The sequence below is a fragment of the Pseudomonas sp. M1 genome (assembly GCF_022760135.1).
In the GTDB taxonomy this organism is placed as follows: Bacteria; Pseudomonadota; Gammaproteobacteria; order Pseudomonadales; family Pseudomonadaceae; genus Pseudomonas; species Pseudomonas citronellolis.
In genome coordinates, this window is the sequence record NZ_CP094343.1 from 5613316 (window position 1) to 5668359 (window position 55044).

Sequence of the window (55044 nt, forward strand, 5' to 3'; positions counted from 1 at the left end):
GGAGTCTTCCTGAAACGCCTAACCCCACCCCGTCATTCCCGCGAACGCGAACCCTGGGTTCGCGAGCAAGCTCGCTCCTACGAAAAGCCAAAGCGCATTCGCTCTGGCTTTTGGACTTCCAGAGAAATACCCGAGCGCACCGGAACGCCCCTTCAGAAGGCCGAGCGAAACCCGCGCTCAGGAGGTCATGCGACATGGATGTCGCGAGAGCCCCGATGGGCTACAGGGACGTACGCTCGGGGGGGGACGCCTAGTTCGGGCCTCCGTGGCGGGGGAATTCGCGAGGGTAGCCCGACTGTGTCGGGCCCGTATGTCGGGGCAAGCCCTTTTGGTTCCTTTTTGCGGGGGTGGCCTTCCACCGTTTGACAAAAGGGACTCGCCCGAGGGGGCGAAACAAGACGGTCGGGCAGACTCGGTGCGGCGCAGAAACACCCAAGCCAAGGCAACTGGGTTATTCCCCTTCAGTATTGTTCGCGGCAATGACGAGGTTAAGGCCGGAGTGGGGCAAGCTTCGCGAGCCAAGCCATAACCCCAAATGAAAAATACCGTTTCCCCCAGGCAGAGAAACGGCATCCCTTCTTAAGTGAACAGCATTACCGCCATGCGGGGCTTTTTCCTTGGCAGGAACGTAGGGCGAATAACCGTTCGCGGTTATCCGCCGTTGGCCGTGCCGCCGAGGTGTCCGGCGTGGCCGGCGAAACCAATCGCGGACGGAGTCCGCTCCTACACCCGCGCTTCCCTGGAACCGTAGGAGCAACTGTCCTGCAGGCCGCGCCGAGGTGCGCCTCAACGGATGGGTTGAGCCTTGGCGAAACCCATGCGGTCGTGGCGATGGGTATCGCTTCGCTCAACACCATCCTACGGGGCGCTGGTTTGCCCGGACTCTGTCCGCGATTCGGCGGATAACCCGTAGACGTTGGCACACCGGAGAAATGCCACCTGGCGGCGAACCATCGCAACCGCGCGGGCATGAAAAAGGCGATCCTCGGATCGCCTCTTTTCCTACTTGACCACTTTCAGGCTGGGCCGCCCGCTGGGCCTTGGCGGCTCGTCGCTGGGCCCGCCGTCGTCCTGCAGTTCCTCGTCGTCCGCCGGCACCGGCGGCTCCAGGTCGAAGACCATGCCCTGGCCATTCTCCCTCGCGTAGACCGCCATCACCGCCTGGGACGGGATGTACAGGCTCTGCGCCACACCGCCGAAGCGCCCCTCGAAACTCACCGCCTCGTTGTCCATCTGCAGGTGGCGCACCGCCGTGGGCGACACGTTGAGGACGATCTGGCCATCGCTGGCATATCCCGGCGGCACCCTGACCCCTGGATATTCGGCGTTCACCAGGATATGCGGCGTACAGCCGTTGTCGACGATCCACTCATAGAGGGCTCGTACGAGGTAGGGTCGACTGGAATTCATCATCGGTTTCCTTAGCGCATATCACGTTCGATGGAGGACAGACTAGCCTGGAAGCTGTCGCGGGCGAACTGCCGCTCCATGTAGTCGAGCAACGGCTTGGCCTGGCGCGGCAGCTCGATGCCGAGCAGCGGCAGGCGCCAGAGGATCGGCAGCAGGCAGCAGTCGACCAGGCTCAACTCCTCGCTGAGGAAGAAAGGCTTCTCGGCGAACAGCGGCGACACCCCCGTTAGACTCTCACGCAACTCCTTGCGCGCCAAGGCGCGATCGCCATCCTTCTGACGATCGTCGAGGATGCGGTCGACCAGGGCGCACCAGTCGCGCTGGATGCGATGCACCAGCAGGCGGGTGTTGGCCCGCGCCACCGGGTACACCGGCATCAGCGGCGGGTGCGGATAGCGCTCCTCGAGGTACTCCATGATCACCGTCGACTCGTAGAGCACGAGGTCGCGGTCGACCAGGGTCGGCACGCTGGCGTAGGGGTTCACCTCGGCCAGCTTCGGCGGGCAGCGCCCGGCCTGGACCTCGACGATGTCGGCCTGGACGTTCTTTTCCGCCAGGACCAGACGCACACGATGGCAGTAGTGATCGGCAGGGTCGGAGTAACAGGTGAGCTTATTGACTGCGGCCATGCCGGGCCTCCTCGCAACAGCATTTCAGGGAGGTAAAAAGACGCGCGCGCCCCGTAGGGCGCGCGCGCTTCAACGCTTGGAGCTGGCTTGTGCTAGTGCACGTCCTTCCAGTATTCGCGCTTGAGCAGGTAGGCGAACACGAAGAAGAAGGCCAGGTACAGCAGGACGTAGGTGCCGATGCGGTGGGAATCCAGCTTGTTCGGGTCAGCCGAGTAAGCCAGGAAGGTCACCAGGTTCTTCACCTTCTCGTCGAACTGCGCTTCGGTCAGCTGGCCGGTCTTCGGCACCACGGTGAGCTGGTCGCAGGCCTCGTGGGTCAGCGGCGTACCGGTCAGCGGATCGAACTGCTTCTTGCCATTTTCCACGACCTGGATCTGCTTGCAACCGATAACCTGGCGGCCTTGCACGCTACCCAGCACGTTGGGCATGCCGACGTTGGGGAACACCTTGTTGTTCACCCCCCACGGGCGCTTGGGATCCTCGTAGAAGGAGCGCAGGTAGGTGTACAGCCAGTCGGTGCCACGCACGCGGGCCACCAGGGTCAGGTCCGGCGGCGCGGCGCCGAACCAGACCTTGGCGTCGGCCGGCTTCATGCCGATGTCCATGTGGTCACCGATCTTCGCCCCGGTGAACACCAGGTGGCTGAGCATCAGCTCCTCGGGAATCCCCAGGTCACGGCCAACGCGCTCGTAGCGCTGGAACTTGGCGCTGTGGCAACCCATGCAGTAGTTGGCGAAGGTACGCGCGCCATCCTGCATGGCTGCTTTGTCGGTCAGGTCGATGTCGACGTGATCGAGGGCCGGTCCGTGGCCTTCGGCGGCGAAGCCGAAGAGGGGCACCAGGGCCAGAATCAATGCTGCGAATTGCTTTTTCATCAGCCAGTCACCCTTTCCGGAACCGGTTTGGTTTTCTCCATCCGGGTGTAGAACGGCATCAGGATGAAGAACGCGAAATACAGGATGGTGCACAGACGCGACAGCGTGGTGCCCAGCGGCGACGGAGCTTGCGAGCCGTAGTAGCCGAGGATCACGAAGGACACCGCGAAGATCACCAGCCAGATCTTGCTCAGCCAGCCCTTGTAGCGGATCGAGCGCACCGGGCTACGGTCGAGCCACGGCAGGACGAACAGCACGGCGATGGCGGCGCCCATGGCGATGACGCCCATCAGCTTGTCCGGAACCGCGCGCAGGATCGCGTAGAACGGGGTGAAGTACCACACCGGGGCGATGTGCTCGGGGGTCTTGAACTGGTTCGCCATCTCGAAGTTGGGCTTCTCGAGGAAGAACCCGCCCATTTCCGGGAAGAAGAAGATCACGGTGCAGAACACGAACAGGAAGACCACCACGCCGAGGATGTCCTTGACGGTGTAGTACGGGTGGAACGGGATGCCGTCCAGCGGGATGCCGTTCTCGTCCTTCTTCTTCTTGATGTCCACGCCGTCGGGGTTGTTCGAGCCGACTTCGTGCAGCGCCAGGATGTGCAGCACGACCAGGCCGAGCAGGACGATCGGCAGGGCGATCACGTGCAGGGCGAAGAAGCGGTTCAGGGTGATGCCGGAGATCAGGAAGTCACCGCGGATCCACTGCGCCAGCGCCTCGCCCACCACCGGGATGGCGCCGAACAGCGAGATGATCACCTGGGCGCCCCAGTAGGACATCTGGCCCCAGGGCAGCAGATAGCCCATGAAGGCCTCGGCCATCAGGGCGAGGTAGATCAGCATGCCGAACAGCCAGACCAGTTCGCGCGGCTTCTGGTAGGAGCCGTAGAGCAGGCCACGGAACATGTGCAGGTAGACCACGATGAAGAACGCCGATGCACCGGTGGAGTGCATGTAGCGGATGATCCAGCCGTAGTCCACATCGCGCATGATGTATTCCACGGAGGCGAAGGCTTCTTCCGAGGACGGCGTGAAGCTCATGGTCAGCCAGATACCGGTGAGGATCTGGTTGACCAGCACCAGCAGTGCCAGGGAGCCGAAGAAGTACCAGAAGTTGAAGTTCTTCGGGGCGTAATACTTGCTCAGATGGTCTTCCCACATCTTGGTCGCGGGGAAGCGGGCATCGACCCAAGCCATGAACTTGTTCATCAGGCTTTCTCCTGGTCCACACCGATGGTCAGCACGTCACCATCGAGGCTATAGGGCGGAATCGGCAGGTTCAGGGGCGCGGGCTGGCCCTTGTAGACGCGACCGGCCAGATCGTAGTGGGAGCCGTGGCAGGGGCAGAAGTAGCCACCCTTCCAGTCCGGGCCGAGGTCGGCGGGAGCGACTTCCGGGCGGAAGGTCGGCGAGCAGCCCAGGTGGGTGCAGATACCAACGATGACGGCGAGTTCCGGCTTGATGGAGCGCAGCTTGGGATCGACGTAGGTCGGCTGCTCGGAAGCCTTGGACTCCGGGTCGGCCAGCTGACTTTCGAGGGTCGGCAGGGCATCGAGCATTTCCTTGGTTCGGTGAACCAGGAACACCGGCTTGCCGCGCCATTCAGCGATGACCTGCTGTCCTGGCTCGATCTTGCCGACGTTCACCTTCACCGGCGCGCCGGCCGCCTTGGCCTTGGCACTGGGGAACCATGACCCCACGAACGGGACCGCAGCTCCGACAGCTCCCGCGGCGCCGACCACCGAAGTGGCCGCGACGAGGAAGCGACGCCGGCCTGCATTCACGCCGTCATTACTCATTCAGTCGTCTCCCATCAGCTTTAGCCCGTTATCTTCTCGGGCCTTAGAGTAAAAGTTGTGCCGCAGAAAAATTCGCCAAATGGTAAAGAAAAGCCCTGTAGCTGACAAGGTAATTACCCCCGAGCAGGAAGCTGGAACCCTTGCGCCATGCGGCTCCCAGACCGTGCGACACCTTGCCGCATAAATTACCGGCCCCCTTAATCCTAGGCATAAAAAAACGCCCAGTCCTCTCGGCGCTGGGCGTTTTTTTCGAAGCGTCGTATTAACGCTTGGAGTACTGCGGACGCTTACGCGCTTTACGCAGACCGACTTTCTTACGCTCGACCTCACGGGCATCGCGGGTGACGTAGCCGGCTTTGCGCAGGGCGCTGCGCAGGGTCTCGTCGTATTCGATCAGGGCGCGGGTGATACCGTGACGGATCGCACCGGCCTGGCCGCTGACACCACCACCGACGACGGTGACGTAGATGTCGAACTTCTCGGTGTTCTCGGTCAGCTCGAGGGGCTGACGCACGACCATGCGAGCGGTTTCGCGGCCGAAGAACACGTCCAGGCTGCGGTTGTTGATGGAGATATTGCCGGTACCCGGACGCAGGAAGACGCGTGCGGTAGCGGTCTTACGACGGCCAGTGCCGTAATTTTGAGTCGCCGACATGATGAGCTATCCCGTTAAATCTTCAGTTCTTGAGGCTGCTGAGCGGTGTGCGGGTGGTTGGCACCCTTGTACACTTTCAGCTTGCGGTACATGTCGCGACCCAGCGGGTTCTTCGGCAGCATGCCTTTGACCGCGATCTCGATGACGCGCTCGGGAGCCTTGGCAATCAGCTTCTCGAAGTTGATCGACTTGATACCGCCCGGGAAGCCCGAGTGATGGTAGTACATCTTGTCGGTGGCTTTGGCGCCGGTGACACGGACCTGCTCGGCGTTGATCACGACGATGTAGTCGCCGGTGTCAACGTGCGGGGTGTATTCCGGCTTGTGCTTGCCGCGCAGGCGGGTAGCGATTTCGGTAGCCAGACGACCCAGGGTCAGGCCAGCAGCGTCGACGACGAACCAGTCGCGCTTAACAGTTTCTGGTTTCGCGGTGAAAGTTTTCATTCGTTATAGCCTCAGGGGCCGCCTGAAAATAAGACGGCGAATCTTACTGGACAGTGGTTGCCTTGACAAGTCAAGGACAGCCAGAAACAGACACGATTTGGGGCTCGGGTCAGTGTGCGTCCGTAACGACTAGATGTATCAATCGGCAGGCTAGGCATCCCCTACCGATGAAAGGCTGCCGAATTATGCAGATTCCGGCAGAATTTACAACCTTGTTAACCACTTGATTTCACGAGGAGACGCCATGGAGTACCGCCCGCTCGGCCGCACCGAACTGAAAGTCAGCGCCCTGTGCCTGGGAACCATGACCTGGGGCGAGCAGAACACCGAGGCCCAGGCCTTCGCCCAGATCGACCTGGCCAAGGCCGCCGGCGTCAACTTCATCGACACCGCCGAGATGTACCCGGTGCCGCCGCGCGCGGAGACCTACTCGCGCACCGAGTAGATCATCGGCAACTGGTTCCGCCAGCGCGGCGACCGCGCCGAGTGGATCCTGGCCAGCAAGGTGGCCGGCCCCGGCAACGGCATCAGCCACATCCGCGACGGCCAGCTCAAGCACGACCGCAAGAACCTGGTCGCGGCCCTGGACGCCAGCCTGAAGCGCCTGCAGACCGACTGGATCGACCTCTATCAGTTGCACTGGCCCGAGCGCAGCACCAACTTCTTCGGCCAGCTCGGCTACCAGCACAAGGAACAGGACTTCACCCCGCTGGAGGAAACCCTGGAAGTGCTCGACGAGCAGGTGCGCGCCGGCAAGATCCGCCACGTCGGCCTGTCCAACGAGACGCCCTGGGGCACCATGCGCTTCCTGCAGCTGGCCGAGGAGCGCGGCTGGCCGCGCGCGGTCTCCATCCAGAACCCCTACAACCTGCTCAACCGCAGCTTCGAAGTGGGCCTGGCGGAAATCGCCATCCGCGAGCGCTGCGGCCTGCTGGCCTACTCGCCGCTGGCCTTCGGCATGCTCTCGGGCAAGTACGACAACGGCGCGCGCCCGGCCAACGCCCGCATCACCCTGTTCAGCCGCTTCACCCGCTACACCAACCCGCAGAGCGAGCGCGCCTGCGCCCGCTACGTGGCCCTGGCCCGCGAGCACGGCCTGGACCCGGCGCAGATGGCCCTGGCCTTCGTCACCCGCCAGCCGTTCGTGACCAGCAACATCATCGGCGCGACCTCGCTGGAGCAGCTGGAAAGCAACCTCGCCAGCTTCCAGCTGCAACTCTCCGAGGAAGTCCTGGCCGGCATCGAGGCGATCCACAAGGACCAGCCGAACCCGGCGCCCTGAAAAAGCGGCGGCAGGCTACAAGCCATAGGCTGCAGGCAAGAGCCTGCCGCCTGTAGGAGCTACTGTCTTGCCGACTGCGCTCTTCGCAGGATGGGTTGAGCCTGCGAAACCCATGCGGTGGTGGCGATGGGTATCGCTTCGCTCAACCCATCCTACGGTGGCGTTTCTCCTGCACCTCGCAGGAGGGCCTTGCCGCTTACAGCGCCCGGGCGATGATTTCCTTCATGATCTCGTTGGTCCCCGCATAGATGCGCTGCACCCGCGCATCGGCCCAGGCGCGGGCCACCGGGTATTCCCACATGAAGCCGTAGCCGCCGTGCAACTGCACGCACTCGTCGAGCACCTTGCACTGCAGGTCGGTGGTCCAGTACTTGGCCATGGCCGCGGTGGGCACGTCGAGCTTGCCTTCCAGGTGCAACTCCAGGCAGCGGTCGACGAAGGTGCGCCCGATCTGGATCTCGGTGGCCATCTCGGCCAGCTTGAAGCGGGTGTTCTGGAAGTCCGCCACGGCCTTGCCGAAGGCCTTGCGGTCGCGGGTGTAGTCGAGCGTCCACTTCAGCGCCGCCTCGGCCGAGGCCAGGGCGCCCAGGGCCACGGTCAGGCGCTCCTGGGGCAGTTCCTGCATCAGGTAGATGAAGCCCTGCCCCGGCTGGCCGAGCAGCGCCTCCTTGGGCACGCGGACATCCTGGAAGAACAGCTCCGAGGTGTCCTGGGCCTTCATGCCGACCTTCTCCAGGCGCTTGCCCTTCTCGAATCCCGGGGTGCCGGCCTCGACCAGGAACAGGCTGGTGCCCTTGGCGCCGGCCTTGGGATCGGTCTTGGCGACCACTATCACCAGGTCGGCGAGGAAGCCGTTGGTGATGAAGGTCTTGGAGCCGTTGATCACGTACTCGTCGCCATCCAGCACCGCGGTGGTCTTCACCCCCTGCAGGTCGGAGCCGGCGCCCGGCTCGGTCATGGCGATGGCGCCGACCATCTCGCCGGAAACCAGCTTGGGCAGGTAGTGCTGCTTCTGCGCCTCGCTGCCGTAATGCAGGATGTAGGGCGCGACTATGTCCGAGTGCAGGGAGAAGCCGATGCCGGTCAGGCCGAAACGGCCGATCTCCTCGATCACCACGGCGCTGTAGAGGAAGTCCGCGGCCATGCCGCCGTAGGCCTCGGGGATGTGCGAGCAGAGCATCCCCGCCTCCCCCGCCTTGTTCCACAGGGCGCGGTCGATGTGACCGTCCTTTTCCCACTGGTGATGGAAGGGCACGGCTTCCTGCTCGAGGAACTTGCGCACGCTGTCGCGGAAAAGCTCGTGGTCGGAACTGAACAGGGTTCTGGGGATCATGCTCGCCTCCTGGCGCCTCGCTGGAGGGCCGAATGTAGGTCAGCCCGCCGAGCGGCGCCTACTGGACACTTGCGCCAAAAAATAAGACGATCCAGCCGCCATTTGACCGGTTAGGCGTCGAATGCAGCCCTCCACAACAATGATAAGAACGATGTCCGAACAATCCGAATCTTCCCTGAAAAGGGTCTGCATCCTGGCGACCGACGGTGTCTTCGCCTCCACCCTCATGCAGGCGCGGGACTTCCTGCACATGGCCAGCCTGCGCTTCGGCAGACAGGAAGGCCTGGGCCTCACGCCGCTGCTGCAAAGCCGCATCGTCAGCCCCGACGGCCAGCCGGTGCGCGCCTTCAGCGGCGACCTGCTGGCGGTGGACGGCGCCCTCGAGGAATCCGACCTGGTGATACTGCCGGCCTTCTGGGGCGACTTCGACCAGCTCCTGGCGCGCTACCCGCAGGTGGTGCCCTGGCTGCGCGAACGCCATGCCGCCGGCAGCGCCATCGGCAGCGAGGCCACCGGGGTGTTCTGGCTGGCCGAGGCCGGCCTGCTGGACGGCAAGGAGGCGACCACCTACTGGCGCTTCTTCGACGACTTCGCCGCGCGCTACCCCAAGGTGCTGCTCAACCGCGAGAAGCACATCACCGACGCCGACAATCTCTACGCCGCCAGCGGCGTGACCTCGGCCCGCGACCTCTACCTGTACCTGATCGAGCGCTTCTGCGGCGCCAGCGTGGCCCAGGGCGTGTCCCGCGACATCCTCTTCGAGGTGCAGCGCAGCTACACCCCCGGGCGCCTGGGCTTCGGCGGCCAGAAGCTGCACCACGACCCGGCCATCCTGCAGGTCCAGCAGTGGCTGGAGGAGCACTACGCGGACAAGTTCCGCTTCGAGGACGTGGCCCGCGAGCACGGCATGAGCATCCGCAACTTCATGCGCCGCTTCCAGGCCGCCACCGGCGACAAGCCGCTGCACTACCTGCAGCGCCTGCGCATCGAGACGGCGCGCAGCCTGCTGTCGACCTCGCGCAAGAGCATCAAGACCATCAGCTACGAGGTGGGTTACGACGACGCCAGCTTCTTCGCCCGGCTGTTCCGCCAGCACACCAAGCTGTCGCCCAACCACTACCGCAACCAGTACCGGCGGAAAGAGGCCTGAAACACGCTATCCATAGGATAGGTCCCGTGCCTGCGGGCAGCTCCCTATGATCGGGGCTGCCCTTCCAGAACAAGAACACGGGATTCCCTCATGCGCCGCCTACTGCTCGTCCTGCTCGCCTGCTTCTGCCTGCCCACCTTCGCCGCGGGCGACTGGAAACCCTTCCCCTACGATCAGAGCGCCTTCGACTATTCCGGCGACAAGCTGCGCAGCGCCTGGCCACGGCTGACCCGCGGCTTCGGCGGCTACCCCTTCCCCGACGCCGCCTGGGTGACGAAGATGGCCGCCGCCCACCCGGACGCGGTGGCGAAGACCGTCGCCGCCGGCAGCGGCTTCAGCGGCAAGCCCGAGGAAGCCCAGGCCTACGCCGAGAAGCTGCAGGACGTCTGGCGCAAGCTGTTCCGCGGCGACTTCGCCCAGGCCAAGCGGGACGGCCTGGCCCTGGGCGTCGGCGGCCAGGTGCCGGCGATGTTCGCCCAGGTGCTCTACGCCATGTTCTTGGCCCCGGCGGCGGACAAGCAGCAACTGCTGGAAGAGGTGATCAGCTACACCGACCAGGCCGGCCCGCTGCTCAACGCCGACCCCATCGCCCAGTTCGGCCGCGCCTACGCCAAGGCGCGGCTGGCCGAGGAACTGCCGGTGCCGGTGGTGCTCAAGCGCGGCTACACCAGCGACATTCCCAAGGAACTGGACGCCATCCTCGCCAAGCAGCCCAGCCAGCCCTTCGCCCTGGCGCTGTACGGCGGCTACGAGGCCGGGGTGATCCGCAAGGTCGGCAAGCTGGTCGGGCGCATGACCTACGGCGTCAGCGCGGACAAGATGGAGACCTACTTCGCCCGCTCATTCCGCGCCAGCGACGACCTGCCCATCGGGCACTACGAATACGCCAATGCGCTGGGCTATGTGTATGGAGATGACGAGCAGGACAAGGCGCTGGAACAGTTGAGGAAAGCGGTGGCGATCAAGCCGATCAATGCCATGGAGGCATTGGAAGTGGCGCATGCGAAGCAGTTGTTGCAGAAGGCGGAGGCGCAGACTGCACAGCGCTGAACGCTTTTCGTAGGAGCGAGCTTGCTCTCGAAGGGGGTTTGCCGGCGGTGCTTGGTGTTGTCCCGAAGAGCCCCTCTCCCTAACCCTCTCCCTGAAGGGAGAGGGGACCGTTGGGCAGGGCTGGGTATACTGGAGTTAGCCGGCAACTCCGACGGCTTCCAACTGAAACCATTCCATCTCTCGGCACGGACTGCCCCCTCTCCCTTCAGGGAGAGGGCTGGGGAGAGGGGGCGGCCTCAACCTTGGCACTAAACCACCCTGCCAGCATCCTTCGCGGGCAAGCTCGCTCCTACGAAGAGCCAGAAACGAAAAAGGGCTGCCATCCGGCAGCCCTTTTCGCATCACCACGCCCCCATCACGGCCGATGCGGTCGGCTGAGGAACTCGTGGGACTGCATCTCCAGCAGGCGGCTCAGGGTGCGCTGGAATTCGAACTCCAGGCGCCCGCCGGTGTACAGGTCCTTCAGCTCCACCTCGGCGGAGATGATCAGCTTGACGTTGCGGTCGTAGAACTCGTCCACCAGGTTGATGAAGCGGCGGGCCATGTCGTCCTTGGCCACGTTCATCTGCTCGACGTTGGAGATCAGCACCGCGTGGAAGATCTTCGCCAGCTCGATATAGTCGTTCTGGCTGCGCGGGCCGTCGCACAGCTCGCGGTACTCGAACCAGGCCACGTCGTCGCAGGTCAGGCGCGCGCGGATCTCGCGGTTCTCGATCATCAGCACGTCGTCGCGGGTGGCCGCGGCGCATTCCGGGGTGAGCTTGCGGAAGTCGCGGGCCATGGCCTGCTCGGCCTGCTCGGTGAGCGGCCAGTGATACAGCTCGGCCTGTTCCAGGGCGCGCAGGCGGTAGTCCACGCCGCTGTCGACGTTGACCACCTCGGTGTGCTCCTTGAGCAGGGCGATGGCCGGCAGGAAGCGGGCGCGCTGCAGGCCGTCGCGGTACAGGCCGTCGGGCACGATGTTGGAGGTCGCCACCAGGCTGACGCCGTTCTTGAACAGTTCCTCCAGCAAGGTCGCGAGGATCATGGCGTCGGTGATGTCGGAGACGAAGAATTCATCGAAGCAGATCACCCGGGCCTCGTCGGCGAAGCGCTTGCCGATGATGGTCAGCGGGTTCTTCTCGCCCTTGAGGGTCTTCATTTCCTCGTGCACGCGCTTCATGAAGCGGTGGAAGTGCGTGCGCATCTTCTGCTTGAACGGCAGCGCGTCGAAGAAGGTGTCCACCAGGTAGGTCTTGCCGCGTCCCACGCCGCCCCAGAAGTACAGGCCCTTGACCGGGCCGCTGGACTTCTTGCCGAGCAACTTGCCGAACAGCCCGGGCTTGGCCTGGTCGGCCGCCAGCAGGTCGTCATATAGACGCTGCAGGTGCTTCACGGCATTGGCCTGGGCCGCATCGTGGAAGAAATCGGGACGTTTGAGGTCTTCCTGGTAGCGCTGAAGGGGCGTCATGATCGGTAGCAAGGCAACGAAAACGGGGCCGACACTTTAGCGACGGCCCCGCTTCTTGGCAATCGGCCATCCGTCGAGGATGGCCGTGTGCGGGCTTACTCCTGGGGCGCCAGGGCCTCGCGCACGCGCTCGATGGCGGCGTCGCGGCTGGCGGCATCGGCGAACTCGGGGCTCTGCGCCACGGCCGCTCCATCCAGCCACAGGGCGAAGGCATTGCCTTCGACGCGCAGGTCCAACGCCTCGCCGCCCTGCAGGCGCTTGCTCACCGCACCGGCGGACTTGCCGTCGGCGAAGGCGTTGGACAGCAGCAGTTGCTCGCCGGCGGCGTCCAGCAGGCGGAAGCGGAAGCTGCCGTCGTCCTCGCGGAAGCTGACGATGCGCGCGCTCTTGGCGGCCTTCTTCTTGCCCTCGCTGGCCACCTGCACCTGCTCGCGGAACGAGCGCAGACCAACTGCTTCGCGCAGCTCGCCGAGGAACGGGGTGGCGATGCGGCGGGCCTTGGCAGCGCCGGCCAGGAGGATGTCCTCCAGGTCGCCCGGGCGGGTGATCAGCGTGTGGTAGCGCTCGCGGGCCTCGCCCAGCTCGGCTTCCAGCAGTTCGTAGAGGCGCTGCTTGGCTTCGCCCCAGGCCAGGCCTTCGAGCAGCGCGGCGCGGAATTCGGCCAGTTGCGCCGGCGTGGCGAAGGCCTGGTAGAGGGTGAACAGGTGCGAATTGTCCGGGTCCTTCGGCTCGCCGGGGGCGCGGGAGTCGGTGACGATGCGGGCGATGGCATCCTTGAGCTGCTTGCTGCTGCCGAACAGCGGAATGGTGTTGTCGTAGCTCTTGGACATCTTGCGCCCGTCCAGGCCCGGCAGGGTCGCCACCTCTTCCTCGATCACCACTTCCGGCAGGGTGAACAGCTCCTTGCCGTTGCCGAACAGGTGGTTGAAGCGCTGGCCGATGTCGCGGGCCATTTCCACGTGCTGGATCTGGTCGCGGCCGACCGGCACCTTGTGCGCGTTGAACATCAGGATGTCCGCGGCCATCAGGATCGGGTAGCTGTACAGGCCCATGCTGACGCCGGCGTCCGGGTCTTCCCCGGCCTCGACGTTCTTGTCCACCGAGGCCTTGTAGGCGTGGGCGCGGTTGAGCAGGCCCTTGGCCGAGACGCAGGTCAGCAGCCAGGTCAGCTCGGGGATCTCGGGAATGTCGGACTGGCGGTAGAAGGTCGCCTTGTCGGTATCCAGGCCCAGGGCCAGCCAGGTGGCAGCGATCTCCAGGCGCGAGCGCTGGATGCGCAGCGGGTCGTCGCACTTGATCAGCGCGTGGTAGTCGGCCAGGAAGTAGAACGAGTCGGCCTGCGGGTCGCGGCTGGCGACGATCGCCGGGCGGATGGCGCCAGCGTAGTTGCCCAGGTGCGGGGTGCCGGTGGTGGTGATGCCGGTGAGGATGCGGGTCGTCATGGGATACCAGAAATCAGCGCGGGAAAAATGAGCGGCCTGGATGTTAACCCGCGGCGCCGGCCGGCGCGAGCCGGGGCTGCAGCAGGTCCTTGAGCTCGATCAGCTTGCCGTGGAAGAAGTGGCTGCACCCGGGCACGCGCAGCAGTTCGTGGGGCAGCGCCAGCGACTCGCTCCAGGCGTAGACGCGGGCCGGGGTCACCACTTCGTCATCTTCGGGCTGTACCACGGTGATGGGGCACTGCCGCGGCAGCTCGACCGCGAAGCGCTCCACCGGCGGCGCCAGCATGAACAGGTGACGCAGGGCCACGCCCTGCCCCTCCAGGCGCGCCGCGGCATTGCCGGCCACGCAGGAGCCGAAGGAGAAGCCCATCAGGGTCAGCGGCAGGCCGGGATGTCGCTCGCCGAGCCAGCGGGCCGCGGCCAGGGCGTCGTCGATTTCGCCACGGCCATCGGCGTAGCTGCCGGCGCTCTGGCCGACGCCGCGGAAGTTGAAACGCAGGGTGGCATAGCCGGCGTCGCGGGCGATGCGCTGCAGGGTGGCGACCACCTTGTTCTGCATGGTGCCGGCGAACAGCGGGTGCGGATGGCAGATCAGCGCCACGCCGATGGCGTCGGGGGTGTCCAGGTGCAGGGCTTCCAGGGGGCCGTCCGGGCCATCGATGAACAGGGGGATTTCGCGGGTGGACAAACAACAACTCCGTGACCCCGAAGCGGGTCGTCTCGTCTAGCTCGATACCGCGCCGACACCGAGGCCTCGCCCCGTGGTATACAGCGCAGGTGCAAGCCGCTAACGTAAAGCAAAGCCGTCTATAGAGGAAGGATTCGCGTGGAACAGTCCCTCACCACCTGGTTGGTCCCGGTCATCGCTCTGCTCGTCGGGGCCGCTGTCGGCTTCCTGATCGCTCGCCTGCTGCCCAGCGCCGCACCCAACCGCATGCAACGCCAGGTCGATGACCTGCAGGAACGCTTCGACAGTTACCAGCGCGAGGTGGTGACGCACTTCAACACCACCGCCAGCTTGGTGAAGAAGCTCACCCAGAGCTACCAGGACGTCCAGGAACACCTGTCCGAGAGCGCCGAGCGCCTGGCCCTGGACGAGCAGACCAAGCAGCGCCTGCTGGCCGCCCTGCACGCCGAGGACGGCTACCCCGAACGCCGCGAGCGCCTGACCCCGCCGGCCAGCCAGGAAGCGCCGAAGGACTACGCGCCGAAGAGCGGCGAAGGCCCCGGCACCCTGGACGAGACCTACGGCCTCAAGCGCAAGCTCTGAGCCCGCAGCGCCCGCAGAAAAGCCCCGCCATGGCGGGGCTTTTTCATTTCAGAAGCGACCTACAGGCACTGGCGACGAGCATCCCCTGTAGGAGCGGACTCCGTCCGCGATAGGCAGCCCTCCACTCGGAGGCTGATTCATGGACAGAGCACAGCGAGCGGACTTTGTCCGCGATAATCGAAGATGTCGGCGCGGATCACGAATGAAGTCCTACGCCGCCCCACCATGCACCCCACCTACGCATTTAGACTGTAAGGCTTTGATTTTTAAACACTAAAAATGGCGCTCGCTGCAATCGATGCCCAACAATGTCAGACGATTTCCGACGGTTCCCCGCAAAAGTCCCTGAGCGAGCCACGAGCCAGGGGAGGCGCAATGTGTGGTCAATGGACAGTCAAGAGAAGTGCAATTGCGCATCTGAAGAACCGTTTCAGCCAATCATCCCCAGAACAGAGAAAGCGGAACGGCCGTCAGTTGCTGGTCGAAAGGCACCACCTGCTCTCCCGTGTAGAAAACGATTCCTCGCTTGAACTGCCGAGGGGTCGTATCACGCAGGTGACGCAGGCCGTTGAAGTCCTTCGCACTGATCGTGGTAGCCGCCTTGACCTCTACCCCGACCAACTCACCCCGCCGGTTCTCCAGGACAAAGTCGACCTCCATCCCCGTGGAAGTTCGATAGTGCATCAATGTCGTGCGTATCTCCGCCCACGTCTGATGCTTGGCCAGCTCCGCATATACAAAGGCCTCCACTAGGTCACCCGGCAAACCGAGCGAAGCTGATACGCCGGATTTACTCACCCCCAGCAGGTGAGCCATCAGCCCATAGTCCGTCACGAATAGCTTGGGGGACTTCTGCAGGCGTTTGCCCAGATTGGAGGACCAGGCCGGAACCTGGCAAATCAGGAAAAGTGTTTCCAGCAGCGTCAGGTAGCGCTTCAAAGTCGTCTGCGGAATACCTGTGGCGCGGGACAGCTCAGCAGCGTTGAGCAGACCACCACTACGCGCGGCCAGCAACTGCATCAACCGGGGCAGCTCCGTCAGCCCCTCGATCTGGGCCAGATCACGAACGTCACGCAACAGGATAGTGCTCAGGTAGTTGTCGAACCAGGCTTCGCGCCGGCGCTCGCTCGTACGCGATAATGCCTCCGGATAGCCCCCAGCCATCAGCCGCCCGATGAAGTCATCGCGTTGATAGGCACAGCGATCCGGGAACTCTCCGTCGAACAGCCTATCGATCATGCTGATTGGCCGGCCGGCAACTTCACTCTGCGCCAGCGGCCAGAGCGTCAGCACCTCCATACGCCCGGCCAGAGAATCGGCAATCTGGGGCAGTAGCAGGACGTTGGCCGATCCGGTCAGTAGGAAACGGCCGGGCGTACGATCCTTGTCCACCTCGGCCTTTATGGCCAGAAAAATCCCGGGAGCTCGCTGCACTTCATCCAGGCAGACCGCCCCTTCGAGCGCCCCGATGAAGCCGAACGGGTCGGCTTGAGCAGCCGCCAGCACAGCCGGATCGTCAAAGGTGAAATAGCGGACATCCTGCTCCAAGGTTCGAACCAGGGTGCTCTTGCCTGTCTGGCGGGCGCCATTGATCAGAACGACCGGAGAGTCATCCAAAGCTTCAAGCGTGTACTGGCGGATTTTGCGTGGGTACATTGTGTAAATTCATCCATCAACCGGGTGAAATTACACCATTAACCTGGATGCTTTCCAGTCCCCGACCCCGCCTACCCTCGGCAAATGGCCATCGGCTTACTACTCACGCACTCGTAGCCAAACCAGTACACGACCTTCGGATACCAAATATCGTCTTAGCAGGGCGTCCTACAGAGAGGCCAGGCAAACCAGGGAGCGCAACATCCTACCTTTCGCACCCCATGCAGGAGCGCGCCCTGCGCGCGAATCGCGGACGGAGTCCGCTCCTACAGCTCACCGTGAGGCGTGGCGTTCCGGCCCCCGCCGAGCACCAAAGAAAAAGCCCCGCCTAGGCGGGGCTTTTCACAACGCTGTCGCGATCAGATCGCGCCGCGCTGGCGCAGCAGGTCGAGGACCGCTTTCACGCCCTCTTCCACCGACTGGTGGTGGGTGTCGATCACCAGGTCGGCATCCAGCGGCACGTCGTAGGGGAAGGACTCGCCGGGGATGTTGTCCTGGCCGGCCGCGTACAGGCCCTGCGGGTCGCGCTCGCGGCAGACCTGCGGCGATGCCTGGACGTAGACGGTGATCAGGCGCTCGTCGCCGATCAGCGCCTTGGCCCGCTCGCGGCCTTCGGCGCTAGGGGCGACGAAGGCGCACAGGCTGATCAGCCCCGCTTCGTTGAACTGCCTGGCGACGTGGGCGGTGCGCAGCCAGTTCTCGGTGCGCCCGGCGCGGTCCTGCGGCAGGCCCTTGTTCAGGTCGTGGCGCAGGTTCTGGCCGTCCAGCACGTAGACCGCGCGGCCCATGTCGAACAGCTTGCGCTCCAGGGCGTAGGCCAGGGTGCTCTTGCCGGCGCCGGAGAGGCCGCTGAACAGCACCGTGGCCGGCTGCTGGCCGAAGCGCGCGGAGCGCTCCTCGCGGCTCACGTGGGCGCCCTGGCCGTGGTGGCTGGCATGGCTCTGGCCGGCCTGCGGCGCGGCGATGATCATGCCGGCGCCGACGGTGCCGTTGGTCAGCCGGTCGATGACGATGAAGGCGCCGGTGGTGCGGTTCTGCGCGTAGCCGTCGAGGGCGATGGGCGCATCCAGGCTGACCTTCACGCGGGCGATCTCGTTGAGCTTGAGTTCGCTGGCGGCGGTCTCTTCCAGGGTGTTCACGTCCACCTTGTGGGCGATGCTCGGGATCGAGCCCGGCACGTAGCTGGTGGCGCGCTTGATGTCGTATTTCTTGCCCGGGAGCATGGGCTCCTCGGCCATCCACACGAGCATGGCGTCGAAACCGTCGGTGACCAGCGGGCGGTTGTCGGCATGCACCAGCATGTCGCCGCGGGAGACGTCGATCTCGTCTTCCAGGGTCAGGGTGATGGCCTGGCCGGGGCCGGCGTGCTCCAGCTCGCCCTCGAAGGTGACGATGGACTTGACCTTGCTGCCCTTGCCCGACGGCAGTGCCACGACCTCGTCGCCCTTGCGCACGATGCCGCTGGCCAGCGTACCGGCGAAGCCGCGGAAGTTCAGGTTCGGGCGGTTGACGTACTGCACCGGGAAGCGCATGTCGTCCAGGTTGCGGTCGCCGGCGATCTCGACGGTCTCGAGGATTTCCATCAGCGACTGGCCGGTGTACCAGGGCGAACGCTCGGACTTGTTGACCACGTTGTCGCCCTTGAGCGCCGACATGGGCACGAAGTGCAGCGAGCTGGTCTTCAGGTTGATCTTCTCGGCGAACTGCAGGTAGTCGGCCTTGATCTGCTCGAAGACGCCCTGGTCGAAGTCCTTCAGGTCCATCTTGTTGATGGCCACGACTATGTGCTTGATGCCCAGCAAGGATGCGATGAAGCTGTGCCGGCGGGTCTGCGTCTGCACGCCGTAGCGGGCGTCGATCAGGATGATGGCCAGGTCGCAGGTGGACGCGCCGGTGGCCATGTTGCGGGTGTACTGCTCATGGCCGGGGGTGTCGGCGATGATGAACTTGCGCTTGGCGGTGCTGAAGTAGCGGTACGCCACGTCGATGGTGATGCCCTGCTCGCGCTCGGCCTGCAGGCCGTCGACCAGCAGCGCCAGGTCGACTTCGTCACCGGTGGTGCCGACCTTCTTGGAATCCTTGGTGATAGCTTCCAGATGGTCTTCGTAGATCATCTTGGAGTCGTGCAGCAGGCGCCCGATCAGGGTGCTCTTGCCATCGTCGACGTTGCCGCAGGTGAGGAAGCGCAGCAGTTCCTTGCGCTCGTGCTGGGCCAGGTAGGCGAGGATGTCCTCGCTGATCAGGTCAGACTGGTGGGACATGGTCTTTCTCTATCGCTGAAGGCTTGAGGCTGGAGGCTGAACGAACGAGCGCACCGAGCAAGCCGATAATTCATGGACGTTGAAGTCGTTTTAGAAGGCCGGAAAGCATCGCCGCGATGCGCTTGCATCGCTCGATCCAGTCCCGGCCGATCTCGGCCGATATGAAGCCGACTTCAACACCTATATAAATCTGAGTTCTCAACTCCGAGCACGAGCCCTTGGCCATGCTCAGAAAGTAGCGCTTTTCCTTGTCGCCATCCCGCGTCATGCCTTCGGCAATATTGCTGGGAACGGACAGGGCCGATCGGGTGATCTGATCCTTGAAACCGAAGTCTCGGCAGCCAGCCAGCGCCCGATAGACATCAACCGAAAGCCTTGCGGAGAGCTTCCATACATCGAGTCGTTCGAAATCCATTTCGTCCAGCCTCAAGCCTTCCAGCGCTTTTTTCGGCTTTTAAAAATACCCCTGCCGCTTCTTCTCTTCCATGGAACCTGCCTGGTCGTGGTCGATGACCCGGCCCTGGCGTTCGGAAGTGCGCGTCAGCAGCATTTCCTGGATGATTTCCGGCAGCGTGGTGGCGGTGGATTCCACCGCGCCGGTCAGCGGGTAGCAGCCCAGGGTACGGAAGCGCACCATCTTCTTCTGGATGCTGGCCTTCTGCTCGTCGCTGAGGTGCTCGAGGATGCGCTCGTCGTCGATCATGATCAGCGCGCCGTTCATCTCGATGACTTCGCGCTCGGCGGCGAAGTACAGCGGGACGATCGGGATCTGTTCCAGGTAGATGTATTGCCAGATGTCCAGCTCGGTCCAGTTGGACAGCGGGAAGACGCGGATCGACTCGCCCTTCTTCACCTTGCCGTTGTAGACGTTCCACAGCTCCGGGCGCTGGTTCTTCGGGTCCCAGCGGTGCTTGCTGTCGCGGAAGGAGTAGACGCGCTCCTTGGCGCGGGACTTCTCCTCGTCGCGGCGGGCGCCACCGAAGGCGGCGTCGAAGCCGTACTTGTCGAGCGCCTGCTTGAGGCCCTCGGTCTTCATGATGTCGGTGTGCTTGGCGCTGCCGTGGGTGAAGGGGTTGATGTCCTGGGCCACGCCATCGGGGTTGACGTGGGTGATCAGGTCCAGGCCCATCTCCTCGACCATCTTGTCGCGGAAGCGGTACATCTCCTGGAATTTCCAGCGGGTGTCGACGTGCATCACCGGGAACGGCAGCTTGCCGGGGAAGAAGGCCTTGCGCGCGAGATGCAGCATCACCGCGCTGTCCTTGCCGATCGAGTACAGCATCACCGGGTTGTCGAACTCGGCGGCCACCTCGCGGATGATGTGGATGCTTTCCGCCTCCAGCTGTTTCAGATGCGTCAGTTTGTCGACCATGGCTACTCACGGAATTGCTTATGGACGGCCTTCGGGCCGTAGACGAGGGCGCACTCTACCACAACGTCAGACTCTAACCGGGCGGCCACTTATACCGAAAGAATATACTCATATAGCCACTTGTCAGACCGCGCCAGCGCCCAGGAGACTAAGGCCCCGGGCCTGAGCGGGCGGATGGGGCGCGCCGCTGGAAACGAGATATCCACAGACGCCCGCCTCTCCGACGAACAGCCCTTCACCCGCAAAGCCGCCACCCGCCCCGGGCCCGGAAACAGATTCAGGAGGAAGCGCATCCCGCCCTCCGCTAGAGTAGGCCCCGGTAAGCGCCCCCATCTGCGCTACCCTATTCCTCATTCCCCACGCCCCAGCAGATTTCCCATGCGCCGCATCGCTCCGCTCCTGCCCCTGTTCCTCCTCATCGCCGCCTGCAGCAGCAAGCCCACCGCGCCGACGCCGGCAGCCGCCCCGCAGAAAAGCGCCGCCACCGGCACGACGCGCCTGTACACCCCGGCGAACCCGGTGCAGCCGATCCGCCCGCTGACCGGCGACTTCGCCAACAACCCCAACGCCCAGCGCTTCGTCGACCGGATGGTCAGCCTGCACGGCTTCGATCGCCAGCAGCTGCAGGACGTGCTGGGCCGCACCCAGCGCCTGGACTGGGTGATCCGCCTGATGGACCGCCAGGCGCCGACCTACCAGGCGCCTAGCGGGCCGAACGGCGCCTGGCTGCGCTACCGCAAGAAGTTCATCACCCCGGACAACGTCCAGAACGGCGTGGCCTTCTGGAACCAGTACGAAGACGCCCTCGAACGCGCCTCGAAGATCTACGGCGTGCCGCCGGAGATCATCGTCGGCATCATCGGCGTGGAAACCCGCTGGGGCCGGGTGATGGGCAAGACGCGGATCATGGATGCCCTGGCCACCCTGGCCTTCGACTACCCGCGGCGCGCCGACTTCTTCACCGGCGAGCTGGAGCAGTTCCTCCTGCTGGCGCGCAAGGAGCGCGACGACCCGCTGGCCCTGCGCGGCTCCTACGCCGGCGCCATGGGCTACGGCCAGTTCATGCCGACCTCGTTCGCCCGCTACGCGGTGGACTTCGATGGCGACGGCCACGTCGACCTGTGGGACCCGCAGGACGCCATCGGCAGCGTCGCCAACTATTTCCAGCAGCACGGCTGGGTCACCCACGACAGCATCGCCGTGCCAGCCAGCGGCCAGGCGCGCGGGCTCGAGGATGGCTTCAAGACGCAGTATCCGCTCCAGACGCTGAGCGCCGCCGGGCTGCGCCCGCAGGCCCCGCTGGGCAAGCACCAGAGCGCCAGCCTGCTGCGCCTGGACATGGGCCGCAACTACCAGTACTGGTACGGCCTGCCGAACTTCTACGTGATCACCCGCTACAACCACAGCACCCACTACGCGATGGCGGTCTGGCAGCTCGGCGCGGCCGTGGACCAGGCCCGGCGCCGCTACGCCTCGACGCCGTGAGCGCCCGCGGCGCTCAGGCGGGGTTCGGGCAGTCGATGAAGCGGTGCTCGACGCCGAAGCGCTCGGCCAGGTAGCGGCCCAGCGCCTGCACGCCGTAGCGCTCGGTGGCATGGTGGCCGGCGGCGATGAAGCTGATGCCGTTCTCGCGGGCGCTGTGCACCGTCTGCTCGGAAACCTCGCCGGTGAGGTAGGCGTCCACGCCCGCCGCGATGGCCTGGTCGATGTAGCCCTGGGCGCCGCCGGTGCACCAGGCGATGCGCCGGATCGGCCGCTCGCCTTCCACCAGCAGCGGCTCGCGGCCCAGCACCCGGGCCACGTGGGCGGCGAAATCGGCCGGCGCCACGGGTGCCGCGGGCGCGCCCAGCAGCACGATGGAACGCGGGTTGCCCGGCTCCAGCGGGCCTTCGATGTCCAGGCCGAGCTGCTGGCCCAGCTGCACGTTGTTGCCCACCTGCGGGTGCAGGTCCAGCGGCAGGTGGTAGGCGATCAGGCTGATGTCGTGGGCCAGCAGGGTCTTCAGGCGACGCTGCTTCATGCCCACCACGCAAGGGTTCTCGCCCTTCCAGAAGTAGCCATGGTGGACCAGCACCGCATCGGCCTGCGCGGCCACTGCCGCGTCCAGCAGCGCCTGGCTGGCGGTCACGCCGCTGACGATGCGCCGCACCTGCGGCCGGCCCTGCACCTGCAGGCCATTGGGGCAGTAGTCCTGGATGCGCGCGGCGTCCAGGTAGCGGTCGGCCTCTTCGACCAGCTCGGTCAGATCGATCGCCATCGAATTTCCTCCAGGCATTAGGGGAGACGGCTATTTTCTTGCCACGCCGCCCGTATAATGGCGGCCACCCTAGCGGCCTTCCCCAGGCCGAGCAACCCCCAAGGATCGTCCTCCGATGCTGAAGGCCCTGCGTTTTCTCGGCTGGCCCGCGCTTGTCGGCGTCTTGCTGGCGCTGCTGATCATCCAGCGTAACCCCGAATGGGTCGGCCTGCCCGAACAGGAAGTCCACCTGCAGCAGGCGCCCCTGCTCAGCCGCCTGCAGCAGGGCCCCGGAACCTATGCCGACGCCGTGACCCGCGCCGCGCCGGCGGTGGCCAACCTGTACACCACCAAGATGGTCAGCCGGCCGGGCAATTCGATGCTCGACGACCCGCTGTTCCGCCGCTTCTTCGGCGACAACCTGCCGCAGCAGAAGCGCATGGAGTCGAGCCTGGGCTCGGCGGTGATCATGAGCCCCGAGGGTTACCTGCTGACCAACAACCACGTCACCGCCGGCGCCGACCAGATAGTCGTGGCCCTGCGCGACGGCCGCGAAACCACGGCGCGCCTGGTCGGCAGCGACCCGGAAACGGACCTTGCGGTGCTCAAGATCGACCTCAAGGACCTGCCGGTGATGACCCTCGGCCGCTCCGACGGCATCCGCACCGGCGACGTCTGCCTGGCCATCGGCAACCCCTTCGGCGTGGGCCAGACGGTGACCATGGGCATCATCAGCGCCACCGGCCGCAACCAGCTGGGGCTGAACACCTACGAGGACTTCATCCAGACCGACGCGGCGATCAACCCGGGCAACTCCGGCGGCGCCCTGGTCGACGCCAGCGGCAACCTGGTGGGCATCAACACCGCCATCTTCTCCAAGTCCGGCGGCTCCCAGGGCATCGGCTTCGCCATCCCGATCAAGCTGGCGCTGGAGGTGATGAAGTCGATCGTCGAGCACGGCTCGGTGATCCGCGGCTGGCTGGGCGTCGAGGTGCAGCCGCTGACGCCGGAGCTGGCCGAGTCCTTCGGCCTGCAGGACCAGGGCGGGGTGGTGGTCGCCGGCGTCTACCGCGACGGCCCGGCCGCCCAGTCCGGCATGCAGCCGGGCGACATCATCCTCGACATCGACGGCAAGAAGGCCGCCGACGGCCGCACCGCGATGAACCAGGTGGCGCGCACCAAGCCGGGCGAGAAGATCAGCATCCAGGTGCTGCGCAACGGCAAGCACGTCACCCTGGAGGCGGAAGTGGGCCTGCGCCCGCCGCCCACTCCGCCGGTGCAGCAGCCGCAGCAGCAGTAACGAAGAACGGCGCCCGAGGGCGCCGTTGCTTTTTCCGCCGGGCGTGGCTCAGAGCCGCGTGCGCAGGGCGTCCAGCAGCGCCTGGTTCTGCTCCTCGGTGCCGATGCTGATGCGCAGGAACTGGGCGATGCGCGCCTGCTTGAAGTGGCGGACGATCACACCCTGCTCGCGCAGGCCGGCGGCCAGTTCGGCGGCGTCGTGCTGCGGGTGGCGGGCGAAGATGAAGTTGGCCGCCGACGGCAGCACCTCGAAGCCCATGCCGCTCAGTTCGCCGACCAGCTTCTCGCGGCTGTCGATCACCGCCTGGCAGGTGCGCTGGAAGTACTCGCGGTCCTCGAAGGCGGCGATGGCGCCGGCCTGGGCCACGCGGTCCAGCGGGTAGGAGTTGAAGCTGTTCTTGACCCGCTCCAGGGCCTCGATCAGGTCCTCGTGGCCGACCGCCAGGCCGACGCGCAGCCCGGCCAGGGAGCGCGACTTGGACAGCGTCTGCGCCACCAGCAGGTTCGGGTAGCGCTCCACCAGGCCGATGGCCGTCTCGCCGCCGAAGTCGACGTAGGCCTCGTCCACCAGCACCACGCTGTCCGGGTTGGCCAGCAGCAGGCGCTCGATGGCGTCCAGCGGCAGCAGGCAGCCGGTCGGCGCATTGGGGTTGGGGAAGATGATCCCGGCGTTGGGGCGGGCGTAGTCCTCGACGCGGATCTGGAACTGCTCGTCCAGCGCCAGCGCCTCGAAGGGAATGCCGTAGAGGCCGCAGTACACCGGGTAGAAGCTGTAGGTCACGTCGGGGAACAGCAGCGGCCGGCCGTCGTGCTGGAACAGCGCGTGGAAGGCGTGGGCCAGCACCTCGTCGGAGCCGTTGCCGACGAACACCTGGCCCGGGCGCACGCCGTAGTAGTCGGCGATGGTCTGCTTCAGGCGCTCGGCGTTGGGGTCCGGGTATAGCCGCAGGGCGTCGCCCAGCTCGGCCTGCATGGCGGCCAGCGCCTTGGGCGACGGGCCGTAGGGGTTCTCGTTGGTGTTCAGCTTGACCAGCCTGGCCAGTTTGGGTTGCTCACCCGGCACGTAGGGCACCAGGTCCTTGACGAAGGGGCTCCAGAACTTGCTCATCGCCCTCTCTCCTTTAAAAGATTCGCTGAAGGCTGGAGGGCTGGAGGCTGAACGAAAAGGCGAAACCCACTTCGTCCAGCCTCAAGCTTCCAGCGGCTTTTATCGGTTTTTATCGGCTTTTCAGCCCTTGATCCGGTATTCGGCGCTGCGCGCGTGGGCGGTCAGCGACTCGCCGCGAGCCAGGACCGAAGCGGTCTTGCCGAGCACCGAGGCGCCGTCGGCCGAGCAGAAGATGATCGACGAGCGCTTCTGGAAGTCATACACGCCCAGCGGCGAGGAGAAGCGCGCGGTGCCGGAGGTGGGCAGCACGTGGTTCGGGCCCGCGCAGTAGTCGCCCAGGGCCTCGGCGGTGTAGCGGCCCATGAAGATGGCGCCGGCGTGGCGGATGTTCGGCAGCCAGCTTTCCGGGTCGGCCACCGACAGCTCCAGGTGCTCCGGGGCGATGCGGTTGGCCACCTGGCAGGCCTGGGCCTGGTCGGCGACCTGGATCAGCGCGCCGCGGTTGCCCAGCGAGGTGCGGATGATCTCGGCGCGCTCCATGGTCGGCAGCAGCTTCTCGATACTGGCGGCGACCTTGTCGAGGAAGGCCGCGTCCGGGCTGACCAGGATCGACTGGGCGTCCTCGTCGTGCTCGGCCTGGGAGAACAGGTCCATGGCGATCCAGTCCGGGTCGGTGCCGCCGTCGCAGACCACGAGGATTTCCGAGGGGCCGGCGATCATGTCGATGCCCACCTGGCCGAATACGTGGCGCTTGGCGGTGGCCACGTAGATGTTGCCCGGGCCGACGATCTTGTCCACCTGGGGCACGCTCTCGGTGCCATAGGCCAGCGCGGCCACGGCCTGGGCGCCGCCGATGGTGAAGACGCGGTCGACGCCGGCGATGCAGGCGGCGGCGAGGACGATCTCGTTGATCTCGCCACGCGGCGTCGGCACTACCATCACCACTTCGGCGACGCCGGCGACCTTCGCTGGAATCGCGTTCATCAGCACCGAAGACGGATAGGAAGCCTTGCCGCCGGGCACGTACAGGCCGGCGCGGTCCAGCGGGGTGACCTGCTGGCCGAGCACGGTGCCGTCGGCCTCGGTGTAGCGCCAGGAGTCCTGCTTCTGCTTCTCGTGGTAGCTGCGCACGCGCTCGGCGGCGGTTTCCAGCGCCTCGCGCTGGGCCGGGGTGATGCGCGTCAGGGCCAGTTCCAGGCGCTCGCGCGGCAGGATCAGGTCGGCCATGCTGGCGACCGCGAGGCCGTCGAAGCGCTGGGTGAGCTCGACCAGGGCGGCGTCGCCACGGCTGCGCACGTCGGCGATGATGTCCAGCACGCGCTGGTTCACGGCGTCGTCGGACACGCTTTCCCAGGACAGCAGATGGTCCAGATGACGCGCGAAGTCCGGATCGGCGGCGTTGAGTCGACGGATGGCGAAAGGTGCGGTCATAGCTGGCCTCTTTAATTGGCGTGATCTCGGGCGCCGCTAGACTAGCAAGCCCACCGTGCGGGCACCCGAGAAAATTTGGCTATGACACGGATAGGCGGGCGCGGCGGGAAGGCCGCGCAGGGAATTACGCCCGGTGTCGAGACTCCACCGCTTCACGCAGAGTGTCGATCAGGGCCTGGATGCGCGCGTGCTGCATCTTCATCGAGGCCTTGTTGACGATCAGCCGCGAGCTGATGTGGGCGATCAGCTCCTGGGGTTCCAGGCCGTTGGCGCGCAGGGTGTTGCCGGTGTCGACCACGTCGATGATCTTGTCGGCCAGGCCGACCAGCGGCGCCAGCTCCATGGAGCCGTACAGCTTGATCACCTCGACCTGGCGGCCCTGCTCGGCGTAGTAGCGCTTGGCCACGTTGACGAACTTGGTGGCCACCCGCAGGCGCCCCTTGGGCTCGGCCGCGCCGACCGCGCCGGCGGTCATCAGCTTGCAGTTGGCGATCTTCAGGTCCAGCGGCTCGTACAGCCCCTGGCCGCCGTATTCGAGCAGCACGTCCTTGCCGGCCACGCCGAGGTCGGCGGCGCCGTGCTCGACGTAGGTCGGCACGTCGGTGGCGCGGACGATCAGCAGGCGCACGTCGTCGAGGCTGGTGGGGATGATCAGCTTGCGGCTCTTGTCCGGGTTCTCGGTCGGCACAATGCCTGCCGCTGCGAGCAGCGGCAGGGTGTCATCGAGGATCCGGCCCTTGGACAGGGCGATGGTCAGCATGTCTGGTCAGCCCTAGCCCGGTACGCGGCGGATCTTGGCGCCGAGCAGTTGCAGCTTCTCTTCGATGCACTCGTAGCCACGGTCGATGTGGTAGATGCGGTCGATCAGGGTGTCGCCCTCGGCCACAAGGCCAGCGATCACCAGGCTGGCGGAAGCGCGCAGGTCGGTGGCCATGACCGGGGCGCCCTTGAGCTGCGGCACGCCGGTGACGATGGCGGTGTTGCCCTCGACGAGAATCTGCGCGCCCATGCGGTTCATCTCGTAGACATGCATGAAGCGGTTCTCGAACACGGTCTCGATCACTGCGCCGGTGCCTTCGGCCACGGCGTTCAGCGAGATGAACTGGGCCTGCATGTCGGTGGGGAACGCCGGGTACGGCGCGGTGCGGATGTTCACCGCCTTCGGCCGGTTGCCCTTCATGTCCAGCTCGATCCAGTCGTTGCCGGTGTTGATGTGCGCACCGGCCTCTTCCAGCTTCAGCAGCACCGCCTCGAGGATGGTCGGGTCGGTGTCCTTGAGCTTGACGCGGCCACCGGTGGCGGCGGCGGCGACCAGGTAGGTGCCGGTCTCGATGCGGTCGGGCAGCACGTTGTACTTGGCGCCGCCCAGGCGCTTCACGCCGTCGATGACGATGGTGTCGGTGCCGGCGCCCTGGATCTGCGCGCCCATGGCGATCAGGCAGTTGGCCAGGTCGACCACTTCCGGCTCGCGGGCGGCGTTTTCCAGCACGGTGCGGCCGTTGGCCAGGGCCGCGGCCATCATGATGTTCTCGGTGCCGGTCACGGACACGGTATCGAAGAAGAAGTGCGCGCCACGCAGGCCGCCGGCCGGAGCCTTGGCCTTGATGTAGCCGCCCTCGACGGTGATCTGCGCGCCCATGGCCTCGAGGCCGCGGATGTGCAGGTCGACCGGACGCGAACCGATGGCGCAGCCGCCGGGCAGGGCCACTTCGGCCTCGCCGAAGCGCGCGACCATGGGGCCGAGCACCAGGATCGAGGCGCGCATGGTCTTCACCAATTCATAGGGCGCGACCAGGGTCCTGATGCTGTTGGCGTCGACTTCGACGTTGAGCTTCTCGTTGATCACCGGCTGCACGCCCATGCGACCGAACAGCTCGATCATGGTGGTGATGTCGTGCAGGTGCGGCAGGTTGCACACGGTGACCGGAGTATCCGCCAGCAGGGTGGCGGCAAGGATCGGCAGCGCGGAGTTCTTGGCGCCGGAGATGCGGATTTCGCCGTCGAGACGGGAACCGCCGGTAATGATCAGTTTGTCCATAGCAGGTATATCCCCGGCGGCTCAGGAACGCTCGGCCCAGGCGGCGCGGCTGAAGAATTTCATGGTCACGGCATGGATGGCGCCACTGGCGATCCATTCGTTAAGGTGCGCGTAGATCTGCTGCTGACGTTTCACCGGGCTCAGACCGGCCAGTTCGTCACTGATCAGGTTCAGCTGGAAGTTGCAGCCTTCGCCTTCCACTTCGACCTGGGTACCCGGGAGCTTGGCTTCCAGGATGTTCTTGACTTCAATCGCCTGCATGCTCGACCTCGATCGGCGCTCAACGCGCGCGGGCCGGCAATGATACAAAAAAGCCCCCCGCCTGCGAACCCCGCCAGGGGAAGTCGCGGACGGAGGGCCTTTCGAGCGCCCCGATCAGCCCTGCAGCGGCAGGATGCCGTCGAGGTCGCTGACCTTGGCGATGTCTTGCATGTCTTTCGGCAAGCCGCGGACCTGCAGGCTCTTGCCCGCCTGCTGCGCATCGCGCAGGAAGGCCAGCAGCAGCGACAGGCCGACGCTGCTGGACTTCTCCACCGCCGAACAATCCACCACCAGCTGCTGGGCGCCGCTCGCGGCGATCAGGGCCTTGCCCTGCTCGCGCAGCTGCGTGCCGCTGCGGTAGTCGAGCACCCCGGCCAGGCGCAGCTCGCCGGCCGCGCCCTCGCTGATGCTGGCGGCGCTGGTCATTGCGCGCCACCCTCGTCCGGGTTGCCCTTGGCGGCATCCTTGGCATGGGCGACCACCTGGTCCCAACCGGCGATGGTCTTCTCCAGGTCGTTGCCGTTCTTCTGCATGGAGTCGGCGAACTGGTCGCGGAACAGCTTGCCGATGTTGATGCCGTTGATGATCACGTTGCGCAGGCGCCAGGTCCCCGACTGGTTGACCATGGTGTACTGCACCGGATAGACGGTGCCCTTGCTGTCACGGATCTCCATGTTCACGCTGGAGCGCTCCGGGTCCTGCTTGCCGGTGGACGGCAGCACGCGGATGTCCTGGTTGTCGTACTCGAGCAGGGCGTTGCCGTAGAACTGCATCAGGCTGTTCTTGAACACCGTCTCGAAGCGCTTGATCTGCTCCGGGGAGGCCTGGCGCGAATACTTGACGGTCATCACGCCCCTGGCGATGCCCTCGGAGTCCACCACCGGGCCGAGGATGCGGTCCAGGGCGGCGTAGAGCTGCTTGGGATCGGCGCGGTAGGCCGGCTTGTTGGCCTTGAGGTCGGACAGCAGGTTGTCGACGGTCTGCTGCACCACCTGCTGCGCATTCGGCGCGGCGTTGGCGATCAGCGGCAGTGCTGCGAGCAGGACCAGCAGGCCGCGGCGCAGGAGAGTCAGCATGGCGTTCATCCTCATCATCGTCATTGCTTCTTGGGCTCTTCTTTATTGACCGAGTTCAACAGGAACTTGCCGATCAGGTCCTCCAGCACCAGCGCGGACTGGGTGTCGTGGATGACGCCGCCGTCCGTGAGCATCTTGTCGTCGCCGCCGACGCTGATGCCGATGTATTTCTCGCCCAGCAGGCCTGCGGTGAGGATAGACGCGGTGGAGTCGTCCGGCAGGTTGTTGACGCTCTTGTTGATTTCCATGGTCACCCGGCCACGGTAGCTGTCGTGGTCCAGGTCCACGGCGACCACCTTGCCGATGGTCACGCCGGCCATGGTCACCTTGCCGCGCACGGTCACGCCGGCGACGTTGTCGAAGTAGGCATACAGCTGGTAGGTGTCATTGGAATGCCCGATGGTCAGGCCGCTGACACGCAGCGCCAGCAGCAGCAGGGCCAGCAGGCCGCCGAGAAGAAACAGGCCTACACCGATTTCCAGGGTGCGGGTTTGCATCAGAAGTCTCCAAACATCAAAGCGGTCAGTATGAAGTCCAGCCCCAGTACCGCCAGGGAGGCATAGACCACGGTTCGAGTCGTTGCGCGGCTGATCCCTTCGGAGGTCGGCTCGCAGTCATAGCCCTGGAACACGGCGATCCAGGTCACCACGAAGGCGAACACCACGCTCTTGATCACGCCATTGAGCACATCCTCGCCGAATTGCACGCTGTTCTGCATGTTCGACCAGAAGGAACCCTCGTATACGCCCAGCCAGTCGACGGCGACGGCGGCGCCGCCCCAGATGCCGACCACGCTGAAGATCGCCGCCAGCAGCGGCATCGAAATGAAGCCGGCCCACAGGCGCGGCGCGATCACGTAGCGCAGCGGGTCGACGCCGATCATCTCCAGACTGGAGAGCTGCTCGGTGGATTTCATGTTGCCGATCTCGGCGGTCAGCGCGGAACCGGCGCGGCCGGCGAACAGCAGGCCGGTCACCACCGGGCCCAGTTCGCGCAGCAGGGTCAGGGCCACCATCTGTCCCACCGCCTGCTCCGAACCATAGTCCTTGAGGATGTTGTAGCCCTGCAGGGCCAGCACCATGCCGATGAAGACGCCCGAAACCACGATGATCGCCAGCGACAGCACGCCCACCGAGTACAGCTGCTTGACCAGCAGTTGGCCCATGCCGCCGGGCACCCGGCGGCCGAGCATGGCGTGGCCGAGGAACAGCGTGGAACGGCCGAGCGCCTCGAGCACGTCGAGGCCCGACCGCCCGAGCAGGCGAATCCGCTCGAGCAGTGAAGTCTTGCGCATCAGCGTTCCCCCAGCAGGTCGGCGCGATAGTCGCGCGCGGGATAGTGGAAGGGCACCGGACCATCCGGAATCCCCTTCATGAACTGGCGCACGCGCGGATCGTCGAGCTCCTTGAGCTCCGCCGGCGTGCCCTGCCCCAGCACCTTGCCGTCGCCGACGATATAGATGTAGTCGGCGATGCTGGCGGTTTCCGCCAGGTCGTGGGAGACCACGATGCTGGTGATGCCCAGGGCATCGTTGAGCAGGCGGATCAGCCGCACCAGCACGCCCATGGCGATCGGGTCCTGGCCGACGAAGGGTTCGTCGTACATGAGGATCTGCGGGTCCAGGGCGATCGCCCGGGCCAGCGCCACGCGGCGCTTCATGCCGCCGGACAGCTCGTCCGGCATCAGCTCCAGCGCCCCGCGCAGGCCCACGGCCTGCAGCTTCATCAGGACGATGTCGCGGATCATCTCCTCGGGCAGGTCGGTGTGCACCCGCAGCGGGAAGGCGACGTTCTCGAACACGTCCAGGTCGGTGAACAGCGCGCCGCTCTGGAACAGCACGCCGAACTGCTTGCGCAGGTCGAACAGGTCGGCGCGGGCCAGCTTCGGCAGGTTCTGCCCGTTGACCATGACGTCGCCCTTGACCGGGCGCAGCTGTGCGGCGATCAGGCGCAGCAAGGTGGTCTTGCCGCAACCCGACGGCCCCATGATGCCGGTGACCTTGCCGCGCGGAATACGGATATCCACGTTGTCGAAGATGGCGCGGGTACCGCGCTTGAAGGTGACCCCCTTCAGCTCGACAGCGTATTTTTCATCGGTGCTCATAGAACTCCTTGCATGACGGCCCTGTCCCTGCAATGCCCCGTCGAACCGTCGGAACACGGTAACACAAGACAGGCCGAACGGCGGCGAACTATAGCATTGGCGCGCGCGGCGGCCCAAGGCCCGCCGCCGGCGATTCAGCTCGGATTCAGCTTTCCCTGTGCAAGATCCGGTATCGGCAGGGTGAAGCCCGGACCGCTTTACCGTTATAATCTCGCCCTTCACTTCGCCCCACGCGATCGGAACATGAGCCAGAATCACGATTTCATCCAGTCGGCACAACGCACCATCGGCCTCGAGCGCGATGCGGTGGATGCCCTGCTGCCACGCATCGGGGCCGATTTCTCCAGGGCCTGCGAACTGCTGCTCGGCTGCACCGGCCGCGTGGTGGTGGTCGGCATGGGCAAGTCCGGGCACATCGCCCGCAAGATCGCCGCCACCCTGGCCAGCACCGGCACCCCGGCGTTCTTCGTGCACCCGGCCGAGGCCAGCCACGGCGACATGGGCATGATCACCAGGGACGACGTGGTCCTGGCGCTGTCCAACTCCGGCTCCACCGCCGAGATCATCACCCTGCTGCCGCTGATCGCCCGCCTGGGCATCACCCTGGTGAGCATGACCGGCAACCCCGAGTCGCCGCTGGCCAAGGCCGCCGCGGTGAACCTGGACGCCAGCGTCGAACACGAGGCCTGCTCGCTGAACCTGGCGCCGACCTCCTCCACCACCGTCTCCCTGGTGCTCGGCGACGCCCTCGCCGTGGCCCTGCTGGAAGCCCGCGGCTTCACCGCCGAGGACTTCGCCTTCTCCCATCCGGGCGGCGCCCTGGGCCGGAGATTGTTGCTGAAAGTGGAAAACATCATGCACGTGGGTGAAGAACTGCCGCAGGTCTCCCCCGGCACTTCGCTCAGCGGCGCCCTGCTGGAAATGACCCGCAAGGGCCTGGGCATGACCATCGTCCTCGGCGAAGACGGCCGCCTGGCCGGCGTGTTCACCGACGGCGACCTGCGCCGCACCCTGGACAAGGGCGTGGATGTGCGCACGGCCACCATCGACCAGGTGATGACCGTGCACGGCAAGACCGTGCGCCCGGACATGCTCGCCGCCGAAGCCCTGAAGATCATGGACGACCACAAGATCAACGTCCTGGTGGTGGTCGACGGCGACGACCACCCGGTCGGCGTCCTGCACGTCCACGACCTGACCCGCGCCGGAGTCATCTGAATGACCGCAGACCTGCTGCAACGCGCCAGTGGCGTGCGCCTGGCGGTGTTCGACGTGGACGGCGTGCTGACCGACGGCAAGCTCTACTTCCTGCCCGACGGCGGCGAGTTCAAGACCTTCAACACTCTCGACGGCCACGGCATCAAGATGCTCATCGCCTCGGGCGTGCGCACCGCCATCATCAGCGGCCGCAAGAGCGCCGTGGTCGAGCGCCGCGCGCAGAACCTGGGCATCGAGCACCTGTTCCAGGGCCGCGAGGACAAGCTGGCGGTCCTCGACCAACTGCTCGCCGAACTCGGGCTAGGCTATGAACAGGTCGCCTACCTGGGCGACGACCTGCCCGACCTTCCGGTCATCCGCCGGGTCGGCCTGGGCATGGCGGTGGCCAGCGCCGACGCCTTCGTTCGCCAGCACGCCCACGGCGTGACCCAGGCGCGCGGCGGCGAAGGCGCGGCCCGTGAATTCTGCGAACTCATCCTGCGCGCCCAGGGCAACCTCGAGGCGGCGCAAAGCGCCTACCTGTAGAGCCAGACATGCCGAAGACCCTTCGCCAGAAGCTCCTCCTCGCCCTGATCGCGGTCCTGCTGGTCGCGCTGGGCTACTACTGGAACGTGCGCCTGGACTTCAACGAGCGCCAGGTCGCGCCGAGCAACGACGCCATCGATTTCTACGCGGCCAATGCCCACAGCCTGCAGTACCGCGAGGACGGCAGCCTGGCCTACGAGATGACCGCCGATCGCCTGGAGCACATGAAAGCCACCGACGTCACCAACGTCACCACGCCGGACCTGTTCTTCTTCCGTGAGGGCGAGCCGCAGCCGTGGCACGTGCAGAGCGTGCGCGCCGAGGTCGGCCCGGAAGGCAAGCAGGTCGAACTGATCGACAACGTCCGGGTCCAGCGCACCGACGCGCAGAACCGCACCCTGCTGCTCACCACCACGCGCATGACGGTGTTCCCGGACAAGGATTATGCCGAGACCAGTCAACCCGTTAAGATCACCGAGCCCCAAGGGGTGACCACGGCGGTAGGCATGAAAGCGTATCTGAAAGACAGCCGGATGACCCTGCTGTCCAACGTAAGAGGTCAGCATGAGGTTCGTTAAAACCTTCCCCCTTTTCCTCGGCCTCGTCGCCGCCCTGGGCAGCAGCGCTGGCTGGGCGCTGCCGACGGATCGCGAGCAGCCGATCCGCGTGCAGGCCGACAGCGCCGAACTGGACGACAAGCAGGGCGTCGCGGTGTACCGCGGCGACGTGGTGGTGACCCAGGGCAGCATGAAGCTGACCGGCAACACCGTCACCCTCAAGCAGAACAAGGACGGCGAGATCGAGGTGGTCACCTCGGTCGGCAAGCCCGCCTATTTCGAGCAGAAGCCGGCGCCGGACAAGGAAATCACCAAGGCCTACGGCCTGACCATCCAGTACTTCGTCACCCAGAACCGGGTGATCCTGATCGACCAGGCCAAGGTGATCCAGGAAGGCAACACCTTCGAAGGCGAGAAGGTCGTCTACGACACCGAACGGCAGATCGTCAACGCCGGCCGCGCCACCGGCACCCAGGTGACCACCCCGCGCCCGCGCATCGACATGGTCATCCAGCCCAAGAAGAAGCAGGATCAAGCCCAGTAATGGCCACGCTCACCGCACAGCACCTCGCCAAGAGCTACAAGGGTCGCCAGGTCGTCCGCGATGTCAGCATGAGCATCGACAGCGGGCAGATCGTCGGCCTGCTCGGCCCCAACGGCGCCGGCAAGACCACCTGCTTCTACATGATCGTCGGCCTGGTCCGCGCCGACCAGGGCGTGGTCCGCATCGACGAGCAGGACGTCACCAACCTGCCCATGCACGGCCGCGCCCGCGCCGGCATCGGCTACCTGCCGCAGGAAGCCTCGATCTTCCGCAAGCTGTCGGTGGCGGACAACATCGGCGCCATCCTCGAGACCCGCGCCGACCTCGACCGCAACGGCCGCAAGGAGGCCCTGGAAGGCCTGCTGGAGGAGTTCCACATCCACCACATCCGCGACAACCTCGGCATGAGCCTGTCCGGCGGCGAGCGCCGCCGCGTGGAGATCGCCCGCGCCCTGGCCAGCTCGCCGAAGTTCATCCTCCTCGACGAACCCTTCGCCGGCGTCGACCCGATCTCGGTGGGCGACATCAAGCAGATCATCCACCACCTCAAGGCCAAGGGCATCGGCGTGCTCATCACCGACCACAACGTGCGCGAGACCCTGGACATCTGCGAGACGGCCTACATCGTCAACGACGGCCAGTTGATCGCCGAGGGCGATTCCGCGGCCATTCTGGCCAACGAACTGGTCAAGGAAGTCTACCTGGGCCACGAGTTCCGCCTCTGAAGTCCTGCCCCGGCCGTCGCGCCGGGGCGCAACCTCATGTCGCGCCGACGGACAGGCAGCGAATTATGCGCAAACGCCCCTAGGCAAAGTCTGAGAATTCAGGCATATAATTTGCTTCCTAGCGGCGTCCGGGAATTTGGGTCCAGGCGCCCGTAGTCGTGGATTGGGTGCGCTACACGCCCGCGGACAAGGTGCCAAGTTCCAGCCATGAAACCATCGCTCGTCCTCAAGATGGGCCAGCAGCTGACGATGACTCCGCAGCTGCAACAGGCCATCCGACTGCTCCAACTCTCCACCCTGGATCTGCAACAGGAGATCCAGGAGGCGCTGGAATCCAACCCGATGCTCGAGCGCCAGGAAGAAGGCGAAGACTTCGACGGTAGCGACCCCTACGCCGAGGGCGCGGAAACCCCCACCAATACCAACGTCAACTCGCAGAGCGAAAGCTTCCAGGAAACCACCACGCCCAGCGCCGACAGCCTGGACGAAGACCAGTGGGCCGAGCGCATCCCCAACGAACTCCCGGTGGACACCGCCTGGGAAGACGTCTACCAGACCAGCGCCAGCAGCCTGCCCAGCAACGACGACGACGAATGGGACTTCACCGCCCGCACCTCCGCCGGCGAGAGCCTGCAGAGCCACCTGCTGTGGCAGCTGAACCTCTGCCCCATGTCCGACAGCGACCGCCTGGTGGCCCTGAGCATCATCGACGGCATCAACAACGACGGCTACCTGGAAGAGTCCCTGGAAGACATCCTCACCTCCCTCGACCCCGAGCTGGGCATCGAGATGGACGAGGTGGAAGTGGTGCTGCGGCGCATCCAACAGATGGAGCCGGCCGGCGTCGGCGCGCGCAACCTGCGCGAATGCCTGCTGCTGCAGCTGCGCCAGATGCCCGCCAACACCCACCTGCTGAGCGAGGCCCTGCGCCTGGTCGCCGACCACCTCGACCTGCTCGGCAGCCGCGACTACACCCAGCTGATGCGGCGCATGAAGCTCAAGGAAGACGAGCTGCGCGAGACCATCGAGCTGATCCAGTCGCTGCACCCGCGCCCGGGTTCGCAGATCGAGTCCGGCGAAGCCGAGTACGTGGTGCCGGACGTGATAGTGCGCAAGCACAACGAGCGCTGGCTGGTGGAGCTGAACCAGGAAGCGGTGCCGCGCCTGCGCGTCAACTCGCAGTACGCCGGCCTGGTGCGCCGCGCCGACTCCAGCGCCGACAACACCTTCATGCGCAACCAGTTGCAGGAAGCGCGCTGGTTCATCAAGAGCCTGCAGAGCCGCAACGAGACGCTGATGAAGGTGGCGACACAGATCGTCGAGCACCAGCGCGGTTTCCTTGAGTACGGCGAGGAAGCCATGAAGCCGCTGGTCCTGCACGATATCGCCGAGGCGGTGGGCATGCACGAGTCGACCATCTCGCGGGTCACCACGCAGAAATTCATGCACACCCCACGCGGCATCTTCGAGCTGAAGTACTTCTTCTCCAGCCACGTGAGCACTTCCGAGGGCGGCGAATGCTCGTCCACGGCGATCCGCGCGATCATCAAGAAACTGGTCGCGGCAGAAAGTCCGAAAAAGCCGTTGAGCGACAGCAAGATCGCTGGTTTACTGGAGGCACAGGGCATTCAAGTGGCACGTCGGACAGTCGCCAAGTACCGGGAATCTCTCGGAATAGCTCCATCGAGCGAGCGCAAGCGACTGGTCTGATTGACCCAAGCCAAGGTGTTCCGGCGGCAGGCCCCATAACCTGCCACTTATACACGGGCAATAAGGAGAAAGCGGTATGCAAGTCAACATCAGTGGCCATCAACTGGATGTGACCGACGCCCTGCGCGACTACGTGGTCGAGAAACTCGGCCGACTGGAGCGCCACTTCGACAAGATCACCAATGTTCAGGTCATCATGGAGGTCGAAAAGCTGAAACAGCGTATCGAAGCCACGCTGCACATTTCCGGTGGCGAAGTCGTGGCCTGCGCAGAACACGAAGACATGTACGCCGCCATCGACCTGCTGACCGACAAACTCGATCGACAACTGATCAAACACAAGGAAAAGTACCTCGAACGCCAACAGGGCGTTGGAGTCCGCTAACCCCCCTCCCCTATGATCCGACTTGAGCAGATCCTGTCCCCCGGCCGTTCCCTGGTGAACGTGCCGGGCGGCAGCAAGAAGCGCGTACTCGAACAGATCGCCAACCTGGTCGTGAAAGACCTTCCCGGCCTCGACGCGCAAGACATCTTCGAAAGCCTGGTGGCCCGCGAACGCCTGGGCTCCACCGGCTTCGGCAATGGCATCGCCATTCCCCACTGCCGCCTGACCGGTTGCAAGGCACCGATCAGCGCCATCCTTCACCTCGATGCACCGGTGGACTTCGACGCCCTCGACGGCGCTCCGGTCGACCTGGTGTTCGTCCTGCTGGTACCCGAAGCCGCCACCGAGGAGCATCTGGAGCTGCTGCGCCAGATCGCCTCGATGCTCGACCGCGCCGAGGTGCGCGAACGCCTGCGCCGCGCGAGCGATGGCGAGGCGCTGTACCAGATAGTCGTGGAAGTGCAGAACGGCCACTAGCATGCGCCTGATCATCGTCAGCGGCCGTTCCGGCTCCGGCAAGAGCACTGCCCTCAACGTCCTCGAGGACAACGGCTTCTACTGCATCGACAACCTGCCGGCCAGCCTGCTGCCGGACCTGGCCCAGCGCGCACTGCTGCACACCGAGCTGATGCACCCGCAGGTGGCCGTGTCGATCGACGCGCGCAACCTGCCCAGCCAGCTCAAGCGCTTCCCCGAGCTGCTCCAGGAAGCCCGCGACAAGCACATCCAGTGCGACGTGCTGTACCTGGACGCCGACGACGAGACGCTGCTCAAGCGCTTCTCCGAGACGCGCCGGCGCCACCCGCTGACCACCGACACCCGCTCCCTCGCCGAGGCCATCGCCGACGAGGAACAACTGCTCAGCCCGATCGCCGACCTCGCCGACCTCAAGCTGAACACCACCAACCTCAACCTCTACCAGTTGCGCGACGTCATCAAGCTGCGCCTGCTGAACAAACCCGAGCCGGGCACCGCCTTCCTCGTCGAGTCGTTCGGCTTCAAGCGCGGCATGCCGGTGGACGCCGACCTGGTGTTCGACGTGCGCTGCCTGCCCAACCCCTACTGGAAACCCGAGCTGCGCGAGCAGTCGGGCCTGGACAAGGGCGTGCAGGAATATCTCGCCGAGCAGCCCGACGTGGAAGAGATGTACCAGGACACCCTGGGCTACCTGAACAAATGGCTGCCGCGCTTCGCCGCCAGCAACCGCGCCTACGTCACCATTGCCATCGGCTGCACGGGCGGCCATCATCGCTCGGTCTACCTCGCCGAGCGCATCGGCAATGCCCTGAAAGCCACCCTGAAGAACGTGCAGATTCGCCACCGCGACCTGAGCTAGCAGCAGATAACGAAAGGACAGCCCCCTCGCGATGCCCGCCCTCGAGATCACCATCATCAACAAGCTCGGCCTGCACGCCCGCGCGGCGGCCAAATTCGTCGGCGTGGCCGGCCGCTTCCCGTGCCAGGTCCGCGTCGGTCGCAGCCCGGAGAGCACGGTGGATGGCAAGAGCATCATGGCGGTGATGATGCTGGCCGCGGGCAAGGGCACCAATCTGCACCTGAACGCCGAGGGCGAGCAGGCCGACGAGGCCCTACAGGCTCTCGTCGATCTGATAAACAACTACTTCGACGAAGGCGAGTGACCGCCCGTCCGCACCGCGCCGGGCGCTAGCCCAGCGACGTATCCAGCACCATCATCAGGCAGAAGCCGACGATCAGCCCCAGGGTCGCCTCCCCGGCATAGCCGCGCCGCTGCGATTCGGGAATGATCTCCCGCACCACCACGTAGAGCATCGCCCCCGCCGCCAGGGCCAGGCCCCAGGGCAGCAGCATCCGCGACACCCCCACCAGCCAGGCGCAGAGCACCGCGAACAGCGGCTCGACCAGCCCGGAAGCCGCGCCGGCCAGCATCGCCCGCACCCGCGACATCCCCGCGCCGGCCAGCACCAGAGCGATGGCCAGGCCTTCGGGCACGTCCTGCAGGGCGATGCCCAGCGCCAGGCCGCCGGCGCCCTGGACCTCGCCGCCGGCGGCAACGCCCACGGCCATCCCCTCGGGAATGTTGTGCAGGACGATGGCCGCGACGAACAGCAGGATGCGGGCGGGAATGGCAGGGGTCGGCGCGTCGTCCAGGTCATGCTGGGCATCGTCCAGCATCCGCCCGGCCAGCATCAGCCCCAGCACGCCCAATGCCATGCCGAAGCTGACCAGCAGCGCGGCGTACAGCGGCGAGCGACCGCCCGCCTCGACCGCCTCCAGGGCTGGCAGCAGCAGGGAAAAGGCTGTCGCCGCCAGCATCACCCCGGCGCCGAAGCCCAGCAGGGTATCGGCGACCCGCGCCGGCATGCTGCGGATCAGCAGCACAGGAACCGCGCCCAGGGCCGTGCCCAGGGCGCAGATCAGGCCGCCGCTCAGCGCCTGGTACAGCGGCGCCGGCAATTGCAGGCGCGCCAGCAGCAACAGGTGGTTGAACATCAGGCCGCTGCCCAGCAGCACTATCCCCAGGCCGAGCAGCCAGCGCAGGCTGCGCGCGCCGCCCTGCCGCGCGCTTGCCTCTAGCGGGCGCATGGCGTCACTTCCGCGGCGGGCATCAGGCGAGCCCCCGCTGCTCCAGGGCCAGGCGGTAGCGGCGCGCCACTTCCGGCCAGTCGACGACCTCGTAGAAGGCCGCGATGTATTCCGGCCGGCGGTTCTGGTACTGCAGGTAGTAGGCGTGCTCCCAGACATCCAGGCCGAGGATGGGGATCAGGTCCTGCATCAGCGGGCTGTCCTGGTTGGCGCTGCTTTCCACCTTCAGGCGGCCCTGGCTGTCGACGCAGAGCCAGGCCCAGCCGCTGCCGAAGCGGGTCAGCGCGGCCTTGGTGAAGGCGTCGCGGAAGGCCGCGTAGCCACCCAGTTCGGTCTCGATGGCGCGGGCCAGGGCGCCGTCGGGCTCGCCGCCGCCGCTCGGCGACATCACCTGCCAGAACAGCGAATGGTTGGCATGGCCGCCGCCGTTGTTGATCACCGCGCCGAGCAACTTCTCCGGCAGGTGGTTGAGCTGCTGCAGCAGTTCCTCCACCGGCAGTTCGGCGAAGGGCGTGCCCTCCAGCGCGGCATTCAGGTTGTTGACGTAGGTCTGGTGGTGCTTGCTGTGGTGAATCTCCATGGTCCGCGCATCGATGTGCGGCTCCAGGGCGTCGTAGGCATAGGGCAAGGCGGGAAGACTGTGGGGCATGGTCGCTCCTAGTGGTAGCGCATGGATTGCGGGGTGGCGAAGAGGCCGGGACGCAGCTCCACTTCGCCCTGCTGGTGCAGCAGCTCGCGGGTGCGCGGGTAGTTGCCGTGCTCGCCGATGAAGTTGAGCAGTTCGAGGTAGCTGCGCCGGCTGTGGCGCAGCGCGGCCTCGCGCATGTCGCGGCTCTGCCGCGGGTCGATGCTCAGCTCCAGCAGCCGCTCGTGGCAGTTGCACAGGTATTCGGCGGCCTCTTCCGGCTGGCCCAGCTGCACGTGCAGGTCGCCCAGGTTGTGGTGGGAGATGACGAAAGCCATCACCGCCTCGTCCGGGTCGTGCCAGCGGCCCAGCAGCAACTGGGCGTGGGCCAGGGCGTGGAGGTAGTGCTCGCGGGCATCGATCAACTCGTTGCGGATGAAGCAGCGGTTGCCCAGTTCGATGGTCTGTTGCCAATGGCGCATGTCACATACCTCCATGGTGGCGCGGCCTCAGAGGCCGCCGGCGGTGAGTTTCTCGGGGTCCAGCAGGGCCTCCAGGCGCTCGCGGCCGAGATCGGTGTTCTCCAGCGCCACCTCGATGATCGGGCGGCCCTCGCGGTAGGCCTGCTTGGCGATCTCGGCGGCCTTCTGGTAGCCGATGATCGGGTTCAGCGCGGTGACCAGGATCGGGTTGCGCGACAGCGCTTCGCGCAGGCGCGCCTCGTTGACCTTGAAGCTGGCGATGGCCTTGTCGGCCAGCAGGCGGCTGACGTTGCCCAGCAGCTGGATGCTCTGCAGCAGGTTGTCGGCGATCACCGGCAGCATCACGTTCAGCTCGAAGTTGCCGGACTGCCCGGCCACGGCGATGGTGGCGTCGTTGCCGATCACCTGGGCGGCGACCATGGCAGTGGCCTCGGGGATCACCGGGTTGACCTTGCCGGGCATGATCGAGGAGCCCGGCTGCAGGGCTTCCAGCTCGATCTCGGCGAGGCCGGCGAGCGGGCCGGAGTTCATCCAGCGCAGGTCGTTGGCGACCTTCATCAGCGCCACGGCAAGGGTCTTGAGCTGGCCGGAGACGGCCACGGCGGTGTCCTGGGCGCCGATCAGCGCGAAGAAGTCGTCGCCCGGGCGGAAGGCCAGGCCGGTCAGGCCGTTGAGTTCCTGGCAGAAGCGCGCGGAGAACTGCGGGTGGGCATTCACCCCGGTGCCGACGGCGGTGCCGCCCTGAGCCAGTTGCTGCAGCGCCGGCTGCAGGGCTTCGAGGTTGGCAGTGGCCTGGCGTACCTGCTGGGCCCAGCCGCCGAGCACCTGGCTCAGGCGCACCGGCATGGCATCCATCAGGTGGGTGCGCCCGGTCTTGACGTACTGCTGCACCTCGCCGGCCTTGCGCTCGAGGGTGGCTTGCAGGTGGCGCAGCGCCGGCAGCAGGCGCTCGTGGATTTCCAGGGCGGCGCTGATGTGGATGGTCGAGGGGATGATGTCGTTGCTGCTCTGCCCGCAGTTGACCTGGTCGTTGGGGTTGACCGCGCGGCCCAGGCGACGGCCGGCGAGGGTCGCCACCACCTCGTTGGCGTTCATGTTGGAGCTGGTGCCGGAGCCGGTCTGGAACACGTCCACCGGGAAGTGCTGGAGGAAGTCGCCGGCCAGCAGTTCCTCGCAGGCGGCGACGATGGCCGCGCCGGTCTCGGCGTCCAGTTGCTCCAGGGCGACGTTGGCCCGCGCCGCGGCGGCCTTGGCCAGCAGCAGCGCGCGGATGAAGGCGGCGGGCATACGCTGGCCGCTGACCGGGAAGTTGTTCACCGCACGCTGGGTCTGGGCCCCATACAGCGCCGCGGCCGGTACCGCCAGTTCACCCATGCTGTCGCGTTCGATACGGCTGTCAGTCATTCTGCTTTCTCGCTTACAGGTCGTGGTACGTCAGGGAAGGCGCCATCGGCTGCGTGGCCAGCCGACGCGAAAGCTGTTGCAGGCGCTGCCTGCGTTCGGCATCGCCGGCGAGGCGGCGCAGGTCGCAGAGCGGGCGATAGGCGTGGTCGAGGCAGAGTCCGCGCCAATGCCACGGCAGGGCGACGTCGGCGGCGGTGTCGAGCAGCAGCTGGAAGCTCTTCTCGAACAGCTGCCAGGCCGGCAGCGGCTCCCAGGCCACCAGGTAGCGCGTCTCGAACAGGTAGAGCTCCAGCAGGCGCGGCTCGTCGGGCTCCAGCGCGCAGCGGATGCGGGTGCCCAGGCGATACCAGCGGTCGAGCAGGGAGGTGTGGGTTTCGACGAACATGGCTGGCTCTCGAACGATAATGAGATTGATTATCGTTACGAGAGAAAGAAAATACAAGTCAGACCAAGGGAGTAGGGCAAATCGGGGAGGTAGTTTCGCCGGGTGCTCTTCGTAGGAGCGAGCTTGCTCGCGAATTGCATTCTGCCGGCTAGGCTCGGCGTTTGCTCCAAGAGCGCCCTCTCCCTAACCCTCTCCCTGAAGGGAGAGGGGACCGTTGGGCAGATGCTGGTGCTCTGGAGTTAGCCGGCAATGCCGAAAGCTGCCGGATGAAACCTAGCCGTCTCTCGGCACGGACTGCCCCCTCTCCCTTCAGGGAGAGGGCTGGGGAGAGGGGCAGCGTCAACCCGAAACACCGAAGCCACCGGGAAACTCCCTTCGCGAGCAAGCTCGCTCCTACGAAGAGCCATTGTGGAAAGAAAAACGCCGCTTCCCTCGGCAGGAAACGGCGTTCTCCAGAACCACAGCCTGCTATCAGTTACCAGCCACCATCATCCTTTCCACCAGCACCGACCCGGTGTGCAGGTTCCCGCGGCTCTCCACGTCATTGCCGATGGCCAGGATGCTGGCGAACAGGTCCTTGAGGTTGGCGGCGATGGTGACTTCCTGCACCGGGAACTGGATCTCGCCGTTCTCCACCCAGTAGCCGCCGGCGCCGCGGGAGTAGTCGCCGGTGACCAGGTTGACGCCCTGCCCCATCAGTTCGGTGACCAGCAGGCCGCGGCCCATGCGCCGCAGCAGGGCCTTCTGGTCCTCGTCGCCGTGGCTGACGAAGAGGTTGTGCACGCCGCCGGCGTTGGCCGTGCTGGGCATGCCCAGCTTGCGCCCGGAGTAGGTGCCGAGCACGTAGGAAACCAGGGTGCCGTTCTCCACGAAGGGCTTGGCGTAGGTGGCCAGGCCGTCGTTGTCGAACGAGGCGCTGCCCAGGGCGCCGGGCAGCAGCGGGCGTTCGTCGAGGGTCAGCCACTCGGGGAACAGGCGCTGGCCCAGGCAGCCTTCGAGGAACGACGACTTGCGGTACAGGCTGCCGCCGGAGATGGCGCCGAGGAAGTGGCCGAACAGGCCCACGGCGACTTCCGGGGCGAACAGCACCGGCACCTCGGCGGTCGGCACCGGGCGCGCGCCCAGGCGGCTGGCGGCGCGCTGGGCGGCGCGGCGGCCGATGCTCTCCGGGCTGTCCAGCAGCTCGCCGCGGCGTTTCACGTCGTACCAGTAGTCGCGCTGCATCTGCCCTTCGCCCTCGGCGATCATCACGCAGCTGAGGCTGTGGCGGGTGCTGGCGTAACCGCCGATGAAGCCGTGGCTGTTGCCGTAGACGCGGCAGCCATGGTGGATGTTCAGGGTGGTACCGTCGGCCTTGGTCACCCGCGGGTCGGCATCGAAGGCCGCGGCTTCGCAGGCCAGCGCGCGCTCCACGGCCTGGTCCGGGGTCAGCGACCAGGCGTGGTACAGGTCCAGGTCGGGCAGGTCGCGGGCCATGAGCGCGGGATCGGCCAGGCCGGAACAGTCGTCCTCGGAGGTGTGCCTGGCGATGGCCAGGGCCGCCGCCACGGTTTCGCGGATGGCCTCGTCGCCGGTCGCCGAGGTGCTCGCCGAGCCCTTGCGCTGGCCGACGTAGAGGGTGATGCCGAAGCCCTGGTCGCGGTTGAATTCGACCGTCTCGACCTCGCGCTGGCGCACGCTGGTGGACAGCCCCTGCTCCAGGGACACCGCCACTTCGCAGCCCGTGGCGCCCTGGCGCTTCGCCTCGGCGACGATCCGCTCGACCTGCTCGCGCAGCGCCGGAAGTGCCTCGGGGCCGACTGCCTTGGCCTGTTCGCTCATTGCCAAACTCTCCTGTTCTGTTCCGCGGACGGGGCGACGGGCCCCGTGGCATCGCGGGCGGGCCGGACAAGCGACCCTCGACTCGTTATCATGGCGGCGTTTTCCACTGGACCACCGCCATGGCTGAATATCAAGACGACGACTCGCTGTTCGAAGAGAAGAGCAAGTCGCAAGTAAAACGCGAGCTGCACGCCCTGCAGGACCTCGGCGAGCGCCTGACCGCGCTCAAGCCGGACATGCTCGACCGCCTGCCGCTCACCGAGCCGCTGCGCCGCGCCATCGACGAGGCGCCCAAGCACAAGGCCAATGCCGCCCGCAAACGCCACCGGCAGTTCATCGGCAAGCTGATGCGCGACCAGGACCTCGATGCCATCGTCGCCCTGCTCGACCAGCTCGACAGCTCCACGCGCCAGTACAACGAGCGCTTCCACGCCCTGGAGCGCTGGCGCGACCGCCTCGTCACCGGCGGCGACGAAGCCCTTTCCGCATTCTTCGCCGAATACCCGGACAGCGACCGCCAGCACCTGCTGCAGCTGATCCGCCACGCCCAGCACGAGGCCGCTCACGACAAGCCCCCGGCCGCGGCGCGGAAGATCTTCAAATACATCCGCGAACTGGACGAGCTCAAGCGCGGCCTCCGCTGAAAGCCTACCCACGACCTGCTGCGCGTCGGCATAACTGCGTTAAAAACAGGTGAGAAATGCTCATTTAGCATCAGTAAACTGCGCTTCCTCACCTGTTTTTGCCTTGTTCTGCTCTAGCTCGCGAGGCCGTGAGCAGACTTTCCAAATGCTTCCCGGCGCCTCAGGCGCCGGTCCCGCCCACGGTGATGCCGTCGATCTTCAGCGTCGGCTGGCCAACGCCCACCGGTACCGACTGGCCATCCTTGCCGCAGGTGCCCACGCCGCTGTCCAGGGCCATGTCGTTGCCGACCATGGACACCCGGCTCATCACTTCCGGCCCGTTGCCGATCAGGGTCGCGCCCTTCACCGGGCGGGTGATCTTGCCGTTCTCGATCAGGTAGGCCTCGCTGGTGGCGAAGACGAACTTGCCGCTGGTGATGTCCACCTGGCCGCCGCCGAGATTGGCGCAGTAGATGCCCTTCTCCACCGAGGCGATGATCTCCGCCGGGTCGCTCTGCCCGGCCAGCATGTAGGTGTTGGTCATGCGCGGCATCGGCAGGTGCGCGTAGGACTCGCGGCGGCCGTTGCCGGTGCGCGCCACGCCCATCAGGCGGGCGTTGAGCTTGTCCTGCATGTAGCCCTTGAGGATGCCGTTCTCGATCAGCACGTTGTATTGCGTGGGAGTGCCCTCATCGTCCACCGACAGCGAGCCGCGGCGCCCGGCCAGGGTGCCGTCGTCGACGATGGTGCACAGGCTGGAGGCCACCTTCTCGCCGATGCGCCCGCTGTAGGCCGAGCTGCCCTTGCGGTTGAAGTCGCCTTCCAGGCCGTGGCCCACCGCCTCGTGCAGCAGCACGCCGGACCAGCCGGCGCCCATCACCACCGGCAGGGTGCCGGCCGGCGCGGGGACCGCTTCGAGGTTGACCAAAGCCTGGCGCAACGCCTCGCGAGCGTAGGACATGGCGCGGTCTTCACTGAGGAAATAGCGATAATCGGTGCGCCCGCCGCCGCCATGGCCGCCGCGCTCGCGGCGACCGTTCTGCTCGACGATGACGCTGACGTTGAAGCGCACCAGCGGGCGGATGTCCGCGGCCAGGGAACCATCGGCGGCGGCGATGAGGACCTGCTCCCAGACGCCGGCAAGGCTCACGGTGACCTGCTGGATGCGCGGGTCGAGGGCGCGGGTGGCAGCGTCGATCTTCTTCAGCAGCTCGACCTTCTCGGCGCGGCTGAGCACGTCCAGCGGGTTCTCGCCGGCGTACAGGCGCGTCGGCGCGACCGCCTTGAACGCCTGCACCCGGCCGTTCTGCCCAGCGCGGGAGATCGAGCGCGCAGCGAGCGCCGCTTGGGACAGCGCATCGGGGGTGATGGCATTGCTGTAGGCGAAGCCGGTCTTCTCGCCGGACTGGGCGCGCACGCCCACGCCCTGGTCCATGTGGAAGCTGCCTTCCTTGACGATGCCGTCCTCGAGCATCCAGGACTCTGAGACCTGGCTCTGGAAGTACAGGTCGGCGGCGTCGATGCCCGGGCCGCTCAGCTCGTGCAGGATCGGCTGCAGGCCGTCGACGTCCAGGCCGCCGGGGGCCAGCAGGTGCTGGCTGACGGATGACAACAACTCGCTCATGGCTACTCCGTAGGCGCCGGTCCGGGTACGGCCGGCGGGTAGAATCTTCGATGGCGGATCACCGGCATGCGTTGCCGGAGCGCCGTTTGTTCTTCACTGTCGCGTTCGGCCAGCAGCACCGCCTCGCCCTTGTCGCGCTCGGCGAGGATGCGCCCCCAGGGGTCGACGATGGCCGACTGGCCCCAGGTCTCGCGGCCGCGCGGGTGGGTGCCGCCCTGCCCCGCCGCCAGCACGTAGCACTGCGTCTCGATGGCGCGGGCGCGGATCAGCACTTCCCAGTGCGCCTGGCCGGTCACCGCGGTGAAGGCCGAGGGCGCCGTGATCAGCTCGGCGCCGGCCTCGCGCAGCCGGGTGTAGAGCTCGGGGAAGCGCAGGTCGTAGCACACCGTCAGGCCCAGCCGGCCGACCGGCGTGTCGGCCACCACCACCTGGCCGCCGAAGGCGTAGTCGTCGGACTCGCGGTAGCGGCCGCGGGCATCGGCGACGTCCACGTCGAACAGGTGCAGCTTGTCGTAGCGCGCCACCCGCTCGCCGCGCTCGTCGACCAGCAGCGAGCAGGCGTTGGCCTTGGCTTCGGGCTGGCCGTCCGGCGGCAGCGGCAGGGTGCCGGCGACTATCCACAACCTGAGGTCGCGGGCAGCGCTTTTCAACCAGGGCAGGATCGGGCCCTCGCCCAGGGCCTCGGCGCGGCCCAGCTCGGCCAGGTCGCGGCGGCCCATGGCGGCGAAATTCTCCGGCAGCACGGCGAGGCGCGCGCCGCCCTCGGCGGCCTGTTCGAGCAGGCGACGGGCGGCGGCGAGGTTGGCCGGGACGTCGTCCTGGCTGACCATCTGGATCACGGCGAGGGACATGCGTTTCTCCGACGACAGATGCGATTCATCCTAACCGATGCCCGCCGGCTCTGCTCACCGCGGTTTCTCGAACGGCTTGTCGAAGGCGATCTCGGGGTTCTGCCAGGGCCCCTTGACGCGGTACTGCACGCTGGCGAAGCGCGCCACCCTGTCGCCCAGCAGCTTGTCCACCACGAAGAGCGCGCCGCCCACCGCCGGCGCGCCGACGATGAGCGCGGCCAGCGGCAGGTTGTTGGTCAGCGGCAGGGTCACCAGCAGCTTGGCGTCGATCTGATCGTGGGCCAGGTCCAGGGTGCCGTTCATCTCGATGTTGCTGGACGGCCCGGTGAGCCTGATCGGCTCGCGGGTGAGGTAGACGCCATTGGTGGCGCCCAGCACGCCCTGCACGCGGTCGTAGCTCAGGCCCTTGCCGAACAGGTCGGAGAAGTCCAGGCGCAGGCGGCGGTTGATGGCGTTGAAGTTGAGCAGGCCGAACACCCGCAGGGCCTGGGCGCTGCCCTCGACGTCGACGAACTGGCCCTTGCGCATGTCGGCTTCCAGGCGTCCGCCGAAGCGGCGCAGGCTGATGTAGGCCGGCGAGCCGGGCCAGTTGCCGTCGATGTCCAGGCTGAAGCGGTCGCTGGTGGCGGTGGGGGCGAAGTCCCAGGCCTTGAGCACGTCGGCCAGGTTCCTGCCTTCCAGGCGCCCCTGGAAGGTGCTGCGCGTGGAGCCCACCGGGCCTTCCCAGCGCAGCGTCCCGCCGACCTTGAGGCCGCGCAGGTCGAGCTTGAGGCTGTTGAAGGCGATGCCGCTGGTGGTCGGGCGCACGTTGAAGCTCCAGGCGCCGATGGGCTTGCCGCCCTGGGAGATCTGGCGGATGGCCACGTCCATCGCCGGAATGCTGCGCGGGTCGACCTTTTCCAGCGGGTCGGGGGCGATGGTCGGCGCGGCGGCCAGGTCGTTGGTGGGGTTCTTCGGCAGGTCCAGGCGCGCCAGGTTGATCTGGATCGGTCGCTGGCCGCTGTCCGGGAACACCGCCTGGCCGGCCAGCGGGGCGCTGTCGACGCCCAGCTGCCAGCCGCCGGAAACCCGCGCCAGGTCGAGCTTGAAGTTGTCCAGGCTGGCGCCGAAGCCACGGAAGTGACCGATCTGCAGGTCGGCGCCGCGCAACAGGCCCTGGTTATCGCTGGGCACGCTGCCGATGCCGTACTTCTTCAGCACCGCCTGCCACTGCTCGACGTCCAGGGTGTCCAGGCTGCCGCGCACCTGCACCCCGCTCCAGTTGGGCAGCAGCGCCGGGTCGCCGCCCAGGCGCAGGGTGCCGCGGCCGCCCAGGGGTTTGTCGGCGGGGGCGGCGTAGGCCAGGCTGGCCACCTTGTCGTAGTTGGCCCAGTAGCGCCGCTCGGGGCCTTCGAGGGTCATGCGCCAGTCGCTGGCGCGGGTCTCGTCGGCGGCCTTGCCAAAGGGGGCCGGCAGGTCGATGGCCAGGCCCTTGAGGTCGGAATTGACCTGCAACTGGCTGTCATTGCCGTCGAGCAGCAGGTCGAGCTGGAACGGCAGGCGCCCGGCGGCCGGCACGGCCTGCTTCACGCCGCCCCAGTCGAGCAGGCTCTTCAGCGCCACCTGGCCGCCCACCAGCACGCGGGTGCGCGGCTTGCCCGGGCTACCCTCGGCGCGGATGCTGCCGCTGACGCGGCTGCCCAGGGCCTGGGCGCTGAGGCCCTTGGCGCTCAGGCCGCTGTTGGTGTCGTAGCGGAAGTCGCCCTTGAGCTGGGCCAGTTCCAGGGTCGGCTTGGCGATCTTCAGGCGCGCGCCCTCGGTGGCGAAGTCCACCACCACCCGCGCCTGCTTCGCCTGTTCCTTGGCCAGCGGGATGTCCAGGTTCAGGTGGCCCTTGAGCGGGCCCTCGCCTTCCCAGCCGGCGAAGACCTGCTGCACGCCCAGGGGCGAGTCCTGGAGGATCTTCAGGCCGTCGCCCAGGCTGCTGTCGACGTCGCCATCGACATGCAGGTGGGCGACTTCGCCCTTGGGCACGTGGGGAATGTCCACCTGCACGTCGCGGACCTGGCTCTGCAGGATGCGCCCGGACTGCGCGCGGATGCGCACGCCGCTGTCCTCCACCAGCACCTCGCCCTCGGCCTGGCTCAGCGCCGGCCAGCCCGGCTGGTAGTCCAGCTCGCCGTCGTGGACCTTGAAGTACAGGCTCATGACGTGGTCTTCCGGCGCCGAGCCCTTCTTCAGCGAGCCCTGCCACTGGAAGTAACCCTGCTCGACGCGCCCGCCCTTGATGGCGCTGGCCAGCCAGCGGGCCAGGTCCTTGTTCATCTCCGGCAGCACCGTGGGCAGGAACTGCGGGGTGTAGCTGCCGTCGCCGTCCTCCAGGCCCACGCGCAGGTCCATGTAGCTTTCCTTGTCGTGGTCGTGCATCAGGCGGATCAGCATGTCGCCGCCCAGGCGGCCGACGTCGCCCTCGACCTTCATCAGGTGGCTGCCGAGGGTGAAGGCCTCGTCGTCCCACTTCCAGAACAGCCGCGCGCTGGCGCTGCGGAAGCGCCACGGCTCGGGGAACAGGGCGGCCAGGTGGAGCATGAAGTCCTTGGCCGAGGCGTCCAACTGGCCGCCGCCGAGGTTGCCGCTGAAGGTGCCGTCGACGTTGGCCACCGCTGGCACCTCGTGGAAGGCGCTGACGCCGACCTTCTCCAGGTTCACGCCGTAGGCCAGGCGCTCGGCGCCCTGGCGCTGCGGCCACCAGTCGAGGTTGAGGTGGTGCAGCACGCCCTGCGGCGCCAGGCCCTGCAGCCACTCCACCGCCTTGTCCGGCAAGGGCGCCAGGCTTTCCACCACCGGCAGCAGCGGGCCCAGGTCCAGGCGGTCGGCGCGCAGGCGCCAGTGTTCTTCGCCGCGGGTCTGCCGGTTCAGCTCCAGCTCCGCCTCGCCCCAGCGCTTTTCGCCGAGGTTGGCCGCCAGATCGCTGACGCGCAGGCTCATTTCCTCGCCCTGGCGCTGGAAGTACAGCCCCACGCCGAGGTCGCCGACCTTCACCGCCTCGCGGCCATCGAAGGAGGCCTGCACCTGCGGCGCATTGAGCCTGGCCACCGCCGCGCTGGGCTGGCCCTTGTCGATGCGCGCCCAGAACTCGCCGCCGGCCTCCAGGCGCTGGATGCGCCATTGCCGCGTCAGGCTCGCTGGCAGCCACTTCGCCCAGTCGCTCTGCGGCAGGCTGAGGTAGGCGTCGGCCGAGCTATGCTTCCAGTCCTCGCGGTCGATGCGCGTGTCCACCCGCAGCGCCACCGGCTGGCCGTCGGGCAGGTTGAAGCGGCCGTCCAGGCGCTGGCCGAACACGCCGCTGTGCAGGGTCAGGCCGAGATAGGTCAGGTTGAGCGTCTGCCCCTCGCGCGGCAGCAGGCTCAGCTGGCTGTCCAGCAGCGACAGGCGGCGCGGCGTCAGCAGCAGGTCGACGAGCTGGCGCGGGTCGCTACCCTGCGGGCTGGCCGGCAGGCCCTCGACCTGCCAGTGGCCGTCCTCGCCCTCGCGCAGGCTCAGGTGCAGCCCCTGCAGTTCCAGGCTGTCGATGCGCGGCTGGCGCGCCAGCAGGCTGGCGGGGATGTCGGGGGTCAGGCGCACCTGCTCCAGGCGCAGGGCGTCGCTGCCCTCGCCGAGCTGGATGTCGCGCACCGTGATGATCGGGCCGAAGCCGCGCCAGCTGCCTTCCAGGGCGCCGATGCGCACCGGCATGTGCAGCCGCGCGCTGGCCTGCTCGGCCAGGTCTTCGCGATATTCCGCCACCAGCGGCGCCAACTGGCGCCCCAGGCTGACATACAGCGCCAGCAGCACCAGGCCCAGGGCGCAAAGCCCCAGGAGCAGGCGCAGCAGGCGGGCGAACAGGCGGCCGAAGCGGTCCATCTCAGCCGCGCGCCTCAGAGCAGGACCACGTCGTACTGCTCCTGGGAATACATCGGCTCGACCTGGAACTTGATGGTGCGCCCGATGAACATCTCCAGATCGGCGACGTTGCCCGACTCTTCGTCGAGCAGGCGGTCGACCACCTTCTGGTTGGCCAGCACCACGTAGGAATCGGCCTGGTAGGCGCGGGCCTCACGGAGGATCTCGCGGAAGATCTCGTAGCAGATGGTTTCCGGGGTCTTCAGCATGCCGCGCCCCTGGCAGCACGGGCAGGGCTCGCAGAGCACCTGCACCAGGCTTTCGCGGGTGCGCTTGCGGGTCATCTGCACCAGGCCCAGCTCGGTGATGCCGATGATGTTGGTCTTGGCATGGTCGCGCTCGAGCTGCTTCTCCAGCGTGCGCAGGACCTGGCGGCGGTGCTCCTCGTCCTCCATGTCGATGAAGTCGATGATGATGATCCCGCCGAGGTTGCGCAGGCGCAGCTGGCGGGCGATGGCGGTGGCGGCCTCGAGATTGGTCTTGAAGATGGTCTCTTCGAGGTTGCGGTGGCCGACGAAGGCGCCGGTGTTGACGTCGATGGTGGTCATCGCCTCGGTCGGGTCGATGATCAGGTAGCCGCCGGACTTGAGCAGCACCTTGCGCTCCAGGGCCTTCTGGATCTCGTCCTCGACGCCGTAGAGGTCGAAGATCGGCCGCTCGCCGGGGTAGTGCTCCAGGCGGTCGGCGATTTCCGGCATGAGTTCGTCGACGAACTGCGTGATCTTCTGGAAGTTCTCCCGGGAATCCACGCGGATCTTCTCGATGCGCGGGTTGACCAGGTCGCGCAGGGTGCGCTGGGCCAGGGACAGGTCCTCGTAGATCACCGTCGGCGCGCCGACCGTCTGCATCTGCGCATCGATCTGGTCCCACAGCCGGCGCAGGTAGCGGATGTCGGCGAGGATCTCGTCCTCCCCGGCGCCCTCGGCGGCGGTGCGCAGGATGAAGCCGCCCTTCTCGACGATGCCCTCGGCCTCGACGCACTTGGCCACCACCTGCTTGAGGCGCTCGCGCTCCTGCTCGTCCTCGATCTTCAGGGAAATGCCGACGTGGCTGGTGCGCGGCATGTACACCAGGTAGCGCGAGGGGATCGACAGGTGCGTGGTCAGGCGCGCGCCCTTGGTGCCGATCGGGTCCTTGGTGACCTGCACCACCAGGCTCTGGCCCTCGTGGACCAGGGCGCCGATGCTTTCCACCGCGCTGCCCTCGCGGGTGGAGATTTCCGCCGCGTGGATGAAGGCCGCACGCTCCAGGCCGATGTCGACGAAGGCCGCCTGCATCCCCGGCAGCACGCGGACCACCTTGCCCTTGTAGATGTTGCCGACTATCCCGCGGCGCAGCGTGCGCTCGACGTGGACTTCCTGAAGGACACCGTTTTCCACCACCGCCACGCGCGATTCCATCGGCGTGATATTGATCAGGATCTCTTCGCTCATGCGCCCTTCCTTATCGCGCCCGTGTGCAGCGCTACTTCTTCAAGACTGCCAGCAAGGGATCGCGAAGTCAGCCAACAGTTCCGCGGTCTCGCACAGGGGCAGGCCGACCACCCCGCTGTAGCTGCCCTCGACGCGGTTGACGAAGATCGCCGCCAGCCCCTGGATAGCGTAGCCGCCCGCCTTGTCCTGGGGCTCGCCGGTGGCCCAGTAGGCCTCGGCTTCGGCCTCGGAAACATTGCGGAACGATACCAGGCTGGTCACCACCCGCACCTCGCAGCGGTCGCGGTCGGCCACCGCCACCGCGGTCAGCACCTGGTGCTGGCGGCCGGACAGCGCGCGCAGCATGGCCAGGCTGTCCTCGCGGTCCGCCGGCTTGCCGAGGATGCGGCCGTCGAGCACCACCGCGGTATCGGCGCCGAGCACGCAGACGTCGGGTCTCTGGGCAAGCATAGTCAGTCCGGCCAGGGCCTTGCCGCGCGCCAGGCGCTCGACGTAGGCGGCCGGCGTCTCGCCGTCCTGCGGGGTTTCGTCGATATTGCCGGAAACCAGGTGGAAGGACAGGCCGATCTGTGTCAGCAGCTCACGCCGGCGCGGCGAGCTGGAGGCCAGGTAAAGCTGGGGCATCTGCGACTCCCGGAAGAGTCCCGGCCGCCCCTCCCCCGGCCCGTGCCAGGTGGGAAGCGGCGGGACGGCTATTAGTAGACCTTCAGGCGCTGGCCCAGGCCCTTGAGCAGCACCAGCACCCAGGGCCAGAGCAGGCCGCTGACCAGCGCCGGCAACAGGAAGGCCAGGGTCGGCGGACGGTTGCCGGTCAGGGCGTTGAGCCACAGCTGCACCAGCTGCGCCAGGCCGTAGACCACCATCAGCACCAGGCACTGCTGCCAGACGGGGTACAGGCGCAGGCGCTGCTGCAGGGCCATGACCAGGAACACGATGAAGCTGAGGATCAGCGCGTTCTGCCCGAGCAGGCTGCCGTACAGCACGTCCTCGGCCAGGCCGCAGACCCAGGCGGTGACCATGCCCACCCGCTGCGGCACCATCAGCACCCAGAAGGTGAGGAACAGCGCCAGCCACAGCGGCCGGCCGATTTCCGTGAAGCTGGGCATCGGCGCCACCGACAGCAGCAGCGCCAGCAGCAGGCTGACCCAGATCAGCCAGCCGTTGCGCGGTCCTTGGGCAGGCATCAGTGACGGTTCCTTTGTGGCGCGGCCTGGGCCGGCGCCGGCGGATGCGCGGGGGTAGCGGCCGGCGCGGCGGGTGCGGGTGCCGGAGCGGCGCCCTGGGCCGGGGCAGCCGGAGCGGCAGGCGTGGCTGGAGCGGCAGGCGCAGGCGCGCTCGGTGCCGGTGCCTGGCCGGCGGCCTCGGCGGCCTTGCGGTCGGCCTCGGCCTGGGCTTCGGCGGCCTCGGTGGCGCGCTGTTCGGGGGTGCGGCTGTCGCTGAACACCAGCAGCACGTAGCGGCTGCGGTTCATCTTCGCGGTGGGCACGGCGCGGATCACCGCGAACGGCTGGCCGGAATCATGGATGACTTCCTTGACCACCGCCACCGGGTAGCCGGCCGGGAAGCGCTGGCCGAGGCCGGAGCTGACCAGCAGGTCGCCTTCCTTGATGTCCGCGGTGTCGGCGACGAAGCGCAGTTCCAGGCGTTCCGGGTTGCCGGTGCCGACGGCGATGGCGCGCAGGCCGTTGCGGTTGACCTGCACCGGGATGCTGTGGGTGGTGTCGGTGAGCAGCAGCACGCGGGCGGTGTAGGGCATGACCTCGACCACCTGGCCCATCAGGCCGCTGGCGTCGAGCACCGGCTGGCCCTGGAACACGCCGTCCTTCGAGCCCTTGTCGATGAGGATGCGCTGGGTGAAGGGGTTGGGGTCGACGCCGATCAGCTCGCTGACCAGCACCTTGTCGTCCACCAGGGCGGCGGAGTTGAGCAGCTCGCGCAGGCGCACGTTCTGTTCGGTCAGGGTGGCCAGCTTCTGCAGGCGGCGCTGCATCAACAGCGACTCGGCCTTCAGCCGT

At 66.5% G+C, this 55044-nt stretch carries 55 protein-coding genes and 1 pseudogene (1 of these 56 only partly in view); 17 read left to right on the plus strand and 39 right to left on the minus strand.

The genetic code is table 11. From position 1 onward, the window contains the following. Positions 1 to 1002: 1002 nt before the first annotated feature. From PM1_RS24800 to rplM, 7 genes are all read right to left on the minus strand, one after another. Complete coding sequence (locus PM1_RS24800) at positions 1003 to 1410, minus strand: ClpXP protease specificity-enhancing factor (protein ID WP_024128168.1); 408 nt, start codon at positions 1408 to 1410, stop codon at positions 1003 to 1005. Positions 1411 to 1421: 11 nt separating this feature from the next. Then, positions 1422 to 2039 carry a glutathione S-transferase N-terminal domain-containing protein gene (locus PM1_RS24805; protein WP_009617896.1) on the minus strand — a complete coding sequence of 206 codons (618 nt, stop codon included), beginning with the start codon at positions 2037 to 2039 and terminating at the stop codon, positions 1422 to 1424. A 92-nt stretch (positions 2040 to 2131) separates the two neighbouring features. After that, positions 2132 to 2914, minus strand: a complete 783-nt coding sequence (locus PM1_RS24810; RefSeq protein WP_009617891.1) for a cytochrome c1 — start codon at positions 2912 to 2914, stop codon at positions 2132 to 2134. Continuing rightward, entirely contained in the window at positions 2914 to 4125 is a 1212-nt protein-coding gene (locus PM1_RS24815; RefSeq protein WP_009617889.1) for a cytochrome b, read from the minus strand. The genes PM1_RS24810 and PM1_RS24815 overlap by 1 nt, the downstream gene beginning before the upstream one ends. Beyond that, positions 4125 to 4715: a ubiquinol-cytochrome c reductase iron-sulfur subunit gene (petA, locus tag PM1_RS24820; RefSeq protein ID WP_009617887.1), complete on the minus strand. Its 591-nt coding sequence runs from the start codon at positions 4713 to 4715 to the stop codon at positions 4125 to 4127. The genes PM1_RS24815 and petA overlap by 1 nt, the downstream gene beginning before the upstream one ends. Positions 4716 to 4977: 262 nt before the next feature. Continuing rightward, positions 4978 to 5370 (minus strand): 30S ribosomal protein S9, encoded by a 393-nt coding sequence (rpsI, locus tag PM1_RS24825; protein ID WP_009617885.1) that lies wholly within the window; start codon positions 5368 to 5370, stop codon positions 4978 to 4980. A gap of 14 nt (positions 5371 to 5384) precedes the next feature. Further along, a complete protein-coding gene (gene rplM / locus PM1_RS24830) occupies positions 5385 to 5813 on the minus strand; it encodes a 50S ribosomal protein L13 (RefSeq protein WP_009617884.1) in 429 nt (142 codons plus the stop codon). Positions 5814 to 6057: 244 nt separating this feature from the next. Between rplM and PM1_RS24835 the strand changes: the two are divergent. After that, positions 6058 to 7095, plus strand: a pseudogene (locus PM1_RS24835) (NADP(H)-dependent aldo-keto reductase). Positions 7096 to 7291: 196 nt separating this feature from the next. Here the strand turns inward: PM1_RS24835 and PM1_RS24840 are convergent. Continuing rightward, entirely contained in the window at positions 7292 to 8428 is a 1137-nt protein-coding gene (locus tag PM1_RS24840) for an acyl-CoA dehydrogenase family protein (protein WP_009617873.1), read from the minus strand. Between the two features lie 250 nt (positions 8429 to 8678). Between PM1_RS24840 and PM1_RS24845 the strand changes: the two genes are divergently transcribed. Together PM1_RS24845 and PM1_RS24850 are read left to right on the plus strand one after the other, a co-directional pair. Then, entirely contained in the window at positions 8679 to 9578 is a 900-nt protein-coding gene (locus tag PM1_RS24845) for a GlxA family transcriptional regulator (RefSeq protein WP_161788523.1), read from the plus strand. A gap of 90 nt (positions 9579 to 9668) precedes the next feature. Further along, the gene (locus PM1_RS24850; RefSeq protein ID WP_009617869.1) at positions 9669 to 10628 is read left to right on the plus strand and encodes a hypothetical protein; all 960 of its coding nucleotides are present in this window, start codon (positions 9669 to 9671) and stop codon (positions 10626 to 10628) included. 355 nt (positions 10629 to 10983) lie between these two features. Here the strand turns inward: PM1_RS24850 and zapE are convergent, their stop codons facing one another. From zapE to PM1_RS24865, 3 genes are all read right to left on the minus strand, one after another. Continuing rightward, entirely contained in the window at positions 10984 to 12078 is a 1095-nt protein-coding gene (zapE, locus tag PM1_RS24855) for a cell division protein ZapE (RefSeq protein ID WP_009617867.1), read from the minus strand. 95 nt (positions 12079 to 12173) lie between these two features. Continuing rightward, positions 12174 to 13520, minus strand: coding sequence for a tryptophan--tRNA ligase (locus tag PM1_RS24860; protein WP_009617865.1), 1347 nt, complete (start codon positions 13518 to 13520; stop codon positions 12174 to 12176). 43 nt (positions 13521 to 13563) lie between these two features. Beyond that, complete coding sequence (locus PM1_RS24865; protein ID WP_009617863.1) at positions 13564 to 14208, minus strand: alpha/beta hydrolase; 645 nt, start codon at positions 14206 to 14208, stop codon at positions 13564 to 13566. Between the two features lie 138 nt (positions 14209 to 14346). On the opposite strand from PM1_RS24865, the gene PM1_RS24870 reads away from it, so the two are divergent. After that, complete coding sequence (locus PM1_RS24870; RefSeq protein ID WP_009617861.1) at positions 14347 to 14790, plus strand: YhcB family protein; 444 nt, start codon at positions 14347 to 14349, stop codon at positions 14788 to 14790. A gap of 438 nt (positions 14791 to 15228) precedes the next feature. Here the strand turns inward: PM1_RS24870 and PM1_RS24875 are convergent, their stop codons facing one another. The 4 genes from PM1_RS24875 to cysD form a co-directional block, all read right to left on the minus strand. After that, a complete protein-coding gene (locus tag PM1_RS24875; protein WP_009617859.1) occupies positions 15229 to 16446 on the minus strand; it encodes an ATP-binding protein in 1218 nt (405 codons plus the stop codon). Positions 16447 to 16805: 359 nt separating this feature from the next. Further along, complete coding sequence (gene cysN / locus PM1_RS24880) at positions 16806 to 18707, minus strand: sulfate adenylyltransferase subunit CysN (RefSeq protein ID WP_009617857.1); 1902 nt, start codon at positions 18705 to 18707, stop codon at positions 16806 to 16808. Between the two features lie 70 nt (positions 18708 to 18777). Then, positions 18778 to 19122: a four helix bundle protein gene (locus PM1_RS24885; protein WP_009617855.1), complete on the minus strand. Its 345-nt coding sequence runs from the start codon at positions 19120 to 19122 to the stop codon at positions 18778 to 18780. A 39-nt stretch (positions 19123 to 19161) separates the two neighbouring features. After that, complete coding sequence (gene cysD, locus PM1_RS24890; RefSeq protein ID WP_009617853.1) at positions 19162 to 20079, minus strand: sulfate adenylyltransferase subunit CysD; 918 nt, start codon at positions 20077 to 20079, stop codon at positions 19162 to 19164. Between the two features lie 378 nt (positions 20080 to 20457). Here cysD and mltB point away from each other — a divergent pair, with 378 nt between their 5' ends. Continuing rightward, positions 20458 to 21564, plus strand: a complete 1107-nt coding sequence (gene mltB, locus PM1_RS24895; protein ID WP_009617845.1) for a lytic murein transglycosylase B — start codon at positions 20458 to 20460, stop codon at positions 21562 to 21564. Positions 21565 to 21577: 13 nt separating this feature from the next. On the opposite strand, the gene PM1_RS24900 is transcribed toward mltB, so the two are convergent. Then, positions 21578 to 22336, minus strand: a complete 759-nt coding sequence (locus tag PM1_RS24900) for a Nif3-like dinuclear metal center hexameric protein (protein WP_009617844.1) — start codon at positions 22334 to 22336, stop codon at positions 21578 to 21580. Between the two features lie 115 nt (positions 22337 to 22451). On the opposite strand from PM1_RS24900, the gene algW reads away from it, so the two are divergent. Continuing rightward, positions 22452 to 23615 (plus strand): Do family serine endopeptidase AlgW, encoded by a 1164-nt coding sequence (algW, locus tag PM1_RS24905; RefSeq protein ID WP_009617842.1) that lies wholly within the window; start codon positions 22452 to 22454, stop codon positions 23613 to 23615. 48 nt (positions 23616 to 23663) lie between these two features. On the opposite strand, the gene hisC is transcribed toward algW, so the two are convergent. The 10 genes from hisC to PM1_RS24955 all read right to left on the minus strand — a co-directional run bounded on the left by hisC (position 23664) and on the right by PM1_RS24955 (position 31631). Further along, complete coding sequence (gene hisC, locus PM1_RS24910) at positions 23664 to 24722, minus strand: histidinol-phosphate transaminase (protein WP_009617840.1); 1059 nt, start codon at positions 24720 to 24722, stop codon at positions 23664 to 23666. Positions 24723 to 24842: 120 nt separating this feature from the next. Next, on the minus strand, positions 24843 to 26153 hold the full coding sequence (gene hisD, locus PM1_RS24915) for a histidinol dehydrogenase (RefSeq protein ID WP_009617836.1): 1311 nt from the start codon (positions 26151 to 26153) through the stop codon (positions 24843 to 24845). A gap of 124 nt (positions 26154 to 26277) precedes the next feature. Continuing rightward, on the minus strand, positions 26278 to 26913 hold the full coding sequence (hisG, locus tag PM1_RS24920; RefSeq protein WP_009617828.1) for an ATP phosphoribosyltransferase: 636 nt from the start codon (positions 26911 to 26913) through the stop codon (positions 26278 to 26280). 12 nt (positions 26914 to 26925) lie between these two features. Beyond that, a complete protein-coding gene (gene murA / locus PM1_RS24925; RefSeq protein ID WP_009617826.1) occupies positions 26926 to 28191 on the minus strand; it encodes a UDP-N-acetylglucosamine 1-carboxyvinyltransferase in 1266 nt (421 codons plus the stop codon). Positions 28192 to 28212: 21 nt separating this feature from the next. Next, a complete protein-coding gene (locus PM1_RS24930; RefSeq protein ID WP_009617824.1) occupies positions 28213 to 28452 on the minus strand; it encodes a BolA family protein in 240 nt (79 codons plus the stop codon). A 114-nt stretch (positions 28453 to 28566) separates the two neighbouring features. Then, complete coding sequence (locus PM1_RS24935; RefSeq protein ID WP_009617822.1) at positions 28567 to 28878, minus strand: STAS domain-containing protein; 312 nt, start codon at positions 28876 to 28878, stop codon at positions 28567 to 28569. Continuing rightward, complete coding sequence (locus PM1_RS24940) at positions 28875 to 29528, minus strand: MlaC/ttg2D family ABC transporter substrate-binding protein (RefSeq protein ID WP_009617819.1); 654 nt, start codon at positions 29526 to 29528, stop codon at positions 28875 to 28877. Before PM1_RS24940 ends, PM1_RS24935 begins: the two co-directional genes overlap by 4 nt. A 20-nt stretch (positions 29529 to 29548) precedes the next feature. Further along, a complete protein-coding gene (gene mlaD / locus PM1_RS24945; RefSeq protein WP_009617817.1) occupies positions 29549 to 30025 on the minus strand; it encodes an outer membrane lipid asymmetry maintenance protein MlaD in 477 nt (158 codons plus the stop codon). After that, a complete protein-coding gene (gene mlaE / locus PM1_RS24950) occupies positions 30025 to 30822 on the minus strand; it encodes a lipid asymmetry maintenance ABC transporter permease subunit MlaE (RefSeq protein WP_009617815.1) in 798 nt (265 codons plus the stop codon). The genes mlaD and mlaE overlap by 1 nt, the downstream gene beginning before the upstream one ends. Then, positions 30822 to 31631, minus strand: a complete 810-nt coding sequence (locus PM1_RS24955) for an ATP-binding cassette domain-containing protein (RefSeq protein WP_009617813.1) — start codon at positions 31629 to 31631, stop codon at positions 30822 to 30824. Before PM1_RS24955 ends, mlaE begins: the two co-directional genes overlap by 1 nt. A gap of 243 nt (positions 31632 to 31874) precedes the next feature. On the opposite strand from PM1_RS24955, the gene PM1_RS24960 reads away from it, so the two are divergent. The 10 genes from PM1_RS24960 (at position 31875) to PM1_RS25005 (ending at position 38935) form a co-directional block, all read left to right on the plus strand. Continuing rightward, positions 31875 to 32849 carry a KpsF/GutQ family sugar-phosphate isomerase gene (locus PM1_RS24960; RefSeq protein WP_009617811.1) on the plus strand — a complete coding sequence of 325 codons (975 nt, stop codon included), beginning with the start codon at positions 31875 to 31877 and terminating at the stop codon, positions 32847 to 32849. Beyond that, positions 32850 to 33374 carry a KdsC family phosphatase gene (locus PM1_RS24965; RefSeq protein WP_009617809.1) on the plus strand — a complete coding sequence of 175 codons (525 nt, stop codon included), beginning with the start codon at positions 32850 to 32852 and terminating at the stop codon, positions 33372 to 33374. It abuts the gene before it with no gap. Positions 33375 to 33382: 8 nt separating this feature from the next. Next, positions 33383 to 33952, plus strand: a complete 570-nt coding sequence (lptC, locus tag PM1_RS24970; RefSeq protein ID WP_009617808.1) for an LPS export ABC transporter periplasmic protein LptC — start codon at positions 33383 to 33385, stop codon at positions 33950 to 33952. After that, on the plus strand, positions 33939 to 34475 hold the full coding sequence (gene lptA, locus PM1_RS24975; RefSeq protein ID WP_009617806.1) for a lipopolysaccharide transport periplasmic protein LptA: 537 nt from the start codon (positions 33939 to 33941) through the stop codon (positions 34473 to 34475). The genes lptC and lptA overlap by 14 nt, the downstream gene beginning before the upstream one ends. After that, positions 34475 to 35200 (plus strand): LPS export ABC transporter ATP-binding protein, encoded by a 726-nt coding sequence (lptB, locus tag PM1_RS24980; RefSeq protein WP_009617805.1) that lies wholly within the window; start codon positions 34475 to 34477, stop codon positions 35198 to 35200. Before lptA ends, lptB begins: the two co-directional genes overlap by 1 nt. A 207-nt stretch (positions 35201 to 35407) precedes the next feature. Further along, positions 35408 to 36910: an RNA polymerase factor sigma-54 gene (locus tag PM1_RS24985; RefSeq protein WP_024128165.1), complete on the plus strand. Its 1503-nt coding sequence runs from the start codon at positions 35408 to 35410 to the stop codon at positions 36908 to 36910. A 76-nt stretch (positions 36911 to 36986) separates the two neighbouring features. Continuing rightward, the gene (gene hpf, locus PM1_RS24990; protein WP_009617801.1) at positions 36987 to 37295 is read left to right on the plus strand and encodes a ribosome hibernation-promoting factor, HPF/YfiA family; all 309 of its coding nucleotides are present in this window, start codon (positions 36987 to 36989) and stop codon (positions 37293 to 37295) included. A gap of 12 nt (positions 37296 to 37307) precedes the next feature. Further along, positions 37308 to 37772 (plus strand): PTS IIA-like nitrogen regulatory protein PtsN, encoded by a 465-nt coding sequence (gene ptsN, locus PM1_RS24995; protein ID WP_009617799.1) that lies wholly within the window; start codon positions 37308 to 37310, stop codon positions 37770 to 37772. A 1-nt stretch (position 37773) separates the two neighbouring features. After that, positions 37774 to 38631: an RNase adapter RapZ gene (rapZ, locus tag PM1_RS25000; RefSeq protein WP_009617797.1), complete on the plus strand. Its 858-nt coding sequence runs from the start codon at positions 37774 to 37776 to the stop codon at positions 38629 to 38631. 31 nt (positions 38632 to 38662) lie between these two features. Continuing rightward, positions 38663 to 38935, plus strand: coding sequence for an HPr family phosphocarrier protein (locus tag PM1_RS25005; protein WP_009617794.1), 273 nt, complete (start codon positions 38663 to 38665; stop codon positions 38933 to 38935). 25 nt (positions 38936 to 38960) lie between these two features. On the opposite strand, the gene PM1_RS25010 is transcribed toward PM1_RS25005, so the two are convergent. From PM1_RS25010 to pmbA, 6 genes are all read right to left on the minus strand, one after another. Further along, the gene (locus tag PM1_RS25010; protein WP_009617793.1) at positions 38961 to 39860 is read right to left on the minus strand and encodes a ZIP family metal transporter; all 900 of its coding nucleotides are present in this window, start codon (positions 39858 to 39860) and stop codon (positions 38961 to 38963) included. Between the two features lie 22 nt (positions 39861 to 39882). Further along, positions 39883 to 40509, minus strand: a complete 627-nt coding sequence (locus PM1_RS25015) for a superoxide dismutase (RefSeq protein ID WP_009617792.1) — start codon at positions 40507 to 40509, stop codon at positions 39883 to 39885. Between the two features lie 8 nt (positions 40510 to 40517). Beyond that, positions 40518 to 40967 carry a tetratricopeptide repeat protein gene (locus tag PM1_RS25020; protein ID WP_009617791.1) on the minus strand — a complete coding sequence of 150 codons (450 nt, stop codon included), beginning with the start codon at positions 40965 to 40967 and terminating at the stop codon, positions 40518 to 40520. 27 nt (positions 40968 to 40994) lie between these two features. Continuing rightward, entirely contained in the window at positions 40995 to 42371 is a 1377-nt protein-coding gene (fumC, locus tag PM1_RS25025; RefSeq protein ID WP_009617787.1) for a class II fumarate hydratase FumC, read from the minus strand. A 13-nt stretch (positions 42372 to 42384) separates the two neighbouring features. Continuing rightward, complete coding sequence (locus tag PM1_RS25030; RefSeq protein WP_009617785.1) at positions 42385 to 42756, minus strand: hypothetical protein; 372 nt, start codon at positions 42754 to 42756, stop codon at positions 42385 to 42387. 471 nt (positions 42757 to 43227) lie between these two features. Then, positions 43228 to 44577 carry a metalloprotease PmbA gene (gene pmbA, locus PM1_RS25035; protein WP_009617783.1) on the minus strand — a complete coding sequence of 450 codons (1350 nt, stop codon included), beginning with the start codon at positions 44575 to 44577 and terminating at the stop codon, positions 43228 to 43230. Between the two features lie 119 nt (positions 44578 to 44696). Here pmbA and yjgA point away from each other — a divergent pair, with 119 nt between their 5' ends. Continuing rightward, on the plus strand, positions 44697 to 45221 hold the full coding sequence (gene yjgA, locus PM1_RS25040; protein WP_009617781.1) for a ribosome biogenesis factor YjgA: 525 nt from the start codon (positions 44697 to 44699) through the stop codon (positions 45219 to 45221). Positions 45222 to 45381: 160 nt separating this feature from the next. Here the strand turns inward: yjgA and tldD are convergent, their stop codons facing one another. From tldD to mreC, 7 genes are all read right to left on the minus strand, one after another. Beyond that, positions 45382 to 46824: a metalloprotease TldD gene (gene tldD / locus PM1_RS25045; RefSeq protein WP_009617779.1), complete on the minus strand. Its 1443-nt coding sequence runs from the start codon at positions 46822 to 46824 to the stop codon at positions 45382 to 45384. Between the two features lie 2 nt (positions 46825 to 46826). Further along, entirely contained in the window at positions 46827 to 47675 is an 849-nt protein-coding gene (locus tag PM1_RS25050; protein ID WP_009617777.1) for a carbon-nitrogen hydrolase family protein, read from the minus strand. A gap of 54 nt (positions 47676 to 47729) precedes the next feature. Next, positions 47730 to 51557 (minus strand): YhdP family protein, encoded by a 3828-nt coding sequence (locus tag PM1_RS25055; protein ID WP_009617775.1) that lies wholly within the window; start codon positions 51555 to 51557, stop codon positions 47730 to 47732. A 14-nt stretch (positions 51558 to 51571) separates the two neighbouring features. Continuing rightward, positions 51572 to 53029 (minus strand): ribonuclease G, encoded by a 1458-nt coding sequence (rng, locus tag PM1_RS25060; protein ID WP_009617773.1) that lies wholly within the window; start codon positions 53027 to 53029, stop codon positions 51572 to 51574. A 39-nt stretch (positions 53030 to 53068) separates the two neighbouring features. Beyond that, positions 53069 to 53653, minus strand: coding sequence for a Maf family protein (locus tag PM1_RS25065; RefSeq protein WP_009617771.1), 585 nt, complete (start codon positions 53651 to 53653; stop codon positions 53069 to 53071). Between the two features lie 71 nt (positions 53654 to 53724). Next, positions 53725 to 54213, minus strand: a complete 489-nt coding sequence (gene mreD / locus PM1_RS25070; RefSeq protein ID WP_009617770.1) for a rod shape-determining protein MreD — start codon at positions 54211 to 54213, stop codon at positions 53725 to 53727. Then, positions 54213 to 55044, minus strand: partial view of a rod shape-determining protein MreC gene (gene mreC, locus PM1_RS25075; protein WP_082816257.1) — the 3' portion only. It continues 233 nt past the right edge of the window; the window shows 832 of its 1065 coding nt (coding positions 234–1065); its start codon lies off the right edge, out of view; its stop codon occupies positions 54213 to 54215. The genes mreD and mreC overlap by 1 nt, the downstream gene beginning before the upstream one ends.

What these genes read in the sequence shown, in the direction of transcription:
- PM1_RS24805 (WP_009617896.1), bottom strand. Translation starts at nt 2,039, where the DNA reads ATGGCCGCAGTCAATAAGCTCACCTGTTACTCCGACCCTGCCGATCAC.
- PM1_RS24885 (WP_009617855.1), bottom strand. Translation starts at nt 19,122, where the DNA reads ATGGATTTCGAACGACTCGATGTATGGAAGCTCTCCGCAAGGCTTTCG.
- PM1_RS24875 (WP_009617859.1), bottom strand. Translation starts at nt 16,446, where the DNA reads ATGTACCCACGCAAAATCCGCCAGTACACGCTTGAAGCTTTGGATGAC.
- PM1_RS24800 (WP_024128168.1), bottom strand. Translation starts at nt 1,410, where the DNA reads ATGAATTCCAGTCGACCCTACCTCGTACGAGCCCTCTATGAGTGGATC.
- ptsN (WP_009617799.1), top strand. Translation starts at nt 37,308, where the DNA reads ATGATCCGACTTGAGCAGATCCTGTCCCCCGGCCGTTCCCTGGTGAAC.
- hpf (WP_009617801.1), top strand. Translation starts at nt 36,987, where the DNA reads ATGCAAGTCAACATCAGTGGCCATCAACTGGATGTGACCGACGCCCTG.
- PM1_RS24955 (WP_009617813.1), bottom strand. Translation starts at nt 31,631, where the DNA reads ATGAGCACCGATGAAAAATACGCTGTCGAGCTGAAGGGGGTCACCTTC.
- mltB (WP_009617845.1), top strand. Translation starts at nt 20,458, where the DNA reads ATGCGCCGCATCGCTCCGCTCCTGCCCCTGTTCCTCCTCATCGCCGCC.
- petA (WP_009617887.1), bottom strand. Translation starts at nt 4,715, where the DNA reads ATGAGTAATGACGGCGTGAATGCAGGCCGGCGTCGCTTCCTCGTCGCG.
- rpsI (WP_009617885.1), bottom strand. Translation starts at nt 5,370, where the DNA reads ATGTCGGCGACTCAAAATTACGGCACTGGCCGTCGTAAGACCGCTACC.
- PM1_RS24815 (WP_009617889.1), bottom strand. Translation starts at nt 4,125, where the DNA reads ATGAACAAGTTCATGGCTTGGGTCGATGCCCGCTTCCCCGCGACCAAG.
- PM1_RS24845 (WP_161788523.1), top strand. Translation starts at nt 8,679, where the DNA reads ATGGCCAGCCTGCGCTTCGGCAGACAGGAAGGCCTGGGCCTCACGCCG.
- hisC (WP_009617840.1), bottom strand. Translation starts at nt 24,722, where the DNA reads ATGAGCAAGTTCTGGAGCCCCTTCGTCAAGGACCTGGTGCCCTACGTG.
- rapZ (WP_009617797.1), top strand. Translation starts at nt 37,774, where the DNA reads ATGCGCCTGATCATCGTCAGCGGCCGTTCCGGCTCCGGCAAGAGCACT.
- PM1_RS24965 (WP_009617809.1), top strand. Translation starts at nt 32,850, where the DNA reads ATGACCGCAGACCTGCTGCAACGCGCCAGTGGCGTGCGCCTGGCGGTG.
- fumC (WP_009617787.1), bottom strand. Translation starts at nt 42,371, where the DNA reads ATGACTGACAGCCGTATCGAACGCGACAGCATGGGTGAACTGGCGGTA.
- PM1_RS25030 (WP_009617785.1), bottom strand. Translation starts at nt 42,756, where the DNA reads ATGTTCGTCGAAACCCACACCTCCCTGCTCGACCGCTGGTATCGCCTG.
- hisD (WP_009617836.1), bottom strand. Translation starts at nt 26,153, where the DNA reads ATGACCGCACCTTTCGCCATCCGTCGACTCAACGCCGCCGATCCGGAC.
- yjgA (WP_009617781.1), top strand. Translation starts at nt 44,697, where the DNA reads ATGGCTGAATATCAAGACGACGACTCGCTGTTCGAAGAGAAGAGCAAG.
- PM1_RS24985 (WP_024128165.1), top strand. Translation starts at nt 35,408, where the DNA reads ATGAAACCATCGCTCGTCCTCAAGATGGGCCAGCAGCTGACGATGACT.
- PM1_RS25010 (WP_009617793.1), bottom strand. Translation starts at nt 39,860, where the DNA reads ATGCGCCCGCTAGAGGCAAGCGCGCGGCAGGGCGGCGCGCGCAGCCTG.
- algW (WP_009617842.1), top strand. Translation starts at nt 22,452, where the DNA reads ATGCTGAAGGCCCTGCGTTTTCTCGGCTGGCCCGCGCTTGTCGGCGTC.
- PM1_RS25065 (WP_009617771.1), bottom strand. Translation starts at nt 53,653, where the DNA reads ATGCCCCAGCTTTACCTGGCCTCCAGCTCGCCGCGCCGGCGTGAGCTG.
- PM1_RS24930 (WP_009617824.1), bottom strand. Translation starts at nt 28,452, where the DNA reads ATGCAGGCGATTGAAGTCAAGAACATCCTGGAAGCCAAGCTCCCGGGT.
- lptC (WP_009617808.1), top strand. Translation starts at nt 33,383, where the DNA reads ATGCCGAAGACCCTTCGCCAGAAGCTCCTCCTCGCCCTGATCGCGGTC.
- PM1_RS25050 (WP_009617777.1), bottom strand. Translation starts at nt 47,675, where the DNA reads ATGTCCCTCGCCGTGATCCAGATGGTCAGCCAGGACGACGTCCCGGCC.
- PM1_RS24860 (WP_009617865.1), bottom strand. Translation starts at nt 13,520, where the DNA reads ATGACGACCCGCATCCTCACCGGCATCACCACCACCGGCACCCCGCAC.
- PM1_RS25055 (WP_009617775.1), bottom strand. Translation starts at nt 51,557, where the DNA reads ATGGACCGCTTCGGCCGCCTGTTCGCCCGCCTGCTGCGCCTGCTCCTG.
- PM1_RS24840 (WP_009617873.1), bottom strand. Translation starts at nt 8,428, where the DNA reads ATGATCCCCAGAACCCTGTTCAGTTCCGACCACGAGCTTTTCCGCGAC.
- PM1_RS24960 (WP_009617811.1), top strand. Translation starts at nt 31,875, where the DNA reads ATGAGCCAGAATCACGATTTCATCCAGTCGGCACAACGCACCATCGGC.
- PM1_RS25015 (WP_009617792.1), bottom strand. Translation starts at nt 40,509, where the DNA reads ATGCCCCACAGTCTTCCCGCCTTGCCCTATGCCTACGACGCCCTGGAG.
- mreD (WP_009617770.1), bottom strand. Translation starts at nt 54,213, where the DNA reads ATGCCTGCCCAAGGACCGCGCAACGGCTGGCTGATCTGGGTCAGCCTG.
- PM1_RS24940 (WP_009617819.1), bottom strand. Translation starts at nt 29,528, where the DNA reads ATGCTGACTCTCCTGCGCCGCGGCCTGCTGGTCCTGCTCGCAGCACTG.
- lptA (WP_009617806.1), top strand. Translation starts at nt 33,939, where the DNA reads ATGAGGTTCGTTAAAACCTTCCCCCTTTTCCTCGGCCTCGTCGCCGCC.
- cysD (WP_009617853.1), bottom strand. Translation starts at nt 20,079, where the DNA reads ATGGTCGACAAACTGACGCATCTGAAACAGCTGGAGGCGGAAAGCATC.
- PM1_RS24935 (WP_009617822.1), bottom strand. Translation starts at nt 28,878, where the DNA reads ATGACCAGCGCCGCCAGCATCAGCGAGGGCGCGGCCGGCGAGCTGCGC.
- hisG (WP_009617828.1), bottom strand. Translation starts at nt 26,913, where the DNA reads ATGCTGACCATCGCCCTGTCCAAGGGCCGGATCCTCGATGACACCCTG.
- mlaE (WP_009617815.1), bottom strand. Translation starts at nt 30,822, where the DNA reads ATGCGCAAGACTTCACTGCTCGAGCGGATTCGCCTGCTCGGGCGGTCG.
- PM1_RS24810 (WP_009617891.1), bottom strand. Translation starts at nt 2,914, where the DNA reads ATGAAAAAGCAATTCGCAGCATTGATTCTGGCCCTGGTGCCCCTCTTC.
- lptB (WP_009617805.1), top strand. Translation starts at nt 34,475, where the DNA reads ATGGCCACGCTCACCGCACAGCACCTCGCCAAGAGCTACAAGGGTCGC.
- rng (WP_009617773.1), bottom strand. Translation starts at nt 53,029, where the DNA reads ATGAGCGAAGAGATCCTGATCAATATCACGCCGATGGAATCGCGCGTG.
- PM1_RS24850 (WP_009617869.1), top strand. Translation starts at nt 9,669, where the DNA reads ATGCGCCGCCTACTGCTCGTCCTGCTCGCCTGCTTCTGCCTGCCCACC.
- mlaD (WP_009617817.1), bottom strand. Translation starts at nt 30,025, where the DNA reads ATGCAAACCCGCACCCTGGAAATCGGTGTAGGCCTGTTTCTTCTCGGC.
- PM1_RS25020 (WP_009617791.1), bottom strand. Translation starts at nt 40,967, where the DNA reads ATGCGCCATTGGCAACAGACCATCGAACTGGGCAACCGCTGCTTCATC.
- tldD (WP_009617779.1), bottom strand. Translation starts at nt 46,824, where the DNA reads ATGAGCGAGTTGTTGTCATCCGTCAGCCAGCACCTGCTGGCCCCCGGC.
- zapE (WP_009617867.1), bottom strand. Translation starts at nt 12,078, where the DNA reads ATGACGCCCCTTCAGCGCTACCAGGAAGACCTCAAACGTCCCGATTTC.
- PM1_RS24900 (WP_009617844.1), bottom strand. Translation starts at nt 22,336, where the DNA reads ATGGCGATCGATCTGACCGAGCTGGTCGAAGAGGCCGACCGCTACCTG.
- pmbA (WP_009617783.1), bottom strand. Translation starts at nt 44,577, where the DNA reads ATGAGCGAACAGGCCAAGGCAGTCGGCCCCGAGGCACTTCCGGCGCTG.
- PM1_RS25005 (WP_009617794.1), top strand. Translation starts at nt 38,663, where the DNA reads ATGCCCGCCCTCGAGATCACCATCATCAACAAGCTCGGCCTGCACGCC.
- cysN (WP_009617857.1), bottom strand. Translation starts at nt 18,707, where the DNA reads ATGTCCCACCAGTCTGACCTGATCAGCGAGGACATCCTCGCCTACCTG.
- murA (WP_009617826.1), bottom strand. Translation starts at nt 28,191, where the DNA reads ATGGACAAACTGATCATTACCGGCGGTTCCCGTCTCGACGGCGAAATC.
- rplM (WP_009617884.1), bottom strand. Translation starts at nt 5,813, where the DNA reads ATGAAAACTTTCACCGCGAAACCAGAAACTGTTAAGCGCGACTGGTTC.